39 protein-coding genes (1 of these 39 running past the window's edge) are annotated in these 57,671 nt (G+C 54.7%); 29 read left to right on the top strand and 10 right to left on the bottom strand.

The genetic code is table 11. The annotated features are described in order from the left end of the window. Both Q1Q75_RS05085 and Q1Q75_RS05080 read right to left on the bottom strand, forming a co-directional pair. Positions 1-1,656, bottom strand: partial view of a response regulator gene (locus Q1Q75_RS05085; protein WP_300668061.1) — the 5' portion only. Its footprint begins 492 nt before the window's first position; 1,656 of the gene's 2,148 nt are visible here — the first part of the coding sequence; its start codon is at positions 1,654-1,656; the stop codon falls past the left edge of the window. A gap of 151 nt (positions 1,657-1,807) precedes the next feature. Continuing rightward, positions 1,808-2,713, bottom strand: a complete 906-nt coding sequence (locus tag Q1Q75_RS05080) for a DMT family transporter (RefSeq protein ID WP_300668060.1) — start codon at positions 2,711-2,713, stop codon at positions 1,808-1,810. Between the two features lie 580 nt (positions 2,714-3,293). On the opposite strand from Q1Q75_RS05080, the gene Q1Q75_RS05075 reads away from it, so the two are divergent. The 4 genes from Q1Q75_RS05075 (at position 3,294) to Q1Q75_RS05060 (ending at position 7,985) form a co-directional block, all read left to right on the top strand. Next, positions 3,294-4,115 (top strand): glucosaminidase domain-containing protein, encoded by an 822-nt coding sequence (locus tag Q1Q75_RS05075; protein ID WP_300668058.1) that lies wholly within the window; start codon positions 3,294-3,296, stop codon positions 4,113-4,115. A 187-nt stretch (positions 4,116-4,302) separates the two neighbouring features. Further along, positions 4,303-5,469, top strand: a complete 1,167-nt coding sequence (argJ, locus tag Q1Q75_RS05070; protein WP_300668056.1) for a bifunctional glutamate N-acetyltransferase/amino-acid acetyltransferase ArgJ — start codon at positions 4,303-4,305, stop codon at positions 5,467-5,469. 19 nt (positions 5,470-5,488) lie between these two features. Then, positions 5,489-5,860, top strand: coding sequence for a hypothetical protein (locus Q1Q75_RS05065; RefSeq protein WP_300668055.1), 372 nt, complete (start codon positions 5,489-5,491; stop codon positions 5,858-5,860). 295 nt (positions 5,861-6,155) lie between these two features. Further along, positions 6,156-7,985, top strand: a complete 1,830-nt coding sequence (locus tag Q1Q75_RS05060) for a YgiQ family radical SAM protein (protein ID WP_300668053.1) — start codon at positions 6,156-6,158, stop codon at positions 7,983-7,985. Positions 7,986-8,009: 24 nt separating this feature from the next. Here Q1Q75_RS05060 and Q1Q75_RS05055 read toward each other — a convergent pair whose 3' ends face one another. Both Q1Q75_RS05055 and Q1Q75_RS05050 read right to left on the bottom strand, forming a co-directional pair. After that, the gene (locus tag Q1Q75_RS05055) at positions 8,010-10,991 is read right to left on the bottom strand and encodes an ATP-binding protein (RefSeq protein WP_300668051.1); all 2,982 of its coding nucleotides are present in this window, start codon (positions 10,989-10,991) and stop codon (positions 8,010-8,012) included. Between the two features lie 60 nt (positions 10,992-11,051). Continuing rightward, the gene (locus Q1Q75_RS05050) at positions 11,052-14,075 is read right to left on the bottom strand and encodes a response regulator (protein ID WP_300668050.1); all 3,024 of its coding nucleotides are present in this window, start codon (positions 14,073-14,075) and stop codon (positions 11,052-11,054) included. 371 nt (positions 14,076-14,446) lie between these two features. On the opposite strand from Q1Q75_RS05050, the gene Q1Q75_RS05045 reads away from it, so the two are divergent. The 5 genes from Q1Q75_RS05045 (at position 14,447) to Q1Q75_RS05025 (ending at position 19,672) form a co-directional block, all read left to right on the top strand. Further along, complete coding sequence (locus Q1Q75_RS05045; RefSeq protein WP_300668049.1) at positions 14,447-15,082, top strand: hypothetical protein; 636 nt, start codon at positions 14,447-14,449, stop codon at positions 15,080-15,082. Beyond that, positions 15,079-15,429 carry a roadblock/LC7 domain-containing protein gene (locus Q1Q75_RS05040; RefSeq protein ID WP_300668047.1) on the top strand — a complete coding sequence of 117 codons (351 nt, stop codon included), beginning with the start codon at positions 15,079-15,081 and terminating at the stop codon, positions 15,427-15,429. The genes Q1Q75_RS05045 and Q1Q75_RS05040 overlap by 4 nt, the downstream gene beginning before the upstream one ends. Before the next feature lie 7 nt (positions 15,430-15,436). Continuing rightward, complete coding sequence (locus Q1Q75_RS05035) at positions 15,437-16,984, top strand: formylglycine-generating enzyme family protein (protein ID WP_300668045.1); 1,548 nt, start codon at positions 15,437-15,439, stop codon at positions 16,982-16,984. Positions 16,985-17,177: 193 nt separating this feature from the next. Continuing rightward, positions 17,178-17,462 (top strand): hypothetical protein, encoded by a 285-nt coding sequence (locus Q1Q75_RS05030; protein ID WP_300668043.1) that lies wholly within the window; start codon positions 17,178-17,180, stop codon positions 17,460-17,462. Positions 17,463-17,818: 356 nt separating this feature from the next. Next, positions 17,819-19,672: a GNAT family N-acetyltransferase gene (locus tag Q1Q75_RS05025; RefSeq protein WP_300668041.1), complete on the top strand. Its 1,854-nt coding sequence runs from the start codon at positions 17,819-17,821 to the stop codon at positions 19,670-19,672. Positions 19,673-19,784: 112 nt separating this feature from the next. Here Q1Q75_RS05025 and hflX read toward each other — a convergent pair whose 3' ends face one another. From hflX to Q1Q75_RS05010, 3 genes are all read right to left on the bottom strand, one after another. Next, positions 19,785-21,185 (bottom strand): GTPase HflX, encoded by a 1,401-nt coding sequence (gene hflX / locus Q1Q75_RS05020; RefSeq protein ID WP_300668040.1) that lies wholly within the window; start codon positions 21,183-21,185, stop codon positions 19,785-19,787. A gap of 318 nt (positions 21,186-21,503) precedes the next feature. After that, positions 21,504-21,713, bottom strand: coding sequence for a hypothetical protein (locus tag Q1Q75_RS05015; protein ID WP_300668038.1), 210 nt, complete (start codon positions 21,711-21,713; stop codon positions 21,504-21,506). 351 nt (positions 21,714-22,064) lie between these two features. Next, the gene (locus Q1Q75_RS05010; protein ID WP_300668037.1) at positions 22,065-23,273 is read right to left on the bottom strand and encodes an AI-2E family transporter; all 1,209 of its coding nucleotides are present in this window, start codon (positions 23,271-23,273) and stop codon (positions 22,065-22,067) included. A gap of 514 nt (positions 23,274-23,787) precedes the next feature. On the opposite strand from Q1Q75_RS05010, the gene Q1Q75_RS05005 reads away from it, so the two are divergent. Then, positions 23,788-24,132, top strand: coding sequence for a peptide chain release factor-like protein (locus Q1Q75_RS05005; protein WP_300668036.1), 345 nt, complete (start codon positions 23,788-23,790; stop codon positions 24,130-24,132). 66 nt (positions 24,133-24,198) lie between these two features. Here Q1Q75_RS05005 and Q1Q75_RS05000 read toward each other — a convergent pair whose 3' ends face one another. Both Q1Q75_RS05000 and Q1Q75_RS04995 read right to left on the bottom strand, forming a co-directional pair. Then, positions 24,199-25,437 carry a hypothetical protein gene (locus tag Q1Q75_RS05000; RefSeq protein ID WP_300668034.1) on the bottom strand — a complete coding sequence of 413 codons (1,239 nt, stop codon included), beginning with the start codon at positions 25,435-25,437 and terminating at the stop codon, positions 24,199-24,201. Positions 25,438-25,537: 100 nt separating this feature from the next. After that, positions 25,538-26,755: a dicarboxylate/amino acid:cation symporter gene (locus tag Q1Q75_RS04995; RefSeq protein ID WP_300668033.1), complete on the bottom strand. Its 1,218-nt coding sequence runs from the start codon at positions 26,753-26,755 to the stop codon at positions 25,538-25,540. A 1,043-nt stretch (positions 26,756-27,798) separates the two neighbouring features. Between Q1Q75_RS04995 and Q1Q75_RS04990 the strand changes: the two genes are divergently transcribed. Next, on the top strand, positions 27,799-28,200 hold the full coding sequence (locus tag Q1Q75_RS04990; RefSeq protein WP_300668031.1) for a hypothetical protein: 402 nt from the start codon (positions 27,799-27,801) through the stop codon (positions 28,198-28,200). A 138-nt stretch (positions 28,201-28,338) separates the two neighbouring features. On the opposite strand, the gene dbpA is transcribed toward Q1Q75_RS04990, so the two are convergent. Next, the gene (gene dbpA, locus Q1Q75_RS04985) at positions 28,339-29,715 is read right to left on the bottom strand and encodes an ATP-dependent RNA helicase DbpA (RefSeq protein ID WP_300668029.1); all 1,377 of its coding nucleotides are present in this window, start codon (positions 29,713-29,715) and stop codon (positions 28,339-28,341) included. Between the two features lie 400 nt (positions 29,716-30,115). Between dbpA and Q1Q75_RS04980 the strand changes: the two genes are divergently transcribed. The 18 genes from Q1Q75_RS04980 to Q1Q75_RS04895 all read left to right on the top strand — a co-directional run bounded on the left by Q1Q75_RS04980 (position 30,116) and on the right by Q1Q75_RS04895 (position 57,073). Then, the gene (locus tag Q1Q75_RS04980) at positions 30,116-31,420 is read left to right on the top strand and encodes a hypothetical protein (RefSeq protein ID WP_300668027.1); all 1,305 of its coding nucleotides are present in this window, start codon (positions 30,116-30,118) and stop codon (positions 31,418-31,420) included. 229 nt (positions 31,421-31,649) lie between these two features. Further along, positions 31,650-32,333, top strand: coding sequence for a GntR family transcriptional regulator (locus Q1Q75_RS04975; RefSeq protein ID WP_300668025.1), 684 nt, complete (start codon positions 31,650-31,652; stop codon positions 32,331-32,333). Positions 32,334-32,360: 27 nt separating this feature from the next. Then, positions 32,361-32,597, top strand: a complete 237-nt coding sequence (locus Q1Q75_RS04970; RefSeq protein ID WP_300668023.1) for a hypothetical protein — start codon at positions 32,361-32,363, stop codon at positions 32,595-32,597. 278 nt (positions 32,598-32,875) lie between these two features. Beyond that, entirely contained in the window at positions 32,876-34,279 is a 1,404-nt protein-coding gene (locus Q1Q75_RS04965) for a hypothetical protein (protein WP_300668022.1), read from the top strand. Positions 34,280-34,352: 73 nt separating this feature from the next. Next, the gene (locus Q1Q75_RS04960; protein ID WP_300668021.1) at positions 34,353-35,525 is read left to right on the top strand and encodes a twin-arginine translocation signal domain-containing protein; all 1,173 of its coding nucleotides are present in this window, start codon (positions 34,353-34,355) and stop codon (positions 35,523-35,525) included. A gap of 283 nt (positions 35,526-35,808) precedes the next feature. After that, entirely contained in the window at positions 35,809-37,731 is a 1,923-nt protein-coding gene (locus Q1Q75_RS04955; protein WP_300668020.1) for a GTP-binding protein, read from the top strand. Beyond that, on the top strand, positions 37,649-38,278 hold the full coding sequence (locus tag Q1Q75_RS04950) for a MotA/TolQ/ExbB proton channel family protein (protein ID WP_300668019.1): 630 nt from the start codon (positions 37,649-37,651) through the stop codon (positions 38,276-38,278). The genes Q1Q75_RS04955 and Q1Q75_RS04950 overlap by 83 nt, the downstream gene beginning before the upstream one ends. A gap of 87 nt (positions 38,279-38,365) precedes the next feature. Continuing rightward, the gene (locus tag Q1Q75_RS04945) at positions 38,366-38,782 is read left to right on the top strand and encodes a biopolymer transporter ExbD (RefSeq protein ID WP_300668018.1); all 417 of its coding nucleotides are present in this window, start codon (positions 38,366-38,368) and stop codon (positions 38,780-38,782) included. Then, a complete protein-coding gene (locus Q1Q75_RS04940) occupies positions 38,779-39,324 on the top strand; it encodes a TonB family protein (protein ID WP_300668017.1) in 546 nt (181 codons plus the stop codon). The genes Q1Q75_RS04945 and Q1Q75_RS04940 overlap by 4 nt, the downstream gene beginning before the upstream one ends. A gap of 167 nt (positions 39,325-39,491) precedes the next feature. After that, a complete protein-coding gene (locus tag Q1Q75_RS04935) occupies positions 39,492-40,286 on the top strand; it encodes a hypothetical protein (protein ID WP_300668016.1) in 795 nt (264 codons plus the stop codon). Between the two features lie 292 nt (positions 40,287-40,578). Further along, positions 40,579-40,956 carry a pyridoxamine 5'-phosphate oxidase family protein gene (locus Q1Q75_RS04930; protein ID WP_300668015.1) on the top strand — a complete coding sequence of 126 codons (378 nt, stop codon included), beginning with the start codon at positions 40,579-40,581 and terminating at the stop codon, positions 40,954-40,956. 136 nt (positions 40,957-41,092) lie between these two features. Beyond that, on the top strand, positions 41,093-44,713 hold the full coding sequence (locus Q1Q75_RS04925) for a translocation/assembly module TamB domain-containing protein (protein WP_300668014.1): 3,621 nt from the start codon (positions 41,093-41,095) through the stop codon (positions 44,711-44,713). Between the two features lie 93 nt (positions 44,714-44,806). Further along, positions 44,807-47,605 (top strand): outer membrane protein assembly factor BamA, encoded by a 2,799-nt coding sequence (gene bamA / locus Q1Q75_RS04920; RefSeq protein ID WP_300668012.1) that lies wholly within the window; start codon positions 44,807-44,809, stop codon positions 47,603-47,605. A gap of 479 nt (positions 47,606-48,084) precedes the next feature. Beyond that, on the top strand, positions 48,085-48,711 hold the full coding sequence (locus Q1Q75_RS04915; RefSeq protein ID WP_300668010.1) for a TetR/AcrR family transcriptional regulator: 627 nt from the start codon (positions 48,085-48,087) through the stop codon (positions 48,709-48,711). A 164-nt stretch (positions 48,712-48,875) separates the two neighbouring features. Beyond that, a complete protein-coding gene (locus Q1Q75_RS04910) occupies positions 48,876-49,940 on the top strand; it encodes an efflux RND transporter periplasmic adaptor subunit (RefSeq protein WP_300668008.1) in 1,065 nt (354 codons plus the stop codon). Positions 49,941-50,073: 133 nt separating this feature from the next. Beyond that, positions 50,074-53,187, top strand: coding sequence for an efflux RND transporter permease subunit (locus Q1Q75_RS04905; protein WP_300668007.1), 3,114 nt, complete (start codon positions 50,074-50,076; stop codon positions 53,185-53,187). Positions 53,188-53,281: 94 nt separating this feature from the next. Next, positions 53,282-54,571: a TolC family protein gene (locus tag Q1Q75_RS04900; RefSeq protein ID WP_300668005.1), complete on the top strand. Its 1,290-nt coding sequence runs from the start codon at positions 53,282-53,284 to the stop codon at positions 54,569-54,571. A 1,785-nt stretch (positions 54,572-56,356) separates the two neighbouring features. Next, on the top strand, positions 56,357-57,073 hold the full coding sequence (locus Q1Q75_RS04895; protein ID WP_300668004.1) for a DUF6602 domain-containing protein: 717 nt from the start codon (positions 56,357-56,359) through the stop codon (positions 57,071-57,073). Positions 57,074-57,671 lie beyond the last annotated feature (598 nt).

Here is a 57,671-nt window from a genome sequence, read left to right as displayed (position 1 = left end):
CAGAAGCCCCTGCACCTTCACCGGCTTGGTGACCATGGCATGGTAGCCCATGATCTCCAGTTCATCGAGCTGAGGGCCTTTGCCCCGATTTGTCAGCAAAAGCAGGGGCAAGGCATTGCCATACCGCTCTTTCACACGCTGAGCCAATTCTTCCGGCTTCATGATGGACAGATCGCCGTCGACAATCACCATGCTGACAGCGCGCAGTGAGCCCGCGGCCCGGAGAATTTCCATCGCATGGTAACCGTTTAAGGCCTCTTCGCACCGAAGCTCAGCCGATTTCAAAAGATTACGCACCGATTTACGTACAGGTAGATTTTCGGCCACCACGAGATATTTGCCCTGCCGGAGCTTTTCCGGAACCGGATAAGGCCGGGACCCCGCCCCCACCCGAGAAAAGACCGCGGTAAACCAAAAAAGAGCGCCCCCCTCGGGTTGCCTCTCCGCACCGATCTCCCCGCCCATCATCTCCACAATCTGCTTGCAAATGGAGAGCCCCAAACCCGTCCCTCCGTACTTCCGGGTAACGGAGGCATCCTGCTGAGTAAACGGGGTAAACAGCTCCTCGACCTCCTCTTCGCAAATCCCGATCCCGGTATCGGCCACCTCAAAACGCAAAATAGCCTGCTCCTCACTCACGGTCACCGGGGTAATGACCAGGGAAACAGCCCCTTTTCCGGTAAACTTGACAGCATTGTCCATGAGGTTGGTCAGCACCTGCTTCAGGCGTACCGGGTCACCATTGATAAAGGACGGCACAGCGTCATCGATGATGCCGGTCAACCCGACGTCCTTTTTGGCAGCCCGCACAGAGATCAAATCCATCACATCTTCCACCGCGCTGCGGAGGTCAAAGGGGATCTTCTCCAGATCGAGTTTGCCGGCCTCCACCTTGGAATAATCCAGGATGGCGTTAATAATAGTCACAAGGGAGGTGGCGCTGCTTCGAATAATGTTCACGTATTCAAGCTGCTCCGAGCCGAGACGTGTTCCCAAAAGCAGCTCTGTCATGCCCACCACCCCATTCATGGGCGTGCGGATCTCATGGCTCATATTGGCCAGAAAGGTGCTCTTGGCCCGGTTGGCCGCCTCAGCGCGTTCGGCAAAAAACTTCAAACGTTCCATGGCCTGGCGCAACTCAAGGGTTCGTTCACGAACCTTCTCATCCACCTCCTCGGTCAACATCGAGGAATCGTTTTCGGGAACGCCCATGCAAAGGGCCTCTTGCATCCCATCGGCCAACACCTCTGCCGCGTCGGGTCGAAAAAGCGCCACTGACCGCATAAAAGGGCCTGACGGGGCCTTCTCCTCGGGGGTATTGAGAAAATAAAAGACGTGAAGGGTCGCATGGGAGGGAAGGTTGCGAAGACGCGTCACCACCTCATCGGTTCCGGGGGTGCCCTGCCGGGCCACCACCGCCACCAGGTTGTTGCAGGTCGAGGAAACCGCATCGGCCTCACCCGGGCTCATACACCGGTACAAGGTCATAATGCGAGCCTGAAGCCCCTGACCATCCAGAGCGTTCATTAAAAACGCTTCGGCCTCACCGTCGAGACCGTAAAGAAGTAGGCTGCCCCTGTTTTCCACTGGAAACAGAGACGTCGTCAATCGCTCGCTGGAATCGCTGGCACCGGATGACGTGGGGACGCTTCCCATAGAATGGCCTTTCTCAACATGGGTTTTCCGCCACCGGTCTGTTGCGGATCAGAAAAACACCTGAATTTTCGTTTATTTCAGCATTCATAACAGGTGCCTGCCTTGGGTGTCAATGAAGAGCAAACAGGCTCCCGCCCAGGAAAAAAGCAACTCACCCCTCTTTTTCATCCCTGGCACCCCCCAGGCACCCTCCCTGACTCAAAAACACCCCGGCGACCACCAGGGCCCCGGCCCCATACTGAATGGGCTTGAGCACCTCCCCCAGAATCAACCACCCGAAAAAAAGGGTCAGCACCGGAATCAGGTTAATAAAAGCCGTCGCCTGCCCGGCGGGCATCCGGACCATGGCGAAACTGTAACAGAAATACGCACCGAAGGTCACGAACACCCCAAGATAAATAATGGTCAGAGCCGCCTCCCTGGGAACGCTGTGAGGAATGGGGATCCCACAGACCCACAGGAGAAACCCAAAAAAAACCGCCCCGGCGACAGACTGGACAAAGGTCAAAAACAACGGCGAGTACCGATAAGAGAGCCGCTTGAGAATCAGGGTGTACCCGGTAGCCGTCACCATGGCCAGAAATTCATAAAAATTGCCCAGGGGCGGATTGGGAGCCGACGCCGTCGCCTCCCCCCCGAGGGTGAGCAGGCAGACCCCGAACACCGCCATGGAAAAGCCACCCACCGTGCCCCAGGTCATGGTCTCTTTAAAAACGATCCAAGCCCCCACCGCGACCATCACCGGCAACAATGCCGTGATCATACCCGCCTGGGAAACCGAGGTGAGCATCAACGCTTTGGCTTCAAAAACAAAATAAAGACAGGGCTCACAAAACCCCAGGGCAAGAAGATAAAACCAATCCCCCCTCTGGTACGTCGCCCGTCGGATCTGCCTGTAAAAGAGCAGAGCACAACACGTGGCCACCGCCATGCGGCCGAAAATAACAAAATAGGGGTCGCAACTCCTGAAGGCGATTTTCAACGCAACAAACGACCCCGCCCAGAGCACGATAGCCCCGAGAAGCGTTCCAATGGCAAGGCCTCTTTCACCCTTCATCTCATACACCTTTCACCGATCCATAGATATCATCACAATCTCACACCACAAACCATGAGCAAAACCCATGGCGTGAGGTGCTTTACCACCTTTTCATTCAATTTGGAAACATCAGAACAGGGCCACCGCCCTTATATTAAAAAGGTCGCCCACCCTTCCCCCTTCTGTCAACAGGCTTTCCCGTGGATTGCCCCCTTGGATAATGGTAGAATACGAAAACAAATAAAATTCTGGCGGCAAGGTCTGGGAATCTCTGCCCACCGGAGACCCCGTCCCCTCACCTCCGGGTCACCGATCTGAAAGAGGGTCCGCCCCGGCCCCTCAGGCGTCAGGAACGCAGAACCCAACCCTTAGAAAAAAAATTCTAAACCCCAAACCGGTTCCCGCCGATAAAACATATCGGCACTTCGGGGTTGACAAACCCTTAACGGCCTTTTATTTTGCGCCTTTCCAGACAAAGGAACCAGGCTCCGGCATAAACAAGCCCATCACACCGGACACAGGGTCAAACAGAATCACCGACAAAAGGCTCGGCACCCTTTTGCCGTGCATTTTCAAGGAACCACAAGGGACCGTTATCATGAAAAAAAAAGAGACCCCCTTCTCCAGCGGAGATCATCATAGAGCCCCCTGGGCAGGCCTGACCTTTGTGGTAAGCCTGGCCGCCCTTTTTGTCGCTCTCTACCCTTACCCCAAGGAGCCTGAGGCACAGCTCCCGCCGCCGCCCCCTCTGGCCGTGACGCTTTCCGACACGCTACCTGATTTTTCAATCATCCCCATTGTCTCTGAAAAAAAAGAGGCCTTCTTCGCCTTCATGATGCCCCTCATTGAGGCCGAAAATAATGCCATCCTGGCCCGGCGCCAGCGCCTGAATCAGCTCCACACCTCAGAAGCCTACGCCCCGAGCGAGTACGCCTGGCTCGAAGAATTGGCCGCAGCCTACAAAGTGGACCCCTTTTCTCCAGACTCTCCAGAGGACCGAGAGGCCCTCCGGACACGCGTGGACATGGTCCCCCTCTCCCTGGCCATGGCCCAGGCGGCCAATGAGTCCGCCTGGGGCACCTCCCGCTTTGCCCGTGAAGGCAACAACCTCTTCGGGCAATGGGTCTACGGGAAAGGCAAAGGGATGGTCCCCAAAAACCGAACGAAAGGAGCCAGCCACGAGGTCGCACGCTTCGACAACGTCGCCGACTCCGTTCGAAGTTACCTCCACAACTTAAACACCCTCTGGGCCTACGAACCCCTTAGAGAGCTTCGGCGTGAGCAAAGGGACCAAGGCCATGAACCCAACGGAGAGGCTCTTGCCTTGGGGCTTGAGCGCTACTCCAGCCGGGGTGAAGCCTACATCCGGGAGATACAGCAACTTATACGCATGAATGCCCATCTTTTAAGCAAAAGGTAGGCACACAACAACAATTCACCCTAAAAACCTTTGTTCAAGCACCAGACATTTTATTTTATTCATCAATCCATCAACGCAGACCATTTTTATATCAAAATCTTGATTTCAGTTATTGTGGCAAACTGCGTTTTATACTATGAGATAAGTCAACCTCCCAGTTCATTGGGAATCAGACAGGAGCACGACCATGAAGTCCCACACCCCCCCTGTCATGCCGAAGGGGTTTCACTGCGCCAGCATGAACTGCGGTATCAAAGAAGAGGGCAAGGATCTTTCCCTCTTTCTTTCTGATGTGACCGCCAACGCCGCCGGCGTCTTTACACGAAACCTCTTCCCCGGGGCACCCATTGTGCTAGGCCGTGAGATCATACGCCACGGAAAACTCCGCGCGGTCGTGGTTAACAGCCGTGTCAGCAATGTCGGAACCGGCGATGAAGGCATCGAAAACGCCCGCCGTATGGGACGATCCGTCTCAAAAGCTTTTGACATTCCCGAAGAGGAAGTGATCATGAGCTCCACCGGCGTCATCGGATGTCAGCTTCCCATCGAAAAAATTGAAGATGGAATTTCCCGTATCGGGGAGGGACTAAGCTCCGACCCCCGCGTAGGTGCGGAAGGGATCATGACCACCGACACCTACCCGAAAGCCGTCTCCCTTGAGGTGGATGGAGCCACGCTGACCCTCATCGGCAAAGGCTCAGGCATGATTGAGCCCAATATGGCCACCATGCTGGTCTATATTCTGACCGACGCAGAAATTCCCATCCCGGCCCTGGACCGCATGCTCCGAGAGGCGGTGAAGGACTCCTTCAACATGCTCTCCGTGGATTCTGACACCAGCACCTCAGACACCTGTCTCGCCCTGGCCAACGGGCTCACAGGCCCCGTGGACCACGTCCTGTTTTCCGAAGCACTGAAAACCGCCTGCGTCGAGATGACCCGACTCCTGGCCCGCGACGGCGAAGGAGCCACCAAACTCCTCACCGCCACCGTAGAACGGGCTGCCCATGACACCGAAGCCCGATTCATCGCCAAAGCCCTGATCAATTCCCCTTTGATCAAAACCATGGCCTACGGTGCCGACCCCAACATCGGCCGTATTCTCATGGCCGTGGGCAAATGTATCCATTGCACGGTCACTCCCGAAAAACTCTCGATCACCATCAACGGCACACGGGTCTACGAAGACCAAAACCGTGTCGATTTTGACGAAGCAAAGGTTCGCAGCCTTCTTTCCGGCGAGCATGTTGCCATCACCGTCTCCCTGCACGTGGGAGAGGCGTCGGCAACCGCCTACGGCTGCGACCTGACCGAAAAATACATCGAAGAAAATGCAGCCTACTATTCATCATGAGATGGGGAGACAAGAAGCGATGCATGAAATCAGAGTGGATATCGACAAAAACCGGCTCTATTTCACCCTGGGAATGATCAATCAGGGAGATGAACTTGCTGAAATTATCCATAAAGTTCAGCAGGCGTCATACAAACTGTCCCGAGGATTTACCTGCATCACGGACCTTCGTCATTACGAGTTAGCCGAAGGTATCTCTGAAAACTTCATGCGCTTATGCCAGGAGGCTCTCTGGGACTGCGCCATCGGCCGGGTGGTCCGCGTTAAAGCCCCGGAGCGAAGGGCGCCTGACTTCCCCCATGAACACAAAAGCCTGGTCTGGCCTGCGTACAGCGTGGACTCTGCCCTCAGCATGGAAGAGGCAGAGAACCTTTTAGACCAACCGCTGTAAGTATTTAAGAGCTCCAAGCCCCGGCTGGAATTTCCCCTCCAGCCGGGGCCGCTCTATCAGGCCCAAAGCGCACGCTATTCCCGCCCACCCCCTTGCCCCCCTTACCCATCTTCTGCGCTGTCATTGTGGTCTTGCCTGTGATACGGTATTTCGGTTTTGATTCGGATATTTCATGGGAAACGATTCGTTTCAGGCACTGTCATCACGGAATCACGCCCTGATATAAAGGGTTCCATAACGAATCACCCGTTGAAGGGCCACGCACGACTTGCAACGCCGTCAGGATACAACCGATATGATCAAAAAATCCCCTTTCTTACCCGCCACACGCCAGGAAATGGATGCCCTTGGATGGGAACGCCCCGATGTCATCCTCGTGACCGGAGACAGCTATATTGATGCACCGGCCATCGGAGCCGCCGTGGTGGGACGCGTCCTTCACAGGGCAGGATACAAAGTGGCCATCATTGCCCAACCGGACATCACAGACGGCCAAGACATCACTCGCCTGGGGGAACCGGCCCTTTTTTGGGGGGTCAGCGGCGGTTCCCTGGACTCCATGGTGGCCAACTACACCGCCTCAGGCAAAAAGCGGAAACGCTGTGACTACACCCCGGGTGGGGAGAACAACCGCCGCCCCGACCGTGCCGTCATTGCCTACACCAACCTCATCCGCCGACACTTCAAGGGCGGCACCATCCCCATTGTTTTAGGGGGGATTGAGGCCAGCCTCCGTCGGGTGCCCCATTACGATGCCTGGCAAAACCGAATCCGTGGCTCCATCCTTTTTGACGCCAAGGCCGACTACCTGCTTTATGGCATGGGAGAACGCAGCGTGGTGGAGTTGGCCGACGCCTTAAGCAGCGGCACCTCCCCGGACGCCATCTACGGTCTCTGCCGAAAATCTGAGACTCCGGTGGAGGATTACCTGGAGCTCCCCTCCCTGGCCGAGGTAAAGAAAGACAAGGAAGCCTTTACCCGCATGTTCCTGACCTTCAAAGCCAATGCGGATGCCTTCACGGCCAGGGGCCTGGTCCAGAAACATGACAGCCGCTACCTCATCCAGAACCCGCCCCAGCCCCCCTTAACCGCCGAGGAGCTGGACACGGTCAATGAATTGCCCTACACCCGAGAACTCCACCCCTTGTGCCAGAGCCAGGGCGAGGTCCGTGCCATGGAGACGATCCGTTTTTCCATCGCCTCCCACAGGGGATGCTACGGCGAATGTAACTTCTGCGCCATCGCTCTGCATCAAGGCCGAACGGTCAGCAGCCGCAGCGAAGCCTCGGTGCTGCGTGAGACCGAAGCCCTGACCCACCTTCCAGGCTTTAAAGGAAATATCCTGGATGCCGGCGGCCCCACAGCCAATATGTACGGGTTTGAGTGCGCAAAAAAACTGAAGAAAGGGCCCTGCACCGACCGACGATGCCTCTACCCCGTGATCTGCCCCTCTCTGAAGCCCGACCACTCACGGCTCCTTTCACTGCTCAAGAAAATGCAACAGGTGCCTGGAATCAAAAAGGTCTTCTCCGCCTCAGGCATTCGTCCTGACCTTGTCCTGGCCGATAAAAAAAACGGGGACCTCTATCTTAAGGAAGTGGTCGCCCACCACACCTCGGGCCAGCTGAAGATTGCACCGGAACACACCAGCGAAAAAGTCCTCTCCCTCATGGGAAAGCCGAAAACAGAGCTGCTCCGGTTCCGAAAACGATTCCAGGAATTGACCGATGAAGCGGGGAAACCCCAGTTTCTCACCTACTACTTCATGGCGGCCCACCCGGGGTGCGGCCAGAGGGAGATGGACGAGCTGGCCCAATTCTGCCGAAACGAGCTCCACACACGACCCGAACAGGCTCAAATCTTTACCCCGACCCCATCGACCATCTCCACCTTGATGTATCTCACGGAAAAAGACCCGGAGACCGGGCAACCCATTGTTGTTGAGAAAAGAAAAGAGGCGAAGGAACGCCAGAAAGGAGCCCTGCTCAGCACGAGCCGGGGAGATCAGGGAAACGAGAGAAGACCCTCAGACGGGCGAAGGGACAAGCGCCCCTCCGAGGTAAGGCGCAAGACCGAGGAAAAAAGAACCTCCGGCAGACACAAGGGCAACCGGTCTTCGTCATAAAAAAAACCGGCCTCTCCTCAGGCCTCAGACAATCACCTGTTCCAGAACCTCGGCCAACTCTTTAAGGGTGAAGGGTTTCATCAGAATCTTCACGCCCTGAAACTCTTCAAAATGAGTGTGGCTGAGGGGCTCTGGCCGTCCTGAGGTGACCACCAGCGGAATGGCTGGAGCATAGTCTCGAATCGACCGAGCCATCTTCCCACCGCCGATGCCCCCCATAAAAAAGTCCATCACCACCGCCACATATTTTTTGGGCCACTGGCCGAAAACCACCAGGGCCTTCTGCGCATCCGTAAAAGCCTCCACCTGATACCCCAGGCGCCTCAGCACCTCACGGGCCAGATCAATAAAAATCTCATCCTCATCCATCAAAAGAACGGTTCCCCTGGTCTCCAGCCTGTCCAGGGCGGGGTCCCTCCCTTTGGCGTTCTCGGGAAGATCGGCCAGCGGAAGATACACCTGGAATGTGGCCCCCTGTCCCCGCTCACTCTCAAGGCTCACGGCCCCCCCATGGTTCAAGACAATCCCATGCACCACGGCAAGCCCCATGCCCGTTCCCTTCCCCACCTCCTTGGTGGTGTAGTAGGGCTCAAAAATGCGGGAGGCTATCTCCGGGTCCACACCATGGCCGGTATCGGAGACCGCGAGCCGGACATAGGGACCCTCCGGCAGATGCAGAGCCAGGGCAAGGGCCTCCCCAAGCGCCACTTCGTCGGCATGAATCTCGATCTTTCCACCCTCTTCCCCGATGGCATGGAAGGCATTGGTGGCCAGGTTAATGATGATCTGGTGAATTTGAACCGAGTCGGCCACCACCCGCAGCTTCCCCTCGCCTGAGGTAAACCGGACGTCGATGTTTGACGGCAGAGAGGCGCTGAGAAAGGCAACCGTATCCTTAATCAAGGCACCCAGGTAGCAGGGCTCCCGCTTCTGTTCATTCTGCCGGCTGAAGGCGAGAATCTGAGCCACCAGATCCCTGGCCCTCTGACCGGCCTTATCGATCTGCATAATTTTATCACGGGCCTTGGGGTTGTCCTCCGGGATGTACATCAAGGCCAGCCGGGTATACCCCATCATCGCCATGAGAATATTGTTAAAATCGTGGGCAATCCCCCCGGCCAGCACCCCGATGGACTCCATTTTCTGTGCCTGCCTGAGCTTGCGCTGAAGCCCCTCCCGCTCCCGCTCCAGACACCTGCGTTCCGTAATATCCCTGGACACCAGAAAAATTTCCCGCGCCCGCCCGTCTCCATCCCGCAGGAAACGCGCCGACACCTCACTCCACACCCGGGAGCCGTCTTTTCGCCTCAACTCGGCCTCAAACATAAAATCGTTTCTGGAATGCCTCTGGGGGGCCGTCAGGGCATGGGTCAAGGCGGTCCGGATCTCCCGCTCCGAATAATCCGTAAGAACCGCCCGGACATCCTGATGGAGGAGTTCCTCCTCCTCATACCCCAAAAGCGTCAGCACCGACGGGCTCAGATAGGTAAAGGCCAGAGGATCAATGCTCAGGATGCAGAGCGTGTCCATGACATTTTCCGCCAGAAGGCGGGAGCGCTTTTCACTCTGCTCCGCCACGTCCTGGGCTCGTTTTCGTTCGACAACCTCCTCGGCCAGGGCATCGGTGTGCCGGGAAAGCTCCTCCTGCAGTCGGCTCAGGTTCTGATACACGGTGGAGTTGTACAAGGCAATGGAGACAAACTCCTTGATCCGGCTGATAAAACGTTCTTCCCGCAGGGTGATCCCCGAAAGGTCCCCTTTCTCAGGAAAAAGCACCAGCCCAAGAAGCTCTCCGTAGCGGGAAAGCGAGACAATATAATCGCAGCCGCACTGATCTAAAAGGGCGGCAACCTCCCGACGCACCTCGCGGCTTCCCGCCCGTCGCTCCACCTCCCGACGATCCAGGGGAGCCTGAAGCAGGGAGAGCCAGCGATGGGTCACCTCCGAGAGCTCCAGCGCCCGGCCGGTGTCCTCTTCCAGAAACCCCTCCCCCTTTCGGGTGAAAAAAACCAGGCCCCGAATACGAAGGGTCCCCTCCACCGTGCGACGAAACTCATGGATCATCTCATCGGTCCGCCGCAAAAGCAGAATATTCTCGGAGAAGTGAGACTCCACCTTTTTAAAATCAAAATACTGCCGGTTAAAAAGACGCTGAACCGCCGCCTGAATCACCCGAGAATAACGGTAATTCATATAAAACCAGCAGAGAAAAAAAAGGAACAGCAAGACTGAATGGAGGGCGTGAAACCAAGGTCTAAGGAGATAAAACACCCCCAGGTTCGGCACAAAAATCAACAGAGCCATCAGGCCCCAGGCCAGGGAAAGATGAAGGAGAGAGGCGAGGTGAAGCATCCGGTACCGGAACACCGCATAAGCCAGAACCAGCATGGGCAAAAAAAGATAATTGCCCATGCTGTAAGGGAGCATCCCCTCAAAAGAGATCATGCTCAAAGAGATCAGAACCGCCGAGGCTGTCAGGGAGCCCGCCACGAGCCAGAGATTCCGTCGCTCATCGCCGGCGAGGGCCAGCCCCAAGCGGCCAATACAAAGCCGGACCAGATAAATCATCATCACGCCGGAAAAAAGAGCATTCACGCAGAAAAAAGGCCTCACGCCGGGGAGCACGCCCCCAAAGGAGGCAGAGCCCATCAAGACATGCCAGGGCGTCAAGCCGGCCATGAGCAGTCCCAGTGTGGCTATCAGGGACAGACGTTCCACCCTGGCATTGCGCAAATCAAACCATCGATATAGAAAATGAAGGTGCACCAGGGGCACCCACAAAGACAAAATGCCATGCAGCCTCGCCAGGTACCCGGCCATCTCCACCGGCACCACGAACTGGACAAAATAGAAAACGGCATTCATGGACCAGAGAAGACAGATCAGAGGAAAAAGAAGATTTTCAGCTCGAAACCGCCCCTTGGCCACAGAAATCATCGCCAGAAAGACGCCGGTAAAGAGCGTCAATGCTGCCGGTAAATGATAAATCAGTTGCACATCGTTCATGATGGTCTTGCCCATTACCGTACCGCAGCCGGTACGTCCCTGCCTGAAACCCCCGAATATTTATGAAACCGGACTCTCCTGCAACACCTCGGGCGGTGCGCACCGAACCCCGTGAATGGCCTCTGCCAGCTCCTTCATGGGCACCGGTTTAAAGAGCACCGCCGATACCCCCATGTCCTCATGCCTTCTGCCCAGAAGCTCGTTGCTGAATCCGGTGCAGAGGATCACCGGTGTCTTCTCATTCAAAGCGCGAATGCGCTCGGCAAGCTTCAAACCCGACATATGCGGCATGGTCATGTCGGTCACCACGACATCAAAACCGCTCGGATCCCGAGCAAAAACCGCCACCGCCTCTTCGGGATCATCCAGGGCCACGACCTCAAACCCCATGCGGGACAACGCCTCTCCAGCCAGATCCACCAGCATGGTTTCATCATCGACAAACAGCACCCGCCCGCCGCAGACCTTACCCGCCTCGTGCGGACTGGATAAAATCTCGGTCTCCCCTTGCGCCTCGGGAAGGTAAACAGAAAAAAGGCTGCCTCTCTCCTTGCTGGACTCCACCACCACCGCGCCGTTATGACTCAGGATGATCCCCTGAACCACGGCCAGGCCCATGCCGGTCCCTTTCCCCAATCCCTTGGTGGTAAAGTAGGGCTCAAAAATACGGGTTTTGATGTCAGCCTCCATCCCATGACCGGTATCCGACACCTGCAACAAGCCGAAAGCCCCAGGCTCCAGCCCATGACGCCTGGCCTCCCCCGCATCCAGGGTGGTGCGACACACCCTCACCTCAATGCCACCCCCCGCCACCCCTTCCAGAGCATGGGAGGCGTTGGTGCACAAATTGGCCACAATCTGATGAATCTGCACCGGATCGGCCACCACCCTGACCGGGGCCTCCGGAAAATCACTGTGAATGGCCACCCCCTCGGGAATGATGGGCCGTATCAACCCCAGAGATTCCCGGGTAAGGGTTGCAAAATCCACGGAACGCCGGGCCTGTTCGTCCTGGCGACTGAAGGCAAGAATCTGAGAGATCAACTCCTTGGCACGCAGGCCCGCTTTTTCAATCTGAGCCAAAACCCCTGACGCCTTGCTGTCTTTGTCCTCAAGATACATGGCCCCAAGCTGCGCATACCCTAAAATAGCCATCAGGATGTTGTTGAAATCGTGGGCAATGCCACCGGCCAGAACCCCTATGGACTCCATTTTTTGGGCCTGCCGAAGCTTTTGCCGCAGCTCCTCCTTCTCCATCTCTGCCACCCGGCGTTCGGAGATATCCCGGGCCAACCCCACCACCTCCATGCCCCCATCTCCGGTGGCAATAAAATGGCCGGACACCTCTGCCCAAGCCGGAGCGCCCCCTTTGCGTATGTGCTCCAGCTCTACCATGAAAGAGCCCCCCTCCTGCGACGGCGGAACCATCTGGGCAAGCTCCCTGCCGGAACTCTTCGTCAAAAAACCCAGAAAAGCCTCCCCCACAATTTCCTCAGGGGTATAGCCGGTGAGTTCCTGGCACGACGGGCTGGCATATTTAATCATTTGATCGTTGACCCCCACCACGACCAGGGTATCGAGAATATTATCCGCCAGAATGTTGTAACGGCCCTCACTGCGGCGGAGACTCTCCTCTGCACGGCGGCGCTCCAGAATCTCCCGGGAAAGTTCCCGGCGTCTGAGTTCCAATTGATCCTTCACCGAGGTGACGGCCTGATACACCCGTGAGTTGTACAGGGCGATGGAGAGATACCGACTCACCTTTTCAAGAAATTTTATCTCCATGGGCATCATCGACACGCTGCCCTGCTTGTCTGCAAACACCACCAGCCCAATCAGCTGGTCGTACTGCACCAGAGGCACCAGACACAGCCCGTCATACCTGTCAAACAGGGCCATAAGATCGATGCGCACCCCTGGGGGAGGGGTCAGGCTGTCTGAGGTCAAAACAAACGGGTCGATAAAGCAATCTGCCGTCACAAGCCAAGCCGTCGTCGCCTCATTTAAGGTGACAATCTCCCCGTCCATGTCGGTCAAATGCACGGGATCACCCACGGGAGCGAAAAAAAATCGAATAGAGCCGATGCAAAGTGTGGAGCGCACCAACTCACCGAATTCGGTCACCAGGCTCCGGGTGTCCCGCAAGATCAGAAGATCCCGGGCAAATTTACTTTCTGCCGTTCTCAAATGATGGGGATAACGGTTGAACCGCCGGCTCACTTCCGGATGAATCCGAACGGCGCAAAAATGATTCACGGCATACCAGAGGGGCAGCAGAAAAATCAGGGGCAACACATGTTCGCCGTCAAGCAGAGGTTTCAACGCATAAAAGATCAGAAGGTTGGGGAGAAGAAACACCCCCCCATAGATCAGACGGAAAGAGGCAATATGAACCACAGTAAAGATATCTAAGATGCGATGACGCAGGACCCCATAGGCCATCACCCCCAAGGGGACGAACATGAAATTGACAATGGGGTACATGGAATTTCCGGTAAATCCGGTAAATTCGAAGGCCGTGCCAAAAAGAAGGAAGGTCCCCCCCAGAAGAGAGACAAAGAGATACCGATGCTTAAGCCACACCTCGCGATCCCGGGAGATCTTCATGGCCGTCACCGTGCAGTGCACCATGTATCCGAAGCAGGCGGCGGCGTAGACAACATAGAGAGGGAAAAAGGGGCCAGCCTTGCCGATGACGCCCCAGGGGTAGGTCTGAAGACCGGCAAGAAGCCAGGGTCCCATCGATCCCATAGCCATCAGGAGGCTGCAGGCAAAAAGACCGGCCTCTATCCGAGGCTTACGTATCTTGAGAATGCGATGAAAAAAAAGAACGCCCACAAAAGGGATAAATGCGTAGCCAAAAAGGATGCCCCGTTCAAACCGCATCAGCACCCCAACATCTGTCACCACACGCTGCACCAAAAACTGAACCGGCCTCATCGACACCAGAAAACAAAGAAGGACAAATAAAAGAATTTCTTTTCTGTGACGGCTCCGGGCAAAGGCAAACAGGGAAAAACACACGCTCAAATAGACAGACAACAGCGGCGGTATCAGCCCCACATCAAACTGATCAATCTGCACTCCCACCCCCCTTTCCCTGCAACATGACGGCCCTGCTCTTGCCGCCGATGTCCCACCCACCGGTCAATCACTCATTTGACTCATTCCAGACGTTCATATATAATCCCTTTATCGGCTAATCATGGCAACGGATTTAATATTTAGAGCAAATAGCCCCAAGTAAGCGTCCTTTCGCCAACCAATGGCGGATTCGAGATGATTTGAAATAGTACACTTTCGGGTGACTATCAAGAATTCTTACGATTTCAACTCAGAGGTTCCCGGACGGATACCCCTGCAGCTTCGTGTGGATGGAAAACAGGCCCTTTTCCCTCTCACCCGCTGAAGACTGTACACCGTTCGTCCCCTAAACCCTGCCCGATCCGGAGACTATGGACTTAATCATCGCCATTTTGGATAAATTTCCTGCTGTTTCAAGTGTTTTCGTTATCACCCCCGACGAAGCCGTGGCCCATGCCTGTTCCAACCGTACCGATGCCCCACCCTGCCCCGCCCATCACCTCAACCAATTTTATCACAACGCCACCCGGCTGATCCCCGAGAGCCACGAGGTGTGCCTCTCCTTCGGACCCACCTGCGTCACCCTTCGGCCCCTGCCCCTGAACTGGGTCCTGGCCGTACAGCATCAACCGGATTGCAGTGTCTCTGCCCTGGACGCCCTCCACAAAGCCGCCCAGACCCTGCCGAAAACCGATGCACAGCGGGCCGATGAGGCTTTTTCCATCCTCACGCCCGACGCCGTCATGGCCGGGGCCTTGGGGGCCTGGCTCGTTCCGATGATGAAACTCCTCGAAGAGGTCATCGAGGCACCGCCCCAGACCCTCTTCCAAAAGGCTCTAAACGAGTGGATCGACCGGGAAGATCCCTCTTTCAAGGGATTACACCATTTTTCGGATCTCATCGCCGCGGCCATTACCGACACCAACAAACGAAGCCATTACGCCGAAAAAGCTAAAGGAATCTTCACATCCGGCGAAAAGACAAACAAAGGGAAAACGACGCCATGACCACCATATTGGACTTTATCAAAATTGCCCGTATCAAGGGCGTCAAGTCCTATTGTCTTGTCTCCGCCGAGGGTCGCCGCATGGCAGGCAATGCCACGGACACCTTTTGCAAAGAGCTGGCCCAAGTCGCCACAGAGGGGGCCGGGACGACCCAGGAGACGCCTCTGGCGCCACCGATCAGTGTCTCCATCCGGAGTGCCGGGGCGTCTCTCATCATCATTCCCGTTGGAAACTACACCCTGAGCGTCACCCCAGCGTCTAATGTGCCGGAGGGTCAACTGATTGCAGATGTTCTGGCCTTTCTCCACCGGATCCGTCACCAACACACCGTCAGCCAGAAGAGTTAGTTTGACCATGCCACGATTGATCCTGCTCCTTGTCGCCACATATTACCTTGCCTCGGTCACCCCTGCCTTTGCAGCCCAGCCCGCCACCAGCTCTCGGGTCCTGTCCGAGTTGACGGCTACCCTTGAACGATACCGTGCCGAGAGCCGACGGCTGGAATCCCGGCACCTGAATCAACTTCGGGACATCGAGCGCGCCTACTACCTGAAACTCAACAGCCTCAAAACAGAGAACCCGACGCAGCCAGCCTCCAAGGGCATGTTTGAAACCACCGAGGAGTACAAAGACCGCCTGGCCCGTCACCGACAGGATCTGGCCACGGTCCGGAAAGCCAACCGCAAAGCCCTGACCGAGCTGGAACGCCAGGGCGGACTGCATATTCAGGTGGCAAAAACCGAGGTGAGCTGGCTGAAGGCCCAGCTTGAATGCCTGAGCCCGATGGCCAAAACCATCACCCGGCTTCAAAACAACGGGTGCCTCGTGACCGGTGACACCGCCACCATAACCGTGCAGCGGCCCCATGCCGACACCTTCCGTTTTCCCGTCACCATCAACCACAAGGGCACCCTCTACAGGGAAACCTGGACCTACCCGGACCGGGATCGAGCAGAAACCATCTGGAAACTGCGCCACGACATCAAGGTACGGCCCCACTACAGCCCCGAACCCAATGAGGAGGGCGGCGTCCGCCTGCGGCTCACCCGCTTCATCATCACCGATCCCCAGGGAAAGGCCCTCACCCAATTCCCGGTCAGCACCCCGGCACCCTTTGAGGCCGTGGCCCACCTGGCCCGCATTCAATCCGATGAACTGCCGGCTGCCCGCATCCTCATGTCCCTGCGCAATGCCGTGGAAGGCCCCTTGCCCGGCATGCGCTTCGTCTTCATCTCCCCCCGCTCCTTTGACATGGGCAGCCCCAAACAGACACCGGGCCGCCGCCCCGATGAGCGCCTTCACCGGGTGCAACTGAAACGCCCCTTTTACATGCAGACCACGGAAGTGACCCAGGCCCAGTGGGAACTGGTCATGGGCAACAACCCTTCCGGGTTTCCCTTCTGCGGCAGCGACTGTCCGGTGGAAAATATCTACTGGCAGGATGCCATGCGATTCATCACCAAGCTCAACGCCCAGTACAAAGGCAAAGGGCGCTTCCGACTCCCCACAGAAGCCGAGTGGGAATACACCGCCCGCACCGGGACCCTCGACCCCTGGGTGCAGTCCGGCGAAGATGCCGCTACCTATGCATGGTTCCGCCCCAACGCCGGAGAGGCCCCCCACCCCGTAGCCACAAAACACGCCAACTTGTGGAATATCTATGACATAAACGGAAACGTCTCAGAATGGTGCAGCGACTGGTACGGGCCCTACCCCAGCCAGCCCATCTCCAAGGATCCACAAGGCCCCTTAAATGGCGAATTCCGTGTCACTCGGGGCGGAAGCTGGTTCCACGGCATCGACAGCATCCGAGGTGCCCACCGCAACAGCGCCAACGCAGAAGACAAGGGGGCTTATATCGGCTTCCGCCTTGTCCTGGATATCCCCCCCGAAGGGCTCTGACAACCAGAGGCCTGGGGAAACGGGAATATAACCTATAGACATCCCGCCCGCCGCCGACATACAATCCAAGCCATACCCTCCTGTTTTTTACCGTGCCGCAAATAAAAAGCCCGCGCCTGCCCTCTATATTGCCCATGCAGGCAAATCGCATGAGCGATTAGGATCACCCCATCAACCCTCCCGGAGGCCACCCATGATCAGCAAAGCCGCCATCACATCCTTTCAGCTTCCCCCCCACACCATCCGAACCTGCCGGGACCTCTATGAGGAGTTGGCAAAAAATCCCCGGCAACACCGGTTCATGAAAGAGACCCTCTCCCTCTGTGCGTCCGATCCCCAGGCGCTCAACAAACTCTGGTGGGTCCTTAACTACCATGCGGAAAGCTTTGACAAAAGACGCACACTCCGTGCCTGGGTCGAATCCCGATTAGAGGAATTGGCCAGGCAAAATAAACAGCCCCGTCCTCTTCAAGCCTGACCCCTTCCTCCACCCCCAGGAAAAAGGGACGCTTTGCACCATCGCCCATCAAACACAATCTCCCTTTTACCTGCACTTTTTGCTTCCTTTTCCCTTCGGCAACGACTACCTTAAGAAATAAGGATGACCGCTCTCCCGGATATTTCATGAGAAAGCAATCAGAACGAATGAATAATCCGTAATGACAGTTCTTTGCAGTCATATTTTCCGTTGTTTCAAAAATGCAAAATGTAATCCACGGTATTCTATCTGATTTTCGTGAAATGTCCGGGCTCGGACATCTCCATTCAAAAACTGACCCTGTTACGGTAAGTTACTCGGTCGCCCTCCTTAATTCAAAGCGAGACACGTTGCCCATGGTACGAGACTACTCTAAAGTACTTCAAGAGCTGATTGTTACCCCCGAAGAGGCCCTTGAAGATATCGAACCCGGAATGAGTATCTTCATCGGAACGGGTGCGGCCGAACCCCGCACCGTGGTCCGAGCGCTGATGACCTCCACCGCCCCCAACATCCAGGACCTGGAACTCATCCAGATCCTCAGCTTTGGTGACGCTGTCAATCCCGAGTGTTTCGCTGCCGACCGGTTTCGCCTGAAAACCTTTTTTTCCGGCTGGGTGGCCGACGAGGCCATCTCCAAAGGGCACGTGGACTATATCCCCAGCCGCTACTCCGAGATCCCCAATCTTTTCGCCTCGGACCACATCGATGTCCATGTGGCGGTTATTCAGGTCTCTCCCCCCAATGACTCAGGCTACTGCAGCCTGGGCACGGCCGTGGACGTGGCCAGGCAAGCCATCGACAAAGCGACCATTGTCATCGGCGAGATCAACGACAACGTCCCCCGCACCTTCGGGGATACCTTTGTACCCATCTCTGATTTCGACTGTTTTGTCCTCTCCGACGACCCCCCCATTGTCTTCGAACGCTGGCCCGTGGACGCGGTCTTTGACGGCGTGGCAGAAAAGGTGGCCTCGGTCATCGAAGACGGCAGCTGCCTCTCTTACTCCATCGGCCCCCTCTTCGAAGCCCTGCCCCGCCACCTGAGAGGCAAAAAGAACCTGGGAATTCACAGCCCCTTTGTCACCGACGCCCTCATGGATCTTATCAACAGCGGGGCCGTTACCAACCGCAACAAAAAAATCTATCAGGGGAAATCCCTTACGTCCTACGCCCTGGGATCCCTCGAACTCTTAAAATGGCTCGACGGCAACCCCATGGTAGAATTCCAGGCCATCAATCGGGTCTTCAGCCCCATGCAGATCGGCAAAAATCCCTCGGTGGTCACCATCGTTCACGCCCGGAAGGTGGACTTAAAATGCCGGTTCGCCCTCCACACCGGCAAAGGCAACATCGCCACCGGCCCCTCGGAGGTCATCGACTTCTTCAACGGCGCCGAGATTTCCCGAGGCGGATGCACGATCTTTGCCCTGGCCAGCCGGAACCTTCAGGGCAAATCCAACATCACCTGCAGCGTGGACAACTACCCCAACCAGTTCTCCGTCCACGAATCCGTGGACCTGGTGGTGACCGAATACGGCGTGGCCAGCCTTAAAGGACGCACCGTCCGTGAACGAGCCCAGGCCCTCATCGAAATTGCCCACCCCGACGACCGCGCCGCCCTCGTGGCTGCTGCCCGGGAGAGCCACATCCTCTACCCCGACCAGATATTTATCGAGAACTCCGCCCACACCTACCCGTCAGAGATCCAACGCACCCGAACCTTTAAAGGCGGCCAGGTGATCAACTTCCGCCTCATCCGCCCCTCCGACGAAGAGGGCATGCGAAAACTCTTCTACCGATTCTCCGATACCGCCGTGTACTACCGCTACTTCACCCCCGTCACCGCCATGCCCCACGCAAAGATGCAGGAGTACGTCAACATCGACTACACCCGCACCATCGCCATCGTGGGACTCAGCGGCAGAGCCGACAAAGAACGTCTGGTGGCCGAAGGCCGATTCGTACAGGGAAGAAAGGAAGGATTTGCCGAGGTGGCCTTTGTCGTGGACGAGGCCTTTCAGAACATGGGCATCGCCACCGGCATGCTCGCCATGCTCACCGACATCGCCAAAAAAAGAGGTCTTAAAGGGTTTACCGCAGACGTCCTCAACTCCAACAGCCAGATGCTGACTGTCTTCAAGAAGCTGGGCACCCACTGCAACATCACCATGAGCAACGGGGTCTATGAGATCACCGTCACCTTCTAAATGATAAAACGTATAAACGATAAAGAAATAAAAAGGAGGGAAAGAGGAAGGGTAAAGGGATGGGGTCTGTCCCCGCATCCCCCGCATCCCTTGAAAAGCGAGCGTTAAGCCCTTAATCCAACATTTTTTTAAGCCAGGCCAATGTCTCCGGAAATGTTTTAAATGTCACTTCCGTCCCTGTTTCATCGTAGGATTCATTGAGGATACTGGCCTTGGTTCTTAACTGCCCTAAGACCTGCCCTTTGTCGTACGGAATCACTCGCGTTTCTTCAGTCATATTGATCTGAAAATACGCAAGAATTTTATCTCTCAGAGCCGCAACATCCTCGGAGTTATGCGCAGAGACAAAGAGTGCATCGGGAAATTCACCTTGCAGCGCTTCCAAGGCATCGGCTGTAAGTTTATCAATTTTGTTCAGGATCAGCCGGCTTGGAATTTTTTCGCCACCGATCTCGCTCAGAACCGATTGCGTCACCGCCAATTGAGACCGAAAAGCCGGATCGGAGGCATCGACCGTAAACAAAAGCAAGGACGCAGCAAGCGCCTCATCAAGCGTGGACTGGAAAGAGGCCACCAGATCATGGGGCAATTTTTTGATAAATCCGACGGTATCGGAAACCAGGACCGGGGGAAAAGCCTCCGGCTGTAACGATTTTACCCGGGTATCCAGCGTTGCAAATAATTTATCCTCTACCAGGACATCGCTGCCAGTGAGCTTTCGCATCAGCGAGGACTTTCCAGCGTTGGTATACCCGACCAGAGAAACCTGGAAATTTTCTTTCCTGCGGCTGCGCCGTCTGCTTTGCTCCTTATGAATGTCAACAAGGCGCGACCTTAACTCGGAGATACGGTCTCTGATACGCCGCTTACCAAGTTCGTGGGACGTCTCTCCTGCGCCTTTCGCTCCGAGGCTGCCCCCTTCACGATCCCCCCCGATACCCGATGCCCTTATTCGTGGCGCCAGATAAACCAGCTTGGCGATCTCCACCTGGATGAGGGCCTCCCTGCTTTTGGCATGACGGCTGAATATTTCGAGGATCACGCCGGTTCGGTCCAACACTTCGACGCCGGTCGCTTGTTCGAGGTTTTGCAGTTGCTTCGTGGACATTTCACCATCATAGATGACAAAATTGGCCTGTTCACCCTGTTCGGCCATGGGATCATCGCTTAGGTCTTCTTCATCTAAACCATCATAACTGCCGAGGAGATCCTCTTCGTCAAGGTCGTCTTCGCCGTTTTTATCATCTGATTTTCGGCTGAAGCCCTCAACCACTCCCGTACCACCGGTATAGCCGGCAAGTTCTTTTAATTTTCCTGCACCCAATAAAGTGGCCGTATGTGGTTTTGGACGGCGTTGCGTAAGGGTCGCGACCACTTCGAGGCCCATGGTTTTGACCAAACGCCCGAGCTCGAGGAGAGACGAATCGTTCTCCTCATCGGAAACACCGTGAGTTTGAACGGAAAACAAGACGGCTGTCTTCTTTCCTTCGTCATTATTGAATTGTTCCATCATCTTTTGGTTTCACCATCCGTATAGGGTTTAAAACATTATTTTTATATTTCCATGGGAACCGATTATCATCCCTGTTTTTCTGATCTAACCTATTTTCTTATAAGAACGCAACAGGTCAAAACCAAACAGGGTCTCAAAAACCAGAAGGAATAAGCGGGTGAGTCTGAGGGCAAGGGGATAGGGCAGGGGAAAACGCTCTTTCAACTCCACATCTGAAATGGAGACACGGTCTCTTCATGATAGGTTCAAGGATTCAGGAAAAACAATCAATCCATGAATCCTCGCCCCATAATACCGTCTTTTTATTTCCGAAACGGCTTATTTAATGCTTTCAGAAATTTCGCGGATGTCATCGAGATAACTGGTGCTGAGATTTTCAAACATGGAAATGGTTCGTTTCAGGATATCCTGTTTTTCAAGATCGCTGGGCTCGTGTTGATTGACGATACAAAAAGAGACCTTGTTTGAATAATACGCAGTAAGAATATTCGAAGCGATGTTCATCTTAAAAAATTTTTTTTCGTCCATGGTGCCCCCTGAATTAGTATGAGTTTAAACCAAAATTTAGACTTATATTGTTATTTTGCACAATACATTCCAACCGAGGCCCACAAAGAAAATAATTTATAACATCTTGATAACATGTCTTTAAATATTGTTGACAGCTTGGCTGCAAAACGTCAGCACTCAAAATAAACTGTCTATAATTTTTACATATTGGAAATACATGCACATGAGGTGATAAATACACAAGACATATACCCACACAAAAAACTACCTTATAAAAAGTAAGTTTTACGCGCGACAAGGAGAATTCAAGAATCACAAAGTTCGCGAAACCTAAGACAGGGAGCCCTGTACGCAGCGTCCGAGCGGGTTCTATTTGCTGTCCTGCTGCCTGAGGAAATCGTCAAACTCAAGGCTGTAGATATAAAGCAAAACCATGGCCAGCCCAAAGATGATGGGACCGTACAGGAGGCCAATCAGGCCAAAATAATTGATTCCGCCCAGGATGGCAAAAAAGATCAGGAGGGTACTCATATCCGCCGCCCCCTGCATGAAAAGAGGACGGACAATGTTATCGATCATGCCCACCACCACGACAGACCAGACCGTCATAAAAATCGCAAGACCCCAGTGCCCTGAAATCAAGAGGTAGAGGGCCGCCGGAATCCATATAAGGGCGGTACCGACCATGGGGACAAGGGAGGCGAAGGCCATGGCAATTCCCCAGAAGAAGGCCGGGAGTCCGCAGATCCAAAAGGCAATCCCCCCCGCCAGTCCCTGGGCGAGTGCGGTCACAAAGGTTCCCAGCAGGGCCGACTTTGAAACGGTTTTTATCTTTTCGATAATACGGTCTTCCTGGCTGGAGCTCAAGGGGATGAGGTGGAGGAGACTGGCAAAAATGATCTCTTCATCCCGGACAAAAAAGAAGAAGGTAAAAAGCATCAGAAAGAACTTCCCCACAAAGGAGGTCAGGCTTCCTGCCAGATAGCCTCCCTGGTTCAGCAGGGATTTCCCGATGGACCGGGTCATAGTCAAAATGGCTTGATCGATTTGGAGATTTTTTAAATTAAAGTCGGGGAAGAAACGCTCAATATCAGGAAGGACGCCTTGCCCCCAGGCAGTCACACCCGTGACCATGGGATGATTCATCAACGCATGATATTTCCCGGTTTCCACCCAGTTATAAATGGCATCAAAAGAGTCGACGCCCTGTTGAAAAATCGCCAGCAGCATAAAGAGCACCGGCAGGACCACAACCAGGGTCAACAGGACGCAGGAACATCCGGCGGCCGTGTTTTTCCGGCCCCTGAAGAGGCGCTCCAGTCTCTTGTTCACCGGGCTAAATATGATGGCCAGGAGCATGGCCAGAATAATGGTGTGAAGATAGGGCTTAATAATATGGTAACACCCAATCAGCACAACAATAATCAGAAGAAACAGGAAATAGTGCACATTCATGAAGGCATGATCTGAATCCTTCACCGCCGCTTTTTTGCTCGGGGCCACAGCGGCTTCTATTTTCTTTTTTTCACCTGCCTTGCCATCCTTTTTTACTTTTCCAGCGGGTCTCTTTTTCGCCATTTTTGAGCCTTCTATTTTATCCACCGTGTTATCGCCGTAAAGGGGAACCCTTTTTGGAAAAGACTTTTCACCTCTTACCCCAAATGCATCCCCGAGCTGCGGCCATCAGATTTTTGGCAGAGCTGCCAATAGACAGGAAATAATAAAATATATTAGACATACCCATACCCCACTTGTATCTATTCTACAACCATTCACTAATCAGGTGACAGGCCACTGAGGTTTGATTGATAATACACAGACCAGACGCCCCTTGGCCATCTGTTTCCAACCGAAAAAAGGGCCTGCCTGCTGGATACCGGGGCCTCCGGGTGACAGGCCCAGACGGAGAGCCCCTTCGGCCCGGTGGGCACCAGGTTAAAATGGATTCAATCGTAACCTTTCTTTGCGACGCTTACCAGGCGAACGGCGAAGGGGCCTTGGCTTAAATCGATGGACCAGCAAGGCAAGGGAACCTGACAGACAAGATGGAATGAACGAACGGCCGGAGGGCCATTTAGACGAGAGGGGACCTATGGGACCGGGAGAGAAGAAGCGCAAAGAGCTCAAAATCAAGATCGACTCTTTGGGGATAAAACATGGGGATATCGAAGAGAAATTCGTCCGATCCTCGGGAAAAGGGGGACAAAATGTCAACAAGGTCGCCACCTGCGTTCACCTGAAGCATCTCCCCACGGGCATCATCGTCAAATACGGGGCCGAACGATCCCAGAACCTGAACCGATTTCTCGGGCTTCGGCTTCTCGTTGAAAAAATCGAAGGGAAACGTCACGGCACCATTCGGGCAGATGCACGCATCGAAAAAATCAGGCGGCAGAAAAAAAGGCGGCAGCGCCGCAGCCGATCAAAAATCGGCTGAGGCCCCACCGCCCTTCCCTTGAAAATGAAATCCGTGCCACGAGAGGTAACGCAGGTCTTCCTGTGTCTATCCCTGTCCCAAAAGGGGTGCAAAGCGTTCCGGTTCAAAGGAATGCTTGTCTTTCAACTCCAGAAGCGCCGCCTCCACATTGCCTGCCAGCAGCGCGACTCCACGGCAGACCACCGCCCGGTACCGATCCAGATCACCCTGGGTCAACACCGGAATCTTCCAATGGGCAATATTGTCCGGGCTCACCAGCATGGAAATCACGGCAGAGGTCCCGGGCACCGTCCCACCGCCGGAGACCACCCCGTTCAGATCGTTACTCATAAAGGTCACCCCGCCGCAGTCCTGGCTGATAACCAGGGCCAACTCAGCCACAAGAGCCACCTTCTGACGGGACGTCGCCGCCTCTCCCAGGCGGGTCCCCAGCCCCACAATTTTTTCGGCAACGTCCCGGGTGGCGCGTTCCATCCCCCCTTGAACACGGGGGTAGGCCGAATCGCTGCACACAAAGGCCAGTCCCAGCTCTTCTGCCGCCCGGCACAGGCTTTCATAGACGGCGACGTTGTCCCAGTCCCGGTTGATCCGGAACCAGAAGGCGTCATCCTCTAGTGAAGAGCACACGGCCGGAACATAGGCCTTGCTCTCCACAATCACTGTGGGCAGCCCGTCCAATCCCAGCGCCTGCATAAGCCGTCCCTTGGCGCCCAGACAGACGTTGCCTTCCAGGTCCTCCACCGGCCCGACCCCGCCCTGGCTGGCGTTGACCAGCGCCATCACAGAGACAGGCACCTGACCGACCTCCACCACCGCCCCCAGCATCGTCCCGATCTGACCGGGCACGTCCTCGACGGCCAGGTGAACCGCCTGGGGCCATTTGCGCCGAAACGTATCCACACACGCCAGAGCGATGGCGGCCTGAAGGGCCACCGGAGTTTCCAAAACCCCCTGCCCATAAATTCGGCCCAGGGCATCAAAGGCTAAAGTCTGCGTGCAAACCGCCTCCCGACCGACAATCCGCTGCATGAGCTCATGCTCCACCGGGGTCACCCCCCGCCTCGTCACCGCCTCACCACAGCCGCCATCGGCGGTGCGCACACGGATCATACCCGTGTCCACATCCCCTTGAATAAAGGTCAGGGTCAAATCCACAGGATACGCCCGGCGAAGAATATCCACGGCCACGGCAAACCCGGCTGAATCATCCTGCACAAATCCGGCATGACTGTGAACATGCCCCACACCGGCATGGCCCACCAGGCCGACCACCCCTTGTTTTCTGCTGCTTCGATTAATCATCATTTGCGCCTCCGGCCCCTCTGGATGTTTCATTCCAGGGGACAAAAAAAGCAAAGAGGGGCAGCCCCCTCTTTGCTGAAATCAACACACAGCCAAAAAAAGCTTAGCTGTTGGGCTGGTTGTACACCTCAATATCCAGATCACCGCACCGGGAGGCCGTATAAACCATTCCCACGGTATCCCCGGTCACGTTCAGCATGGTGTTGGGCATGTCGATCAAAATGTACACCCCGGCAATCCAGCCGACAATCTCCATGGGAAGCCCCATAATCTGAAGCAGCACCGCGGACATCACGATCCCACCGCCGGGAACGCCGGCAACACCGGCCGCCATAACCACGCCAAGGGCAATGATCGTCAGCAGCTGCACAAAGCCCAGGTGGATTCCATACAGCTGGGAAGCGAAGATCGCGTAAATCGCCATCTCGGCGGCGCAGGCATGGGCGTTAATGGTGGCGGCAGGCGGTGCGATGAGATTGACCATATCATCAGGCACCCCACCACGATCCCGGGTACACTCCATGGTCATGGGCAAGGTCCCGCTGGCACTCTGGGTAGAAAAGGCAAGAGCCATCGCCGGATAGACGTTTTTAAAGTGCTGAAGGGGGTTGACCTTGGCCAGGAATTTAAGAATCAAGGGATAAAAGACCACAATGACGGTGAGGTAGGCCAGGTACTGGGTCAGCAGCATCTTGCCGATGCCCTGAAGGGCCAGAGCGCCCAGAGTACCGGTCACATTAGAGATTAGCGCGAAAACACCAAAGGGAGCCATTTTCAAGATAATCTTGATCATACGGCCCATGGCATCGGCACCACCGTTGAAAAAGGTGCTCAGCATCTGCCCCCCTTTGGTGTTGCTGATCAGGGAAATACTGATACCGAGAAAAATGGAAAAGATAATAATCTGAAGCATGTTGCCATCGGCAAAGGCCCTGCCGACATTGTCGGGAATCCATTTAACCAGGCTGTCGAGAAGATCCACGCTGATGGTCTTGGTTTCCACCGCCGGCATGGTGATGCCGTCCCCCGGACGAATGATATAAGACCACATGATCCCACTGCCAGCCGCCAGACAGGAGGCCACAATCCAGTAGCCCATAAAGGTGGCACCCACTTTTTTCAACCGGTTCAAGTCCGCAATACTGGCGATCCCCCCGGCAATGGAAAAAAACACCAGAGGATAGATGGTCATCTTAAGCAATCGTAGAAAAACCGTCCCCACAGGTTTAATAAACGAGATCTGTGGACCCACCACAAATCCCGTCACGGCACCCGCAACAAGGGCAATCAAAATCCAACCGGCCAATCCAATTTTTTTCATGTCCACACTCCTGTTTTATCATTGATGTGACCCAACTGGCGGGTAGGGGGCAAAGCAATGGTCCAGGGGTGAAAAACAGAGTCCCGGTGGCAATCCAACAGAAGAAAGGGCCTGTGGCAGCGAGCCTTCTGAGATTGGAATCGAAGCAGGTGAATTCATGCAGGGCTTTTACTTGGTCCTCATCACGGCGTCAATCGGCGAAATCACAAGCGATTCATGTTTTTATTCCGCCTTCTCTTTATCGAAAACCCCAGGCTGGCCCATCTTGAATACAGACAGATGCAGACGCACTTAATGAGGTTTTCCCGCAGTGAACCGCCAGGCGTCAGGCCTGGATTGACCCCTGCCAAAGCCTCTTAGCTCACTGGTTTTACATCATCATGGTATAGGGAGCCCTTCCCACCACGTCCCTCGTGTCTCTTTTTTAACTCCAGGAAAAGAAACATACCGGTCGCTCGAAATAAAGGCCCGAGGCTCCCGCGGCCAATGAAAATCGTCACCGGCCCAAAGGGGGTCGTGCGTTCACACACCTTTTTACTCCCCATTTTCATCGCTTAGTATGTCCAAAAAAACACACCCGTCAACAAAATTTTATCAAATACTTCATTTTTTTTTACATAAAATATCAGGCCCTCAACCGGTGTTCCTCGCAAAGGATCTGGCCTGTTATCCCACAATAGGGTAACCCGAAAAAATCACACTCAAAAAATGACAGACCCACTTCTATACTCATCTTCCAGGCATGAATGGACCCTTCCTGAAAAATATCGCACCGCCGCACAAGCCCATGACGCGGGTACCCATCAGGCAGGTATCACCGAACGTTTGTGACGTTTTTTATTAAAAAGGCTTCAAGGGCTGACGGGCGGGTCCGAAATACGACCGGAGCAACTATTTGTTTCCCGGCGACAAGATATGCTACCTTGAAAGCGGATTTGCGCAATGCTTTCCCCCTCGTTGTTCTGGCCGATGACGAAACATTCCCGAAGGCCTTAAAACAAACCATGACGGACCCAACCTCTTTTTATTTAAGGAGACCGCCCATGCAAACCATCACCTACACAAGGCACGAATTCCACGCAGAGCCCGAAACACATACCGCGACGTTATCGGTCTTTGTGTACGACATCCCCTGGGTGGGAGCCTGCGGAATTTTTCCGCCCTTTCACCTCCTCAACGGGATCTTCGAATCGGGAGGCGCGGAAGGCGGCATGGGGCCGGGCACAACATGGGAACCTTTTTCCATTGCCGAACCGGAATACGAAGAGCTGATGAAAGCCATCGGGACCCTGGACCCGAAAAGCCTTAAGGACAAAGTCCGGTTCGGTCAGGTTAAATTTGAGTATGATAAGGAATTTGAAACAGAAATCGAATGGATCACTTGGATGCAGAAGGTATGCGACAGGCACCGGGGTGCCTGGCACAAAAAAATAAACGGGGAGTAAGGTCTTTGGAGCGACCGACCATTGATGGGCACGCTTCGCGCATTGCCCATCGACGAGGCCGCCTTGAGCCTTGAGCCTTGAGCCTTGAGCCTTTAGCCTTTAGCCTTTAGCCTTTAGCCTTTAGCCAATCCTCCTCCCCTACTCATGCCTGTAAATAATAAAATGCCGTCCCTTGATCTTTTTCGTGGAGAGAGCCTCTTCCGCCTGATCGGCCATGGCGCGTTCAATGGCGACGTATGAATAGAAATCAAAGCAGTCGATCTTGCCCACGCAATGCCCCGGAATGCCCCCATCCTTGGTGAGAGCCCCCAGAATATCGCCGGGGCGCAGCTTGCTTCTCCGGCCGCCGTTGATGGAAAGGGTGACCATGGGAGGGGCCACACTCTCCTCCGCCGAAGGCGTCAGGGCACTCGCATCCGAGGTTTCAAAGGCCGTCCCCATCATGACGTTGATGTCCTCCAGGCGAAACCGCTCCTTGGGCGTCATCAAAGAAAAGGCGAGCCCCTCTTTCCCGGCCCGGCCGGTCCGACCGATCCGGTGGACATAGACCTCCGGCTCAAAGGGAAGATCAAAATTGATCACCGCGCTGAGCCCGCCGATATCAAGACCCCTTGCGGCCACATCCGTGGCAACCAGAATAGGGCTGCTCCCGTTGGAGAAACGCACCAGCACTTCGGTCCGTTCCTTCTGCTCAAGATCCCCGTGGATGGCCAGGGCCGAAAACCCCTTTTTGTGAAGAGCCGTCGCAAGGGTCCTGCAGTGCAGCTTGGTGTTGCAGAAAATCAAGGTCGACGCGGGCTGATAGGTGCTGAGAAGATCCGCCACAACATCGGGCTTTGCATCCCACGCCGATTCATAAAAATGCTGTTCAATCACATTTTCTTCATGCACCGCATCCACCACCACCTTCTGGGCCTTTTTTTGAAATTTTTCACTGAGCGTAAGGATCGGCTCGGGAAAAGTGGCCGAAAAAAGAAGGGTCTGTCGGCGTTTGGGCAGATAGTCCATAATCGTTTCGATGCTATCTTCAAACCCGTCGTCAAGCATTCGGTCCGCCTCGTCGAGCACCAGGGTGGTGACGTGATTCAAAGAGAGCGTCTCCCGTCTCAGGTGCTGTTCAATACGCCCCGGAGTCCCCACCACGATATGGGCCTGATGCGACAGGGAATGCTCCTGGGGCCTGAAGGGCACGCCGCCGCAAAGGGTCACGATCTTGATATTGTGCTTGAACCGGGCGATCCGCCTCAGCTCACCGGCCACCTGCTCGGCCAGCTCACGGGTCGGACACATCACCAGCGTCTGGACCCGAAAAAGGGAGACATCCAGGTTGTGGAGCAAGCCGATGCCAAACGCCGCCGTCTTTCCACTCCCCGTCTTGGCCTGGGCCAGCAGATCTTCCCCTTTGAGTACATAGGGCAAACTCTCCGCCTGGACTGGGGTCATCTCATCATACCCCATGGCGTTAAGGTTCTCGATCATTGACTTGGTTAACGGCAACGCTGTAAATGCGCTCATGAAATTTTTCCCTTATATAAAAAGCCCCAAAGGGCTCATATGGTTCCTCGCACCCAACCGGTGCACGGCTCATAAAACTTTGCAGATAGATCACATATTTCCAACAAAAGCCATCATTAACCGCACCCACCTGCGCAAAACACGGCGGCGGATCACCAGGAAAGATCGAACGTACGAGGCGTTACAGGGGCAACCTCAGCAGGATGGAACCCGACCGGTTCAAGCATGAAGACAAAGCGACCCTTCCTTACAGGGAGGCGATCATGATAGAACACATACGAAACAATTTCTTTTCCCGACTCTAAGAGACGCTGCAAGAAGCGAGGCAAGGGCAAGGGCAGCCAACCGTTCAAGCTGCTTTACCCTCACCCGAGAATGCGAACGCAAGGCACGAGGCGTTATGACACAAGACGACGACAACAACACAGACGGAGCATATTTGATACCGGACAAGATCGAAGAGTTCATCTATCCCTACCTCAACACCACCTCCGCCCTTTACTGGCAGATCAACGTCATCGAAAATAAACTCCGGCGCATCAACGACTACCGGATCCCCGGCCTTGGAAACAAGAGCAGCCAGATTCTTCAGAACATGCACTACTCCCGCACGGTGATTCTTGAAAAGGATTTCCCCCGATTCGAATCCTTTATGAAAGAGGTCAAGAAGCGCAAAGCGGCCTCGGTCCTGATCCGAATCAAGGCAGATGACGGCACCATGCGATGGCTGAAGGTGGCAGGCTGGCCGGACCCCTGCAAGTCCACCTGCTGTTTTGGCTTCATCTCCGATGAGACGCAGCTGGTGAGCGATTTTTTTGCGTCGAGCCGTGATGAATCCTCGATTCAGCAAAAGGTCCAATTGTTTGACACCCCCGTCTTTGCAGCAAATTTCAGCGACCGCAAGATCCTTGCGGTCAACCAGGCCCTGTTATCGGCCTTCGGCATCGAAGAGCCAGAGGCCCTGGCCCTCGACCTGAACGAGGTCCTTAACAGCAACACCATGCCCTACATACAAAGTATTTATGAGAGCCTGATTTTTGACCAACGCTGGGATGGAAACATAGCGCTCACATGGAGAAACGAGGCACCCTTTTCAGCAAAGGCGTCCATTCGGGCGGTCTCAGACCTCGGACACAACATGCTCTGGTTCTCCCTGCACAATGTGACGGCGCAACCCCACGAGCTGTTAGAGACGCCACCCGCAGCGGCGATGGCCTCAGACCCCACGCCCGCAAACCGCATGTCGGCCATCGGTGAGGCGACGGATATCGATGAAATGCTCTCCCTCATCCTTGAAAACCAGCCCCACCCCCCCCTGGCGGACGCCCTGATCTACTCCGACGTGGATGTGGCCAGCAACCGGGTGAGTGTCTACGGAAAAGGGGTTGGCCTTGCAGCCCTGGCTCCTGGATTTTCCCACCCCTACGAGGGCTCCATCGCGGAAAATATCCTCAATTTCCGGTTGGACCACCTCATCCTCACCGAGACCACAGAGAGCATCAAGCCCATTGACTGGGCCCTGTTCATCCCCATGGGGATCCACTCCTACTTTGCCATGCCCTTTTATGAAGAGGGCATACTGACCACCGTGCTGATCTTCTGTTCGTCCCAACCGGGTACCTTCACAGAAGAGAACGTTCACGCCTACACCCCCCTATATCCCGCTTTTCTCAAGGGGCTTGCCCGGTGGAATACGCAAAAATAACAGGAATATAATGCCCTCTTTTTTAAAACACAGTGCCCGAAATGAGGGCTAAGGCCGGCAGAACTTATGGCCCCCTGGCCCCACCACCCACCCTCAGCGTCCCGTTTAACCACTCGCCAAAATTGGCCCAACCGCATTGGGAAATGCACTGCTATATTAAAAAATGCTTGTGCTTTTACCTAAAAAAGAAGATTATTGGTATAACCAATTAGCAAAGAGGCCCAACCAATTGAAGAAAGATCAACAAAAAAAGATTATTACCGAACAACTTATCTCTTTCATCGAAAATGAAAATTTAGGGATAGGAAGTCGGCTGCCCTCTGAGCGCAACTTGACTGAGCTCCTCAATGTCAGCAGAAACACAATCCGCGAGGCCATCCGAGAACTTGAAGCGCGTGGCCGTGTTAAATCAAAATCAGGCAGCGGCTGTTTTGTCACCGCCCATGAAGACACGGCCAACTGGGTCAGCCTGCGCGGCAACACCCATCCAGAGGTCTTAAGCGACCACATGGAGGCCCTTGAGGCGATCAAACCCCTCATCGCCGAAAAGGCTGTCATGCGGGCCACGGACAGCGACATCATAACGCTCAAGCAGGTCATTATCCGCCTCAGCAACGCCATCTTGAACCGTGACAACACCAAAATCACGGAGGCCATGCTCGACTTCAGCAAGACCCTCGCCGAGGTCAGCGGCAACCGATTTTTCATTCTGATTCTCCAGGAGATGAACCTGGATCACTATATTCTCTCCACCACCCTGCCCCACTACACAAACGAGGCCCTTCAGGCCATATTTAAGAACAGGGTGGAGGTCATCAACTGCTTCAAGAATCGTGACACGGATAAGGCAGCGGCCCTTGTTAAAAGCTGCATTGAAGAGAGGCACGCTTTTTTTGAAAAACAGAACCCCTGAATATTTTTAAACCGGAGCGATGCGACCATGCAGAGACGAGATTTTTTTAAAAGCGTCATAAACATACCTTTAAAGAGGCTCTCCACCTTCTCCACGGACCTCCGAAGCACGGAAATGTCCGAAACCGAGCTGTTCATGGAAGCCATGAGGTATGGCATTGATCCGGCGACCCTCTCACCTGCGGAACTCAGAAAAACGGTAAAACAAAAACAGCAAGAGGCCACGGAAATAAAGCCGTCTGAAAAGCGGGCGGCCCCTTCATAAAAACCACGATCAAAGCGCCCCGCAGTATCCTGAAACGCCGGCCCCTATCCGCCGCCCGCTTCCTGTGAGGCCTTTGTCACCTGCAAGGAATACACTTTCCAGCTGAAACCCATAAGCCCGACGTGACTGCTGGTCTCCCTCGACCCCGCTTTCGGTAAACGGACGTCGAAAAGGCCCCATGCAGCCCGACGCCACCCGTGCGTCCTGCGGCAGCCCACGCTCAAGCTTTCGGATTTCAGAGGGTTATCGAGAATAATTGTTTAACAGGAGATGTTGTAATGGAAAGAAACGAAGTCAGTTACCTTGAGAGCAGAAAGCTGGTTAAGAGGTGGCAAGGGCCCTTGCCCGCCCTGGCTAACTCACTGTTTATCGCGATTGTGTTTTATGCCACCTGGTGGATTTTTCAGGACCCCAGGGGAATCATGCGCATGTACACACCCTATGTGGGATACATGGTGTGCCGATGGCTCCTGATCCTCTTTATCTGGGTTGCCTATATTTTTGATTTCTGGCCCTTCAAAAAAGCGTGGCTCGACAGGACCCACCCCTTAATCAAGGGATCCATCCTGGTCGCTTTCAGCGTGGCCGCGATGTACCTGCTCATCAAGGTGTTTTTTGTCGACATCCTGGGCAACTTCGGCATCGCTTACTTCAACCCGGAGCGCCTCATCAGCATGGGCATTACCGAGTTTTATGCCATTGAGTACGCAGCCGAAGCCATCATGATGTTCGCCGCCATCGCCTCCTGGCTGAGCCCCAGCTGGGTTGTGGCCTGTGAGAACGCGCCCTGGCAGGACCTCCCCCAGCCGGCCAGAGGCATCACCATCGTTACGATCACCTTCTTTATCAGCATGATCGTCTACTTCCTCACCATGCACTCCCACATGGCCATCCTCTTCTACCCCTGGCAGAAGTTTACGGCCATCTGCCCCCCTTATTGGGAAGAATTTGCCAACACCGTCTCCGGCAACTTCCATATTGCGTGGATCATGTGCTGTACCGTGGTCGTCTGGCTCTTTGAGACCATCTGGGAACGCTACCCCTTCAACCTCATCAAAACCAACTGGCTCCGGCGCGTGGCCTCCTTTTTTGGCATCATCATCATCGCCGTGGCCCTGGCCTTTTTCCTCTACTTCTGCGAAGAGCTCGCCTGGGGACCCGCCATTCGAGGTACAAGACGCCTCATGGCTCCCGACTGGCGCTGGCTGCACGTAGGTGAAATGGCTATTTTCTGGCTCTGCCCCAGCCTCTTTCTCACCTTTTACTGCAACAACTGGCCTACAAAATTCAGTCGGCCCGTGAACGTGATCCTCCGGACCTTTCTCACGGCCATTGCCGCGGTCCTCGTCTACATCGTCTATTACAAGACCTCTCACCTCTTCCTGGGTACCCAGAAGGGATTTTCCCATCCCCAGCAGTTCCCGATGATCCCCATGATCTGGCTCATCAACCTCTTCCTGGTGAACGTCTGGTTCATGGACGGATGGCCCGGATGGAAAGCCGTCCCGAAAACCACCGAGGAGCTCGAGGAGATCAAATCCGAGATCGTTGGAAGCGACGTCAAATGGACGCCCAAATTCGCCTACGGTCTTCTGGCCGGGCTTGCCGGTGGTGTGGCCGTCTATTTCGCCATCATCAACTTTATCCCCTGGTTCTCGAAGGTTTACACCATTATCAAATGATCACTCGAACCGCCGGGCATCTCGTTTTATGCCCGCACCGGTTCTCAGAATGATTTAAAAAGGTGAAAGTATCATGACTGAAAAAAAACATGAGGGCGTTTCACGACGCGACTTTGTGAAAGGGGCGGCCACCGGCGTATGCGCAGGCACATTTGCCACCATGGGGCTCTACTCCTACTCCTCCTCTGCCAAAAAACGACTGGCCAAAATCACCCGGTCCATGAAGGACTTCGGGGTGCTCAAAAACGTCAAGATCACCAATATCTCGGAAACAAGCTGGTTCAACAACGCCGACCTCATCGGTGATATCCACGAAGCCGGCGGACTGCTCGTCAACCAGTACAGCCTCAACTGGCCTCCCTTCGGCAACGGCAAAGGAAGCGCCCAGGGATCCTATGAAAGCGGCATCGCGTCCATCAAAGACCTGATCCCCAAGGACCTGGACAAAGCGTGGGGACTCCAGGAGAAGCTCTCCCTGCACCCGGAAAACGCCGGGGGCTACGCCTGCCTCATTGAGGTCGAAGAGCTCAATGGAAAAACCCACAAGTACCTCCTGGACACCGGCTGGTCCTACACATGGACCGACGCGGCCTTCAAACGGGAGGGCATCGACAAGATGCTTGAGAATCATGAAATTGAAGCTCTGTTTATTTCCCACGAGCACTGGGACCACTTCTGGGGCTTCCCGGTGACTATGAAGTACGACCCCACCATCCCCGTCTTTATCCAGGATGGCTTCTACCCGGAAGGCCTTCAGTACATCAAAGACTCTGGACACACCGGCCCCCTGACCTCCTACAAAAAGGCAGTCAACCCCTTTATCCCCGGCATGGCGGTCCTGAAATTCGATGTGCCCATCATTAACCGGGTCTTCGGGGAGATCTCCCTGGCCTTCAACGTGAAGGACAAAGGTCTGGTCCTCGTCAGCGGTTGCTGCCACCAGGGCATCTTAAAGTTCGCCGACCTGGCCCGCACCGAACTCAAATACGAAAATGACCGCTTCTACGGCATCTACGGCGGTCTCCACATCTCCCCCTTTGAAGACTGGGATCCCAAGTACGACGACCTGGTCATCTCCCTGGGGAAATGGGGCTTTGAAAAAATCGGGTGCAACCACTGCACAGGCCACCTCACCGCCAAAAAGTTCGTCGAGGCCGGCTACCCAGTGATCAGAGGCACGGCCCGGTTCCGCTCCTCCTCACCCGACTACCTCGGAAACGGGGACAAGATCTCCTTCGGGGCTTAAGGACAGAAGGGGCAAATAAACAAAAATGCCTCCAGCGGCGAGGTGGTTCACCTTGCCGCCGGAGGCATTCCGTTTAAAGTCAACGGCTGAGTTGGATTCTGTCCACCGACAGCTCATGCACTTGCAACGCACGTTGCGTTTCCTTGTTCTTCACGCGAATGCGAAGGCATTGCAGCCCACAAGTGACGAAAACCGCTGCGCATTCGCAACCCAGCTTTCAAGGTGGCTCACCTTGCCGCCGGAGGCTTGCTTTTACTTTTCACACCCAAAAAAGCAGGACACCGTGAATCACGACATCCACACCAAGCTATGCCATGTGAGCCCCTCCGAGCTTTCCGACGGTTCGGGAAGCGGCCTGCCCCGACTGCTGATTAACATCATCACCAGGGCCTGTTACGACAAAGGACTTAAAAAGCTGGCGGGATGGCGGGGCATGGCCCCCACGCCCGGCGATCCAGAGTCCTGGACCTTCAAGCTCAAAGGGCACCGGGGCATCTTTGGGGTCGGGTGTGAGGGAAAAAGGGGAGACAACGAGAAACAGACCGCACGGTTTCTCATCTGCCACTTTCCCGATACGGAGGATGAAGAGCTCGTGGAGCTCATGAGCCTTCACGCCGCCACCACGGCTAACCGCCCGGACTATCTTGAAAAGGTTCGGGATTTTGCCTGCAGGGAGGAGATGAGGGAACCCTTTCTTATGGGGCACCTCAACTTCAGCCTGGGGCAGGACGCCTCCCACCTCCTGCTTTGCCTTGAGTCCCCGTTGAAAAAACGGGTGGTCGCCCTTGACGGCGTCCGGCTCCCCCAGGGGACCGAAGAGGACTACCTTGTCCCTCCCGGCGAGTGCGAAGAAGATTTCCCCGCCTTTTCCCTTGCCTCCGTCCTTTTTAACGCCATCTGCGCGGCCGTGACCTACACCCTTAAGACCCCGCCGTGCTTTTACCGACACGCTGAGCTCCCGGGCCAGGTGGTCGCCTACAACGCACAAGGGGAGATCACCACACAGGAGACAGACGAGTGGCCCCTGATCCGGCAAACCGTGGGCTATGGAGACCTCTCCAGCGTCCTTAAGGCCTCCGGCCCCAACCTTGCTGGCGACACGATCTGGCAGGAAGGAGAAACGCTCCCGGACACCCTCCCCCCCGTGATCTGGCAGGCGGTGACCCCGGACACGGCCCTTGCCAGCCTCAGCACCCCCCTGCTCGACAAGCGCCCTCAGCTCATCGTCCTCACCGGCTTTTTAGGCTCGGGCAAGACCACCTTTATCAACAACTTTGTGGAGTACCACACCAGCCGAAACAACTTTGTGGCCGTGGTACAAAACGAAATCGGGGAAACCGGCCTGGATGGAAAACTCCTTGAAGGCAACTGCAACGTGGTGGAGATCGATGAAGGCTGCGTCTGCTGCACCCTTGCAGGACAGCTCTCCACCGGGATCACCGAGCTTTTGGGCCAGTTCACGCCGGAGTCCATCATCCTTGAGACCACCGGCCTTGCCAACACCTTTAACCTCCTCGATGAAATTGACGAGCTGAAGGAGCTGGTTCGTTTCGACTCCGTCACCACCATCGTGGACTGCGCCAACGCCCTCACCACCCTTGAGACATTTGATGTGGCCAGAGATCAGGTCCGAGCGGCCGATATCGTCATCCTTAACAAGACAGACCTGACCGGACCGGAACAAACAGGGGCCGTCGAAGCAAAGGTCCGGCGGCTCAATGCCAAAACCCTGATCCTTGGCACCACCCATGGAAACATCAGCCCAGGCCTTCTTTATGATGACGCCGTCGGCTGTAATGACGCAGCCGGACCCGACGCTTCAAACCCGGCGCCCACGCACGGCCACCATGTCTGCCACGGCGAAGAGGGCATCGGCACCCTGAAAATCCCCTTGGATCACCCCCTTGAAAGAAAAGCCTTTTTAACCGCCATCAAAGAGCTGCCGCCCGACATCCTGAGAGTCAAAGGAATTGTTCGGTTTACCGATGCCGAAGCGGTCGAGGTTTGCCAGTATGTCGGCGGCCGCATCGATCTTTCACGGCACACCGGCCCCTACGACAAAGAAGGTTTTCTCATTGTCATAGGCCGGGATATCCACAACCAACCACTGCCAGGAGTTTTGTATGATGCATACCATTCAACAGGGCGGCCCGTTGATGGTCCCCATCGCCCTCTTTTCCATCGCTGCGCTTGCGGTCATCATTGAACGGCTGATCACCTTTTCAACCCTGGCCTTCCCCGACGACATCGCGCTCGGCCGAATCACTGAGCTGATGCGCCAGAAAAAGAGCGACGAGGCGCAAGCCCTCATCCAGGAAACAGGGGGGGCCTTTACCGACCTGTGCCTTGCCGCCCTCGGCCCCGAAGAGAAAGAGGAGCGTGAATCCGCCGCAGGCTACGCCGGAGACGCCGTCCTCTTCACCCTCGGCCGTCGCCTCGATTTTCTCGCCATGATCGCCACCACCACACCGCTCATGGGCCTTTTGGGGACGGTCCTCGGCATGATCCACGTCTTCGCAAGCGTGGCCGGTGCCGGCAACGCCGCCGATATCAGCCTTCTGGCCGATGGCATCTGGCAAGCCCTCATCACAACAGCCGCCGGCCTTGCCGTTGCCGTGCCCGCGCTCATCGCCCACGGCTATTTCACCCGAAAAATCAAAAAAACAGCGTTCTGGATGCAGCACACGGCAGCGGCACTGATCAAGGCAGGAATAAAGCCAAAAAGTAGCATCTTCTATGCTCAAAGCGCCTGAAAAAACAGCCTCCGGCGGCCAGGGGATGATCCCCTGGACCCCAGGTTTGCGAATGCTCCCAGCCCTCGTGCCCCGAAAGGTTTTCCATTGATTACATTCACCCATCACACCCACCAATCAACCCCAGAGGTCAACCTGACCCCTCTGATCGACATCATCTTCAATCTGATGATCTTTTTACTGATCACAGCGGTGTTTACGGCCAAAGGAATAAGCTTAAACCTCCCGCAGGCAGCCGCTGCCCGACCGGCCCCCTCCCAGCGATTTGAAATCACCATCACCGAAAAGAATGACATCATGGTGGACCAGAAACCCTGCCCCCTCCCCGAACTCGAAGCCATTCTGGCGTCAAAACTTGACGACCCCCAGTGGGATGGCAGTGAAAAAATTTTCATCAAGGCCTGCAAAGAGGCGTCGGTGGGCCAGCTGGTCCGGGTGATGGATACGGTTCGGTCCACAGGGTTTGACAACGTGATCCTGGCCGCCGGAAGTACAAAACAGTGAAGCCGACAAGAAAAAACATCACCAGCAACTGCACCCTGGCGCTTGCCGGGGTCCTTTCCCTTATCCTGCACGCCCTGTGCTTTCAAAGCGGCGCCTTAAAATCCCATGAAGAGCCCCTCGCCGAGTCCCTCATCCCCCTTGAGATGGAGACCGGTCCCGCGGTCGTCCCCCTCCTTGAGGCCTATGCGCCCGATCTTCCCCCCAAGGTCCCGGTGCCTCCCAGCGAGAAAAAACCCCTCAACCGCCACGCGGCAATAAAAAAATACCTGGTCCAGGTCCGAAAAAAAATTGAGAAAAACAAATTCAACACACCCGGCAAAAAAGATGCCTGGATGATCGGCAACGCACGCATTGGCTTTCACATCAACAGAAACGGGTCCTTTGAAAATATCAGGATAGTCCGGTCTTCCGGAGACACTCGCCTCGACAACACCGCAAAAAACGCAGTGGCCTACTCAAGCGGCAAGGTGAAACGGCCCCCATCCACTGGAAAGACGCTCGTCCGAACGTCCGTGGTCATTAAATACCAGTACGGGCTCTGAAAAATCGCCAAAACACGCCCCCTTTGATTGACATTTGAGACCCGATATGAAATGTAATAAAGATCAATGTTAACAAAAGCTTATTACCATGCACCATCGGCCATCATCTGCTTTCCAAACGTCCCGCTCGGAGACGCCCGATCATCCCACAACATGGAAACCATCACATGATAAGCTGCCCTGCCATTAAACAGGTCTGTCTCTCTCTTCTGATTGTTTTATCAGGATGGCTGGTGATCGATTTCAGCACACCGGCATACGCGAAATGGAAGGGTGCCATCGGCACAGGGATCTCCCGTACCCAGGTGAAAGGCGACCAGGGCGTGGGGGGCGACTTTTTCGGGCCTGTCCTGACCGGTGTCGATCTCTCACCCAGTGATTTTAACGATCAGCTGAACACGTCCATTGCCATGGATCTCTCCATGACAGATGACAGATGGATGGTGGACGTTTCCCTGGGTCTCCAGGAATTTGAAGACCCATCGTTCACGCGCCTGTCCGATGGTGCCACAGATCGGTCAAACATGAATTTTGATACCACCGCGGCCGAAATAACCATCGGCCGTCCTGTCTTCCGCCATCCCCGGGTGACCTTGGGAGTGCATGGAGGCCTGCGTTACGACCGGCATAAGCTGTCTGTGGACCTCACGCAGGGAGCCACCACCGAGAATGTAAATACAGACGAAAACTGGACCGATGTTCTCATCGGCATATCGGTAGAGATCCCCTTCACTGAAAAATGGATCTGGAGCAACAAAATGAATGGGGGATTCGGCGGCTCGGAGGGGACATACTTTCTCTCCAGCGGGGTCACCTGGCGGTTCCACCCCCGCTGGTCCACCGAAGTGGTCGGCGATTACACCGCAATAAATTACGAAAACGGCCACAGAGGCGACACCGACTGGTACCTCTACGAGGTGGATGAGTTCATCTGGGGGGTCAACGTTCTGTTCCACTGGTAGCCGAGAAAGCCCCCGTGCGGGGCACTCCCCGACGGCCACTCCCCGGGAGGCCTCGCACCGACCTCGATAAAAACCTGTACGACACGCGCCTCGCGCGTGATCATATATTGCTTTCGCATAAAAACTATGCTTTGTTCCTGTAGAAATACACATCAACCCCTTCATCCATGGCGATTCAAAGGATGAGAACGGCCCCAGGGATCTCTATAGAGAGGCAGGATCGCAGCCTATACATACATGCGTTTGCCCCCTGAGCCGGTTGACATAACCATACACAACAGCAAGGAACAACATGGCCGTATTACCCGAAAAAGTAAGTAAAGCATGGAGCGATCATCAAGGTCCCATCATTTTAACCACCGTTGATAAATCAGGGACCCCCAACGCTATCTACGCCACCTGCGTCTCAAAGTATGACGAAGAGACCCTGGTCGTGGCCAACAACTATTTCTCTAAAACCCTTGAAAACATCCAGTCCGGAAGCAAAGGGTCCCTTCTCTTTATCACCAAAGAAGGCGCCGCTTTCCAGATCAAGGGATCCATCGAATACCACACCGAAGGCGCGGTATTTGAAGACATGAAGACCTGGAACCCAGAAAAACATCCAGGCCATGCCGCGACGGCCCTCAAGGTCGAAGCCGTCTATTCAGGAGCTGAAAAACTCCTGTAGACCCTCCCGCCCCTCAAAAAAACCGACCTGAAAGGCACCCCCTTCCCGGCCGGTTTTTTGTTCAAACCAAGGCCCCTTCTTTTTACTTCGGCACAGCGAAAACAATCTCAACGCTTTCAACGACAGCCAACAGCCCATGACAAGCTCACAAAGGAAGACAAAAAGGAAAATCGTTGTCTCTGGAATCGGAGCCTTGCTTTGCCTGATCCTTGTGGGGATCACAGGCGGATATCTCTGGCTTTCCTCGGGCCATGCCCGCCATCTGCTTCAGGCGCGGGTGAACGCGGCGATCCCCGGAGCCCTCTCCTGGGAGGCCCTCCACCTATCGGTGTTCACCGGACGAATCGAGGCAAAAAACCTCCGCCTTAACGACCCCACCGGCGAGACGCTGATCTCCCTGGACCGGCTCGTCATCACCCTCCGCTGGACGGACTTATTCCGGAAAACACTGACCGCTGAAACCGTCATACTCGAAAAACCCCAAATCTGGCTGGACACGGACCCCACCGGCGAGCTGAATCTCCTGAAAGCCCTTCCCACGCCAACGCCCAGCGAACCACAGCCGAACGACGGCACCGCGGCCTTCCCTTTTAATATACGCATCCATGCGCTCTCCCTCACCGACGGTTTTTTCCACTATGAGCAGCAGGACGACAGAGGGGAAAAAAAACAGATAACCGTTCACCACATCGGGCTTAACCTGGCCGATGGAAATCTTTTCAAACAATCAGCGCAGGTCTCTCTTCTTCTTCAAAAAGGGGAGATCGATACAAGGGCCCTTGTCACCGATTTTAAGGCCCTCCGATTCGACGGACGCCTGGAAAAGAACCAGATAACATCCGGAACCCTTCAACTCGATTCGGACCTTTTACACCTTGCGGTAACCGGAGGCGTCAGCGACCTTTTTACGGTTCCGCTTTTTGATGTCCAGGCAACCGCATCCACGGACCTTTCCCAGATACGAGAAGCCTTCCACCTCTCCCCGACATTCACGGGTCCGGTCATGCTTCACCTGAAAGCCAGGGGCCGCGTAACGAATCCAACCCTGACCCTCTCCCTTGAGTGCCCGGGTGGGGAGCTCGCCGGAATCCGGGTGGATCAGATGACCTTTACGGGCAGCCTTAAAGAAAAACAGCTGATTCTGGAAAAAATGGAGATAGAGTCCGCCCTGGGCCAGGTCGCGGCCACAGGGAAAATCGACCTCCAGAAGGCGTTCCCCGATGGCTTGACAGCCCCCACAAGGGATTTAAAAGCCATCACCTACCACCTGGCGGTGACCCAGGCCGGAACCGCCCTTGAAAACCTGCCCGGCAACTCCGAAGGAATCACGGGTGACGTACACGCATCACTCAGCCTGCAAGGCGTGGGTCTCTCTCCGGAAACCATGAGGGCAGAAGCCCGGCTGGAGTTGACAGCCCGGAACCTTGCCGCGAAAAAGATCCGCATAGGAGATCTGAATACCCGCCTCCGACTCCACCAGGGCCTGCTGACCGTTGATGAGGCCCGACTCCAAAACGGGGCATCGGAGCTGCGGCTCTCAGGAAACGCACGGGTTTTAGAGGCGACCTCAGGGGCCATCATGACCTCCCCTGATTTGAATTTCACGCTGAGCGGCAAGGCGCTGTCTCTCCGGGATTTTTTCGAGGGAAGAGAAGGGAGGGTGGACGTAAAAGGCCACCTCACCGGATCGGTGGCGCACCCCCAGGGCACCCTCTCTGTCAACGCGCAGAACATCGACCTTGGCATCCAGAAAATTCAAGCGCTCACCTTAGACTCACAGTTCGACAAAAACCGGGTGACCGTGGAGTCCCTCTCGCTGACCCTGGGAGAGGGTGAGACACTGACCGCCGATGGCTGGTATTCTCCGGCGAAGAAGCACTACGGCCTGCACCTGAATACCCCGGGAATCAGCCTGAAACATATCGATTCAATCCAGGCCGACATGGCCGCAGAGGGAAAAATCAACGCGAATATCACCGGCACAGGGAGCCTTGAAAATCCCCAGTTGGCGGGAGAATTTCAAGGAACCCACCTGCGCCTGAACAACAAGCCCTTTGACGACGGCAGCCTCAAGCTGACCCTTCAGGATCATCTCGTCCGGGCCAAAGGGACTCTGGGGGCGGAGTTCACGGGTTTTTACGCACTCAAAACCCACCTGTTTTCAGGAAAGGCCCTGCTTGACCAGACCCCGCTGAGACCTTTTTTCGAGTCCATGGGGCGCAAAGACCTGACAGGAACCGTGACGGGCTTTATCGAGGTGGAAGGCAACGCCGACACCCCGGAGACCCTCCAGGCCGTTACCCGAGTCTCTCAGCTCTCCTTGTCCCACAACGACATCCCGCTGGTCAGTGCCGGGGTCTGCGATGCCTCCATCGAAAACGGAACCCTTCATGTGCCGACCCTTCGCCTCGACCTCTTCCATCAGGGACATCTCGAAATCACCGGCAAGGCGAGGCATGACGGCGCCATCGATTTTCAGGCGGACGGCGCGCTGCCCCTGGAAGTCATTCATCTGTTCACTGAAGCGCTGAGTGATATCACAGGGGAGATCCAGCTCGCGGCTCGGCTGAAAGGCACCCGAAAGCAGCCTGACTTCCAGGCAGACCTGAGGCTGAAGCAGCTCAAGCTCACCGTGCCCGTCTTGAATCAGAAACTTCACAGCGTCAACGGTCAACTTCACCTCACACCTGAGACCCTGACCATTAAGAAACTCACCGGCAACCTGGACAAAGGGCGATTGGATCTGTCCGGAACACTGGCCCTGGACCAATTTACACCGGTCTCCATCACCGCACGCCTCAACGCCTACACCCTGCCCATCAGGCTTCCCGAGACCCTGGAGGTCCTGTTAAACGGTGGGCTGACCTTTTCTGGAACGCCTGAAAGGTCTATAATTGCGGGAAATATTGTCCTTCTCGAAGGCCTGTATTATAAAGAAATCAAACTGGGCCTCATCGACAGCCTCGGTGAAAAAAAACGGGCGATACCGCCCGTCACACAAACCGAAAGTCCCCTTCTGCTGAAAAACACAGATCTCCATATTACACTGCACCACCGCGCCCCCTTGATCGTGGACAATAACATCGTCCTCATGGCCCTGAAGCCGACGCTGACCCTCCACGGCCCCTTGAGCGGGCCTCTCGTCAGTGGCAGGGCAGAAGTGGAGTCCGGGGTCATCTCCTATCTGGGCAAAGAGTTTGAAATTAAAAAAGGGGTCCTGGATTTTATCAACCCTTACAAAATTGAAGCCACCATCGACCTGGAGAGCGAGATCAAGGTAAGAACATGGACCCTTCACTTACGGGTGTCCGGCGTGGAGGACAATCTAAAATTTGACATGAGCTCAACCCCATCAGAGACCGATGCCACGATTCTCTCCCTGCTCTTATTCAACAAAACACGGGAGGAGATGATCGATGGCGAAGGGGGCTCCCATCAGTCCACCCGTCAGATGGTTGCCGACCTGGTGGCCCGAACCCTCCAGGGAAGCCTGAAAGAGGCCACCGGACTCGACACCCTTGAGATGAAATACACAGAACGAACGGATCCGGAGGAGGCCGATGATGTGAACATCACGGTCGGCAAAGAGCTCTCCAAACGAATGACCCTCAAATACGGGATAGGCACCAAAAATGGGGTCACGGTCCAAAGTGCCATCACCGAATATAAATTTTATGAAAATGTCCTGATGAATGCCTTTCGGGACACCGACGGCGATTTCGGTGGTGAGTTGATGTTCAGACTGGAGATGCGGTAAAAAATGACAAAGAATCCACACACTCCCCCTACACCCTGCAGGCGACAACGGCCCGCGCATGCCTCGGTGGCCAGAAAGGGACACCCGTGGCAGATGGCGGTGATCTTTATCGTGATGATGTTCTTGGGCGCCCTTGCCCCCCACCCTGTCCGGGCGAGCAGCCCAGAATTTAATGCGGCACCCCTGGTCTCGAAAATTTCCGTTGAAATTATCGGCCCCATGATACCCAGCTACCGACGGGTAGCCCAGGCCATGATTCTGCTCCGCGAAGGGGAGCCGTTCTCAGACGACGACTTTCAAAAGAGCCTGAACCTGCTGAAAAGCTCCCGCCTGTTCCAAGGCATTGATGTCCCCGATCCCGACTGGGAGCAGCCCGAAATCGCCCTCACCTTCCGGCTGACCCCCTTTCAAAGGATTAAGGATATCCGCATTCACGGGGCCTTTCCCCTGCTCCAAAAGGAGGTCCTCAACGCCATGACCCTCTTTACGGGGGACGCCTATGTGGCCGAGGACCTGAAAAAACAGGAAGCCCTGATTCAACAGGTCTTCAAACACGAAGGGTATCCCGACGCCAGGATTAGGGTCTCTGCCCAAAAGGACCCGAAAGAGGGGCACTATAACGTGTCTGTCGTCATCGACAAGGGGCCGTTCGACCGAATCCGGAACGTCGAAATGACAGGCAATAAAGCCTTCTCAAGCGCGCGCCTGAAGCTCAGGATCGACTCCTGGAAAGCCTCCCTCTTTTTTGGTGAAATCCCCCGTTTCATCGAAAAAAAATTCAAAGCCGACCTGAAAAACCTCACTAAATTTTACCGACACAAGGGGTACGCAGAGGTAAAGATCACCCCGGTGGTGAACAGAGTCCCCGACAGTCACGACGTGAACCTCCAATTTCTGATCCATGAAGGGCCACAGTACAAAATGACCTTTGAAGGCAATCAAGAGTTCTGGGATTTTACCCTTAAAAAAGAGCTGGTCCTCAAACGCGAAGGAAACAAAAACGATCTGGGCTTGAAAAAAAGCATCCGGAATATCCGGAAACGTTACCGGAAAGCCGGGTACCTGGACGCCCGGGTCCGCATGACGGAGTCGGCGGGCAACCCGGACGAGGCATTCAGCCGAAAAATCCGTCTCACGGTCGACGAGGGGGTCCGGTCACTTGTCCACACCCTCACCATCACGGGCAACTCGGTCCTCGACAGGGAACGCCTGAAAAAGCAAATACTCACCCGGCCCCCCAGTACCTTCGACGCCGGTGCCTTCGTCCCGGAGATCCTTGAGGATGATATCAGCGCCATTCAATCTTTGTATCTGCGGCAGGGCTACCTGAACACGGCCATCACCGACGAGGTGAGGTGGAACGAGGACAAAAAAAAGGGGCAAAGGCTCGCCGATGTGAGCCTGATCATCCATGAAGGAAAGCAAACCCGGGTAGACACCGTGACCTTCCGCGGACTCGGCACCCTGACCGACGCCGAAGCCCGAACGGCCATCGCCTTGAAAGAGGGGAAACCGTTTCGTGAATACATGATCGAAAGTGATGAGAACACCCTCTCCGAACTGATTTCGGAAAAAGGGTATCCCCATGTCACCGTCAAAGGACAGGCTGTAATGGATGAAACCGGGACCGGACCGCACCGGGCCTCCCTGACCTATGCCTTGGAGGACGGCCCCCATGTCTCAACCGGAGCGCTCTTCTACACAGGCAATTTCCGAACACGGGCGAAAATCCTCCAACGCGAGGTGGCACTCACACCGGGCATGCCCTTTTCCCTCACCAAGGCCCTTAAGACCCAGCGAAACATACGAAATATCAGCGCCCTGTCCTCTGCAAAGTTCAGAACCATTGGTCTCAAGGAAAAGGCCCCCCGGGTGAATCTTCTGGTGGAGGTGGAGGAGAAAAAACCATACTATCTGGAATTCGGTGCCGGATACGACACCCGCCGGAAAAAATATGCGCACACCCGCCTCGGAGACCACAACCTGCTCGGCCTCAACAAAGATGGATGGGTCTCGGCAGAGACAAGTGAGATTGGCTATCGAACCGAGCTGGGAATCACCGAACCCCGTTTTTTCGGCACACGCATCGCCTCGACCATCAGCATGTTTGGAGAGGATCTCCATGAATTCAATCAGGATTTCGGGACTCGGACCTACGGCGCCTCTCTGGCCTTCAACCGACAATTCTTAGAAAAATTCAACGCTTCCCTCACCCATCGCTATGAATTCAGGGAACAATATCAGGCAGGGTCTGCCCCCATTGATCCAGCGGATGCGGATCAGTACGACCCCCGAAGCATCGTGGTGGTCACGCCCGCCCTCACCTACAACTCCACAGACTCCTTTGTCCGCCCCAGGCAAGGGGGGACGACCCGGTTTTCTGTGGATATCTCCAGGGGCATCGAAAACTCCCTGGACGATTTTTTCAAACAACGCGCCGAGCTGCGCTATTATCTGACCCCCTTAAACCGCCTCACCTTCGCCCTCCGGGGAAGGATTCATCACATGGAGCCCTATGGCAGCAACAACGCCATCCCCGAAGACCAGCTCCTCTTCCTGGGGGGGACCTCCGATATCCGGGGCTTCGGCGAAAACAAACTCCTCACCGATGCCACCGACAACCCCGTGGGTGGGCACACCGCCATCCTGGGAAGCCTGGAGGCCCGATTCGACCTCGGCATGAATTTCGAATTCACCACCTTTTATGACACCGGGTGCATCCGAAACGCATCTGAACCCGATCTCTCCGAATCCTTCCGATCCTCTGCCGGCGTCGGCCTTCGCTACATCACCCCCATCGGCCCCATCGGCTTTCTCTACGGGTGGAAGTTGGCTCCAAAACCCGAAGAGAGCGCTGGGAATCTCCATTTTTCCATCGGGTATACGTTTTAGGGGAAGGGGAAGGCTAAGGGCTGAAGGCTGAGGGCTGAAGGCTGAAGGCTAAAGGCTGAAGGCTGAAGGCTAAAGGCTAAAGGCTGAAGGCTAAAGGCTAAAGGCTGAAGGCTGAGGGCTGAAGGCTAAAGGCTAAAGGCTGAAGGCTGAAGGCTGAAGGCTGAAGGCTGAAGGCTGAGGGCTGAGGGCTGAGGGCTGAGGGCTGAGGGCTGAGGGCTGAGGGCTGAAGGGCTGAGGGCTGAAGGGCTGAGGGCTGAAGGGCTGAGGGCTGAGGGCTGAGGGCTGAAGGGCTGAGGGCTGAAGGGCTGAGGGCTGAAGGGAAAAAGATTGGGAGGTGTGTCGGTGTTAAGCCTTAAGCGCCCAGGGGACCTTTCATACAAAAAACTCTTGCACCCGTTTCAAACATCGTTTAAAACTCATTTCAAACACAATTTCAAACAATGTTTGAATGTTCCCTCAAAAAATACAAACTGGACCTTATGGATACAAAGACCAAAATACTCAATGCCGCCGAACGGCTCATTGTAGAACTGGGGGCCGATAAGGCGTCCATGAGAAAAATCACCGAGAATGCCGGTGTCAATGTGGCCGCCATCAACTACCACTTCGGCTCCAAGGACAACCTCATCTCGGCCATTGTCACCCGATTTCTCACCCCCCTGGAAACAGAGCAGACCCAACGCATGAAAACGGTCATGGCCAAATCCGGTGATAACGTCCCGCTTCTGGAGAATCTGTTGCGGAGCCAGCTGGAGCCGCTCTATGAGTTCACCGTCGCCCACCCGGATTGGATGAATGTCTTTCACCAGTTTGCGGCGGCCTATGAAAACGAGGATTTTTTCAAACAGAACCTGAAAAGCATTTTGGAGAACAAACTTCTCTATTTTGCCAATTGCCTGGAAAGAGTCCTGCCAAATATTCCAAGAATGACCCTGCTTCGCCGCATTGCCTTTTTCCGGATCTCGTGCTTCGGCATCATGCAGGGGGAATGCATGATGGAGGAATCCATGTCTATCCTCGGAATCGACAGAGACCCAAAAATCATGCTTGAAGAGCTCATTCAATACATCGCCGCCGGGCTCCGTTCCGAGACCGTACTACCCTGAAAAAATAAAATAGACACCGCAGGAAAACAGGCGGCAATGCGTTACTAACATTGTTACCTGAATAAAATAAAAATGGATAAAATGTATAAAAGACACCGGTGGCCTTTCAGGCATGTCTGGTCACCGATTACATCTAACTATTCTGAGTCGTGAGGAAAAGGCCAATGAAAGTAACAAAATGGATAGCGGTAATCATTCTACTCGCCCTGCCGGCTATGGCATACGCCGAAGGCCCGGCCCAACCTCCGGCACGGGTCGTCACAAGCCAGATCACGCAAAAGACCATCGCCAGAACCCTGGATGTGGTGGGCACCCTTCAATTTGATCGCATCTCCGCCCTCTCTCCTGAAGTGAGCGGCCAGGTGCAGACAGTGCACATCATGGAAGGGGATCGGGTTGAAAAAGGGGCCCCCCTCTTCCGCCTCAACCTGGACTTTGTCCAAAATGACATCGACACGGTCAAAAAACGGATTCTTCAAGCTGAGATTCGCCTGGCCAAAGCCAGAAAGGATCTCTCCCGGTACGAGACCCTTTTTAATCAGAAGGCAGCCAGTGAGCAGGAGTATGACAACATGCGCCTCTCCATGGAAGACCTGGCCATGCAGAAGGCCACCCTGGAGAAGAACCTCGATCTGGCCCTCCTGAAAAAAGAAAAAAGCATCATCCGCGCCCCCTTTGCCGGGGTCGTCCTGGAGAAAAATGTCGATGAAGGCAACTGGGTGGGGCCGGGGAGTCCGCTCTGTCTCCTGGGTTCCATGGATGACATCTATGTGAAGGTTCCCATGGCGGAGGACCTGCTGGTCTTCTCTCACAAAGGAGAAGACGTGGGGGTCACCGTCACCGCATTGGGTCTCACCATCCGAGGGACCATCAACGGGTTTATCCCCGTGGCCAACCCCACCACGAAGAACATCTTTGTTAAGGTGAAGCTTCCGAAAATGGAGACCGCAGTACTCAACATGAGCGCCACCGTCTCCATGCCGGCTGCCGAGAAGCAGGAGATGACCCTCGTCCCCCGGGACGCCCTGGTGACCTTTAATGGCCAGACCCTGGTCTACACCATCAAAGAAGGGGCGGCATCCGCCCTTCCGGTCACCGTCCTCGCTTATGTTGAAGGGAACGCTGGCATCGCAGAAGGCGAAGCCACCCCTGGCATGACAGTCGTCATCGACGGCAACGACCGGCTTCGCCCCGGCCAGCCCGTGACGGTCATCGGAACAAAGAATTAAAAAACACGGTTTTCTGCCCGACCCCATCAAGCGTTCCGCCAACCGGTAAAGAACGCCTTGGCCGCCCCCCCTTTTTACGGGGCGGCCTTATCGGGTATTCAATGACATGATTAGCGAGGGATACCAGCCACCCATGGATCTGATTAAATTTTCCATCCAACGACCCGTCACCGCCGCGGTGATGGTGATCATGATCGTTCTTTTCGGCATCATCGGGCTCACCAAGCTGCCTGTGCAACTGGCACCCGACACCGAGCTCCCAGAGATCGAGGTGCTGACCGCCTGGCCCGGGGCCAGCCCCAGCGAGCTGGAGACCGAGGTCATCGAAAAGCAGGAGGACAAGCTTAAAAGCCTCCAGGGCCTTCAAAAAATGGAGAGCTCCAGCTACAACGACTACGCCACGATCACCCTCACCTTCGACCTTTCGACCGATGTGGACACCGCGCTCTTCCGCGTCTCCAACAAACTCAACGAGGTCTTCAACTATCCGGACAACGTCTTTGAACCGGTGATCTCCAGCTCCGGGGGCTCCACGCGCCCCATCATCTGGATGCAGTGCCGCGCCATTCATGGAAGCGGCACCAACATTCTCACCCAGCGCACCTTCTTTGAAAACGAGATCAAACAGTACATCGAACGTGTCGAAGGCGTGGCCTCCCTCATGGTCTTCGGGGGCACCAAGGATCAGCTGGAGATCGTCCTGGATCCCGAAAAAATGGCCCGGAGAGGCATCACCATCAACCAGGTCATCGCGCGCGTCACAGCTGCCAACAACGACATCTCCGCCGGTGTCCTCGGCATCGACCGGCGAAATTACCGCATCCGCACCACCTCCAAATTCCAGAATGCCTCAGATCCCATGGACGTGGTGATCATGAATGACGGCATCACCCACGTTCTCCTCAAGGACATCGCCACCTCCCGCATCGGCTACGAGCCCCAGTTTGTCTCGGTCATGGAAAACGGGGACGAAGGGATCGTCATCGGCGTGAAAAAGCAAAAGGGCGGCAACGTCCTTGAAATCGTGGACCGCGTCAGAAAAGAGGTGGATCGCCTCAACAAAGATGTGCTGGCCCAGCGGGGGCTTTACATCAACTGGTCCTATGATGAAGCGCCCTACATCAACCGCTCCATCGCCACCATGAAGAAAAACGTCCTCATCGGGGCGGCCCTGGCCATCCTGGTGCTGATCACCTTCCTTCGAAGCGTACGCTCCACCGCCACCATCGGCATAGCCATTCCCATCTCGGCCATCGGCACCTTCATCTCCCTCTGGCTCATGGGCCGTAACCTGAACGTGGTGAGCCTGGCCGGTATCTCCTTTGCCGTGGGGATGCTGGTGGACAACTCCATTGTGGTGCTCGAAAACATCGACCGCCATCTCAAACTCGGAAAAAAGTCCTTTGATGCCGTCTACGAAGGCACCAAAGAGGTGTACGGAGCCGTCATCGCCTCGACGCTCACCACCGTGGCGGTCTTTCTCCCCGTCATTTTCATGAGACAGGAAGCGGGCCAGCTCTTTCGAGACATCGCCATCGCCATCACCTCGGCTATTCTCCTGAGCCTTTTCGTCTCCATCACCGTCATCCCCTCCTTTATGCACCTCATCTACCGCAAAAAAGGTCCGGCTGAAGCCAAGGGGGGGGTCATCGGCAAACTCGGAGATCTCTTTATCTCGAGTATCATGGGCGTCTCCAACTTCTGCCTGAAGAACGTCGTCACCCGCGTGGGCTGTGTGGTTACCTTCACATCGGTCGCCATTTTCATCGCCTGGGCGCTGATGCCCAAGGCCGAATACCTGCCCCAGGGCAACCAGAACTTCATCATGAACGTCTTGGTACCGCCCCCCGGCTACTCCGCAGAGAAGCGTCACGAAGTGGGCGATTACATCTTTCAAGAGACGGAAAAATATCGCAAAGACACAGGGGAAGGCCTGCCCCTGGTTAAAAACGTCTTCTACCTCTCCGCCGATATGATCAGCATCTTCGGCGTCACCTGCGTGGATGAAGACGAAACCCGTGCCGGTGAACTGATTCCGGCCATGAACCGCATCATCAACTCCATGCCCGGCATGTTCGGCATCAGCCTTCAGCCTGGCATCTTTGAAACCGGACTCGGCAAAGGGCGCACCATCGACCTCAACATTTCAGGGGATAAGATGAGCGCCATCGTTCAGGCCGGATTTTCCCTGATGGGGGCTGTTGGGCAGGCGGTGCCGAAGTCCCAGATCCGACCCGTCCCCTCCCTGGAGATCGCCTACCCCGAAGGCCGCATCATCCCGGACAAAAACAAACTCGCGGCCAACGGGCTGACGGAAGAACAGCTGGGCATCTATGTGGACGTGTTGATGGACGGCCGAAAAGTGGCCGACTTCAGTCCTGACGGTAAAGACCGCATCGACCTGGTGGTACGCAGCGAGGAAAAGGACTTCCAGACCCCCGAAGCGATTCTCTCCGCCCCCATGGTCAACAATCTCGGCCAGCTGGTGCGCGTGGGTGACGTGGCCACCCTCTCCTACGATCACGGCATGACCCAGATCGACCGACTGGAAAAAAGGCGCAACATCCGCCTGGAGATCACCCCCCCCATTGAAATTCCCCTGCAGGAAGCCATGGAGACCATCCGCTCTACGGTGGACGGCCTGATAGAGACCGGACAGCTCTCCGGGGTCAAAGTCAAACTGGGCGGCAACGCCGACAAACTGGTGGAGACCTTCAACGCCCTGAAGTGGAACCTGGTGCTGGCGATTCTCATCACCTATCTACTGATGGCGGCCCTCTTTGAGAACTTTCTCTACCCCTTCATCATTCTCTTCTCCGTGCCCCTGGCCGCCGCCGGCGGATTCATCGGCCTGAGACTGGTGGACCTGCTCGTGGCAAGGCAACCCTTAGACGTTCTCACCATGCTGGGATTTATTATTCTGGTGGGAACGGTGGTCAACAACGCCATCCTCATCGTGCACCAATCCCTGAACAACGTGCGCTACGAGAACCTCAAAGGGGTCGAAGCCATCAAAGACGCTGTCCGCACCCGAATCCGTCCCATCTTCATGAGTGTCTGCACCAGCATCTCCGGGTTTCTGCCCCTGGTCCTGGCCACAGACTCCGGTTCGGAACTCTACCGTGGCATCGGCAGTGTGCTCCTGGGAGGGATGGCCATGTCCACCCTCTTCACCCTCTTTGTGATTCCCGCCCTGCTCTCCTTCTTCATCGGCTGGGAAGAGAAAGAGACCCAAGCTAAAGCGTAACGAGACGCAGTCGATCAGGTACCTGCAGTAAGACACAAAAAAAACCACCCGGGCCGACCCTCTCGGCCCGGGTGAACATCAATGAGGTATATCCATGAAACGATTTCTTGTTCTGACGGCCCTTTGCCTGGCCGCCTCTCCCCTCCACGCTCTGACCCTGCCCGAATTGCAACAGGAGGCCCTGGCCGGCCGGCACAGCGTGAAAGCCGCCTCGGCCCAGGCCGCCATCGCCGATAAAAAGGTTCAGGAGGCGAGGAGTCCTTTTCTTCCCAGCGTAGACGTCGGCTACAAAGCCAATCGCTACAACCATGATACCATTCTCAAGAACCAAGAGAAAAACGACGCGTTTCAAGGCAGCATCTCCCTGAACCTCTTTGCCGGATTTTCAGATTCCTACACCCTGAAGGCCGCCAAATCAGGCGCTGAAGCCGGGCAATTCAACCTGAAATCTACCCGCCAGGATGTCAGCCAGAACGTGGCCCTGGCCTACCTCGGTGTCTACCGAAGCCGGCAGAACCTCAAGGTCGCCGAAGACGCCGTCCGCCTCTACCGGGACCGATACCGGGAGATGGAGCTGAAATACAAGGTGGGGGTCCTTAAAAAACGAGATCTCCTCTCTGTCAAGGTAGAGATGGACAACGCGGTCCAGACCGAACGACGCACCCGGGCCAACATCACCTCCGCCCTCAACACCCTGGCCCTGACCGTGGGCCGCCCTCTCACCGAGGAAGAAATCACCGCCCTGAATTTTTCCCTTTTCAAAAAAATACCCACCGTCATGGAGGCCGAAGCAGGTAAGGCAACCCTTCTCTCCCGAAACAGTGACCTCCTCTCCCTGAAAGAGACCCTCACCGGTGCCGCCATGCAAAAAAAAGCCGCCCGCGCCGCCTACATGCCCCGCGTGGATCTGTCGGCCACCTACAGCAGCCTCTATCTGGATGACTACAGCTTTGGCTCCTCAGACGTGAACGGCGACGACGTCCGCCTCACCGCATCGGTCTCCATGAACCTCTTCGACGGCCTGAAAAAAGAGGCCACCATCAGCCAGGCAGCCCTGACCGAAACCGCCCTGCGCCACCAGCTCAGAGAACTTGAAAACAGCCTGACCACACGCTTCGACAACGCCATCCTCGATCGAGACGTGGCCATCGACAACCTGGGCGTGGCCCAATCCGGCCTCAACGAAGCCGAAGAGAACCTCCGAATCACCGACCTGGCCTTTGCCCAGGGAGTCGCCACCTCCACCGAGGTCCTGGACGCCATCTTCAACCTCTCCCGCGCCCGGTTCAACCACATCTCGGCCCAGACCGATGTCTTTGCCACCCACTTTACCCTCCTGCGCCTGACAGAAGGGTATGAAACAGGCCATGAAAACAGGTCATAGGTCATAGGTCATAAAAACATGCCTCCGGCGGCAAGGTGAGCCACCTTGAAAGCGGGTTACCGCTGTGTTTTGCCCCTCGTTCCTCGGGTCAAATCACAGCGGCCTTTTAAGAAACAGTATGCGTTTCTCTGCGAAGGTTAAAGTTTGTACGACTTATTAAAATTTCGTTTCTAACCCGAATATTTCACGAGTCGGGTGAGAAAAGCGAACAGATAACCGTGAATTACATTTTGTATTTTTGAAATGACTGAATCTTCCGCAATAGCTCATTGCAATAATTGCCTATTGCTTTGAATCGATCGTTTTTTCATGAAATATCCGGGCTAAAAGAGCAGCGACTTCGGGACCGTCATCCATGGCCTGCCACCTGCTTTTAGCGCCTTCTTTTTTGAGCACAGCAACACCCCGGCGCCAGCCGGACCGCACGCGCGACTGCGGTCCGGCTGACGCAATTACGGGATACAGATACTTCCCGCCCCCCCCTCTTCCTTATCGACCGATCGTGATCAACAAAAAGCAATGCCTCCGGCGGCAAGGGTGGCGAAGCCACTATAGCGAAAAACACCTTGAAAGCGGGTTTGCGAATGCTCCCCGGCTATCGGTACTTGAAGCACCTCGCGTCCGCATTCGCGTGAAGGGTGAGGAGGTGCCCCATGCGTCGCAAGCGCATAATTTACCGTTACTTCCGTATCAATTCATGGGTTGACATGAACCGGAATCACTCCGGCGGCAAGGGTGGCGAAGCCACTATAGTGAAAAACACCTTCAAAGCAGGTTTGCAATTGCTCCCCGGCTATCGGTACGTGAAGCACCCCGCGTCCGCATTCGCGTGAAGGGTGAGGAGGTGCCCCATGCATCGCAAGCGCATAAGTTACCGTCACTTCTCTCGTTCCCAGGCTCTGCCTGGTAATGCTCTCCGGAGGCTCCGCCTCCATGCTTGAAGCCCAGCAATCTGTGAGTTTCACTCCAGCATGACGACTTTTCGTACCGGCAAGGCGGAGCCTTGCACCCGAAACGCCCAGGCAGAGCCCGGCACTTACCCATTAAGTGGTGCGATAGCAAAAATTTGTATTGCATGATCACAAGGATAAGTGCCGGACAGAGCCTGGGAGCGAGAAAGAGTGATGAGAACACGAAGGGGGCCGAAACAAGGAATCTGTCTGGCCGGGTCCCACTGCTTCAGGGTGGATCCGGGTCGCAAGAGTTCCATTTTTCGTACCTTCAATAGTAGGGGGCATACGAACTTGTTTCATGGCGGATTATTAAAGGGTAAACATGGAAAACGGCACATATCAGCGGTCTAAGGTAGACTTATGGCCATCTATCAGGCTATTCAAGGCAAAACATGGAAAACCAAAGGCAGGTATATCAATATTTCATGCGGTCTCCTATCAGGCTCAAAACAGAACGCAAAAAAACTTTTTTGGCCTATAGCACAACAAATAAAGTCTGTTGCGAATGATACGGCAATCCATTCTTGATTTGTCATACGAACTATGATCTCATCCTCAATAACTGGACAACTTGTTCGGTAGTATTGAACATTAAAACATGGAACCCAACCCCTTCCAATTTTCCACTTTATCCCCTTGGATATCGGATAACCTGTCCGAGGTTCAGGCCTATATAGGTGATAGATTGAAAAATTGGCGGGTTATTCATAATGTTATCTACAATGAGGATATAGATCGACAGTACTGAATATTAAATTTTGACAGTTGGATTAATAGTGACGAATAATATATATTATGTATATGTGTTAAATAAATTTTTGCTGAGGAAATAATGTTTGAAAATGCAGTAAAAGATATAAGTTTGAAATTTGAGAAAATAAAAAAATATACAAGTCACAATTTAACAATTGGTGAATATAGGGAAGCTGTATTAGTTGAATATCTGGGAAATTTTATTTCTAATCGCTTTTCTATTAATTCTGGCTTTGTATATGATCATGAAAGTAAAAGCTCTTCAAAACAAATGGATATTCTAATAATAGATGAAAATTATCCTTCTGCATATTTTTTAAGAGAAAATAAATTTGTTGTTGCTAATAAAAATGCTGTAGTTTGTGCAATTGAGGTGAAATCTAATTTTAATAAAGAGGAATATAAAGATATTATTGATAAATGCAATAGTATTAAAAAAATAGATAATAAAATAGATTTCTATGCTTTCTGTTTTAAATCGGTCAGAAGTGATTTAAAAAAAATGTACGATAGTTTAGGAAAAGAGAATTCAATAGAGAATTATCCTGATGTAGTATCTATATTTGATAAGGGATCGCTAAAACTATTTCAAAATGGAGATGGTCCGTATCATCAATTAATAATAGACGATCTTGGCATTAAGACGGAAGAGACATCTATTAAAGTATTATTGGGAAGTGTAATGGAATCATGTTTTAATCGAACAGATATAAATAATAATCCATATGAAGCATTTGCTATAGGTCCTGTAATGAGAGTGCAAGGGAAGTTGAAATATGGCTATAAGGAACAATAAAAGGGCTGTAATAATAAATCGACTGAGATAACAATTACTTGCACACCGACCGGGCGCAAGTGCGGCTTTTCAAGCCTATTCATTAGCCGTTCATTGTCAAATATCAAATACTGTCAGGCTTCTGCGCCCGTCGGGTGAAGTGTGGCGTTGTAAGCCTTATCGGAACTTGCAAAAAACGTAAGGGGTTGTGGTTCTTTCCCCTTCGCCCAAGGGTTTCGTTCTTTGAACTTTTCCACTGTTTGTCACAGGGGTACCCTCGTGCAAAACAGTGCCAACAGTAGCCACAAACCCAGTTTTTGGTGTTTTAGGGTGGCTCGTTTTACGGTTTTGTTCATAGGCTGTCGTGTTCGTGAGGGGTGGCGGCAACTCAAAGGTAGTCGGTTTCCTTTCTTTCAGTTCGAAGGGTCTTCTCCATTCAGTTGTCCCCAAGCCCTTGGGTTTTCGGAACATCTTGAATTGAAGCACGGCTTACATCGGGATAGGACCCCTCATCACTGAAGGGCCCTCCCACACCACCTGGCATACGGATCGCGTACCTCGGCGATTCGGCTGATCAAAGGAATTAAACTCCCGGAAGAAACAATCCGCGAGAGAGGAA

Origin of the sequence: Desulfoluna sp., assembly GCF_030145185.1 — a bacterium.
Lineage (GTDB): Bacteria > Desulfobacterota > Desulfobacteria > Desulfobacterales > Desulfolunaceae > Desulfoluna.
Note: the sequence above shows the minus strand (reverse complement) of the source record. Positions and strands in the feature narration are given on the sequence as shown.

Bases quoted from the DNA above. Each gene is read 5' to 3' on its own strand.
- Q1Q75_RS05080 (WP_300668060.1), bottom strand. From the start codon at position 2,713: ATGAAGGGTGAAAGAGGCCTTGCCATTGGAACGCTTCTCGGGGCTATC.
- Q1Q75_RS05075 (WP_300668058.1), top strand. From the start codon at position 3,294: ATGAAAAAAAAAGAGACCCCCTTCTCCAGCGGAGATCATCATAGAGCC.
- argJ (WP_300668056.1), top strand. From the start codon at position 4,303: ATGAAGTCCCACACCCCCCCTGTCATGCCGAAGGGGTTTCACTGCGCC.
- Q1Q75_RS05065 (WP_300668055.1), top strand. From the start codon at position 5,489: ATGCATGAAATCAGAGTGGATATCGACAAAAACCGGCTCTATTTCACC.
- Q1Q75_RS05060 (WP_300668053.1), top strand. From the start codon at position 6,156: ATGATCAAAAAATCCCCTTTCTTACCCGCCACACGCCAGGAAATGGAT.
- Q1Q75_RS05055 (WP_300668051.1), bottom strand. From the start codon at position 10,991: ATGAACGATGTGCAACTGATTTATCATTTACCGGCAGCATTGACGCTC.
- Q1Q75_RS05045 (WP_300668049.1), top strand. From the start codon at position 14,447: ATGGACTTAATCATCGCCATTTTGGATAAATTTCCTGCTGTTTCAAGT.
- Q1Q75_RS05040 (WP_300668047.1), top strand. From the start codon at position 15,079: ATGACCACCATATTGGACTTTATCAAAATTGCCCGTATCAAGGGCGTC.
- Q1Q75_RS05035 (WP_300668045.1), top strand. From the start codon at position 15,437: ATGCCACGATTGATCCTGCTCCTTGTCGCCACATATTACCTTGCCTCG.
- Q1Q75_RS05030 (WP_300668043.1), top strand. From the start codon at position 17,178: ATGATCAGCAAAGCCGCCATCACATCCTTTCAGCTTCCCCCCCACACC.
- Q1Q75_RS05025 (WP_300668041.1), top strand. From the start codon at position 17,819: ATGGTACGAGACTACTCTAAAGTACTTCAAGAGCTGATTGTTACCCCC.
- hflX (WP_300668040.1), bottom strand. From the start codon at position 21,185: ATGATGGAACAATTCAATAATGACGAAGGAAAGAAGACAGCCGTCTTG.
- Q1Q75_RS05015 (WP_300668038.1), bottom strand. From the start codon at position 21,713: ATGGACGAAAAAAAATTTTTTAAGATGAACATCGCTTCGAATATTCTT.
- Q1Q75_RS05010 (WP_300668037.1), bottom strand. From the start codon at position 23,273: ATGGCGAAAAAGAGACCCGCTGGAAAAGTAAAAAAGGATGGCAAGGCA.
- Q1Q75_RS05005 (WP_300668036.1), top strand. From the start codon at position 23,788: ATGGGACCGGGAGAGAAGAAGCGCAAAGAGCTCAAAATCAAGATCGAC.
- Q1Q75_RS05000 (WP_300668034.1), bottom strand. From the start codon at position 25,437: ATGATGATTAATCGAAGCAGCAGAAAACAAGGGGTGGTCGGCCTGGTG.
- Q1Q75_RS04995 (WP_300668033.1), bottom strand. From the start codon at position 26,755: ATGAAAAAAATTGGATTGGCCGGTTGGATTTTGATTGCCCTTGTTGCG.
- Q1Q75_RS04990 (WP_300668031.1), top strand. From the start codon at position 27,799: ATGCAAACCATCACCTACACAAGGCACGAATTCCACGCAGAGCCCGAA.
- dbpA (WP_300668029.1), bottom strand. From the start codon at position 29,715: ATGAGCGCATTTACAGCGTTGCCGTTAACCAAGTCAATGATCGAGAAC.
- Q1Q75_RS04980 (WP_300668027.1), top strand. From the start codon at position 30,116: ATGACACAAGACGACGACAACAACACAGACGGAGCATATTTGATACCG.
- Q1Q75_RS04970 (WP_300668023.1), top strand. From the start codon at position 32,361: ATGCAGAGACGAGATTTTTTTAAAAGCGTCATAAACATACCTTTAAAG.
- Q1Q75_RS04965 (WP_300668022.1), top strand. From the start codon at position 32,876: ATGGAAAGAAACGAAGTCAGTTACCTTGAGAGCAGAAAGCTGGTTAAG.
- Q1Q75_RS04960 (WP_300668021.1), top strand. From the start codon at position 34,353: ATGACTGAAAAAAAACATGAGGGCGTTTCACGACGCGACTTTGTGAAA.
- Q1Q75_RS04950 (WP_300668019.1), top strand. From the start codon at position 37,649: ATGATGCATACCATTCAACAGGGCGGCCCGTTGATGGTCCCCATCGCC.
- Q1Q75_RS04935 (WP_300668016.1), top strand. From the start codon at position 39,492: ATGATAAGCTGCCCTGCCATTAAACAGGTCTGTCTCTCTCTTCTGATT.
- Q1Q75_RS04930 (WP_300668015.1), top strand. From the start codon at position 40,579: ATGGCCGTATTACCCGAAAAAGTAAGTAAAGCATGGAGCGATCATCAA.
- Q1Q75_RS04925 (WP_300668014.1), top strand. From the start codon at position 41,093: ATGACAAGCTCACAAAGGAAGACAAAAAGGAAAATCGTTGTCTCTGGA.
- bamA (WP_300668012.1), top strand. From the start codon at position 44,807: ATGGCGGTGATCTTTATCGTGATGATGTTCTTGGGCGCCCTTGCCCCC.
- Q1Q75_RS04915 (WP_300668010.1), top strand. From the start codon at position 48,085: ATGGATACAAAGACCAAAATACTCAATGCCGCCGAACGGCTCATTGTA.
- Q1Q75_RS04910 (WP_300668008.1), top strand. From the start codon at position 48,876: ATGAAAGTAACAAAATGGATAGCGGTAATCATTCTACTCGCCCTGCCG.
- Q1Q75_RS04905 (WP_300668007.1), top strand. From the start codon at position 50,074: ATGGATCTGATTAAATTTTCCATCCAACGACCCGTCACCGCCGCGGTG.
- Q1Q75_RS04900 (WP_300668005.1), top strand. From the start codon at position 53,282: ATGAAACGATTTCTTGTTCTGACGGCCCTTTGCCTGGCCGCCTCTCCC.
- Q1Q75_RS04895 (WP_300668004.1), top strand. From the start codon at position 56,357: ATGTTTGAAAATGCAGTAAAAGATATAAGTTTGAAATTTGAGAAAATA.